At 68.8% G+C, this 55,542-nt stretch carries 49 protein-coding genes and 1 tRNA gene; 12 read left to right on the plus strand and 38 right to left on the minus strand.

Going from position 1 to position 55,542, the window contains the following annotated elements; all coding sequences use genetic code 11:
* Positions 1-62: 62 nt before the first annotated feature.
* The 6 genes from rpsJ to EXE42_RS10800 all read right to left on the minus strand — a co-directional run bounded on the left by rpsJ (position 63) and on the right by EXE42_RS10800 (position 5,983).
* Positions 63-371, minus strand: coding sequence for a 30S ribosomal protein S10 (gene rpsJ / locus EXE42_RS10780; protein WP_004048854.1), 309 nt, complete (start codon positions 369-371; stop codon positions 63-65).
* 3 nt (positions 372-374) lie between these two features.
* Positions 375-1,640 (minus strand): translation elongation factor EF-1 subunit alpha, encoded by a 1,266-nt coding sequence (gene tuf, locus EXE42_RS10785; RefSeq protein ID WP_092920616.1) that lies wholly within the window; start codon positions 1,638-1,640, stop codon positions 375-377.
* 174 nt (positions 1,641-1,814) lie between these two features.
* Complete coding sequence (locus tag EXE42_RS10790) at positions 1,815-2,822, minus strand: homoserine dehydrogenase (protein WP_137706501.1); 1,008 nt, start codon at positions 2,820-2,822, stop codon at positions 1,815-1,817.
* The gene (locus tag EXE42_RS10795; RefSeq protein WP_092920614.1) at positions 2,819-3,448 is read right to left on the minus strand and encodes an amino acid-binding protein; all 630 of its coding nucleotides are present in this window, start codon (positions 3,446-3,448) and stop codon (positions 2,819-2,821) included. Before EXE42_RS10795 ends, EXE42_RS10790 begins: the two co-directional genes overlap by 4 nt.
* Positions 3,445-3,585, minus strand: coding sequence for a hypothetical protein (locus EXE42_RS18575; protein WP_158293704.1), 141 nt, complete (start codon positions 3,583-3,585; stop codon positions 3,445-3,447). Before EXE42_RS18575 ends, EXE42_RS10795 begins: the two co-directional genes overlap by 4 nt.
* Positions 3,586-3,793: 208 nt before the next feature.
* A complete protein-coding gene (locus EXE42_RS10800) occupies positions 3,794-5,983 on the minus strand; it encodes an elongation factor EF-2 (protein ID WP_092920613.1) in 2,190 nt (729 codons plus the stop codon).
* 262 nt (positions 5,984-6,245) lie between these two features.
* On the opposite strand from EXE42_RS10800, the gene EXE42_RS10805 reads away from it, so the two are divergent.
* On the plus strand, positions 6,246-6,890 hold the full coding sequence (locus EXE42_RS10805; protein ID WP_137694776.1) for a bifunctional 4-hydroxy-2-oxoglutarate aldolase/2-dehydro-3-deoxy-phosphogluconate aldolase: 645 nt from the start codon (positions 6,246-6,248) through the stop codon (positions 6,888-6,890).
* Positions 6,891-7,163: 273 nt separating this feature from the next.
* Here EXE42_RS10805 and polC read toward each other — a convergent pair whose 3' ends face one another.
* The 13 genes from polC to rnz form a co-directional block, all read right to left on the minus strand.
* On the minus strand, positions 7,164-12,260 hold the full coding sequence (gene polC, locus EXE42_RS10810; RefSeq protein ID WP_137706502.1) for a DNA polymerase II large subunit: 5,097 nt from the start codon (positions 12,258-12,260) through the stop codon (positions 7,164-7,166).
* Positions 12,261-12,297: 37 nt separating this feature from the next.
* On the minus strand, positions 12,298-12,717 hold the full coding sequence (locus EXE42_RS10815) for a PPC domain-containing DNA-binding protein (RefSeq protein WP_017341912.1): 420 nt from the start codon (positions 12,715-12,717) through the stop codon (positions 12,298-12,300).
* A 230-nt stretch (positions 12,718-12,947) separates the two neighbouring features.
* Positions 12,948-13,337 carry a NifU family protein gene (locus EXE42_RS10820; protein WP_007995326.1) on the minus strand — a complete coding sequence of 130 codons (390 nt, stop codon included), beginning with the start codon at positions 13,335-13,337 and terminating at the stop codon, positions 12,948-12,950.
* Between the two features lie 69 nt (positions 13,338-13,406).
* The gene (locus EXE42_RS10825) at positions 13,407-13,736 is read right to left on the minus strand and encodes a DUF5783 family protein (protein ID WP_092920609.1); all 330 of its coding nucleotides are present in this window, start codon (positions 13,734-13,736) and stop codon (positions 13,407-13,409) included.
* Between the two features lie 314 nt (positions 13,737-14,050).
* Positions 14,051-16,180 (minus strand): catalase/peroxidase HPI, encoded by a 2,130-nt coding sequence (gene katG, locus EXE42_RS10830; RefSeq protein WP_137706503.1) that lies wholly within the window; start codon positions 16,178-16,180, stop codon positions 14,051-14,053.
* Between the two features lie 355 nt (positions 16,181-16,535).
* Positions 16,536-17,963 carry a dihydrolipoyl dehydrogenase gene (lpdA, locus tag EXE42_RS10835; RefSeq protein ID WP_137706504.1) on the minus strand — a complete coding sequence of 476 codons (1,428 nt, stop codon included), beginning with the start codon at positions 17,961-17,963 and terminating at the stop codon, positions 16,536-16,538.
* Positions 17,963-19,633, minus strand: a complete 1,671-nt coding sequence (locus EXE42_RS10840) for a dihydrolipoamide acetyltransferase family protein (protein WP_137706505.1) — start codon at positions 19,631-19,633, stop codon at positions 17,963-17,965. The genes lpdA and EXE42_RS10840 overlap by 1 nt, the downstream gene beginning before the upstream one ends.
* 87 nt (positions 19,634-19,720) lie before the next feature.
* Positions 19,721-20,707, minus strand: a complete 987-nt coding sequence (locus EXE42_RS10845; protein WP_092920605.1) for an alpha-ketoacid dehydrogenase subunit beta — start codon at positions 20,705-20,707, stop codon at positions 19,721-19,723.
* Entirely contained in the window at positions 20,708-21,811 is a 1,104-nt protein-coding gene (gene pdhA, locus EXE42_RS10850; protein WP_092921307.1) for a pyruvate dehydrogenase (acetyl-transferring) E1 component subunit alpha, read from the minus strand. It lies immediately after the preceding gene.
* 322 nt (positions 21,812-22,133) lie between these two features.
* The gene (locus EXE42_RS10855; protein WP_137706506.1) at positions 22,134-22,532 is read right to left on the minus strand and encodes a CopG family transcriptional regulator; all 399 of its coding nucleotides are present in this window, start codon (positions 22,530-22,532) and stop codon (positions 22,134-22,136) included.
* A gap of 120 nt (positions 22,533-22,652) precedes the next feature.
* The gene (locus tag EXE42_RS10860; protein WP_092920603.1) at positions 22,653-23,321 is read right to left on the minus strand and encodes an RPA family protein; all 669 of its coding nucleotides are present in this window, start codon (positions 23,319-23,321) and stop codon (positions 22,653-22,655) included.
* 1 nt (position 23,322) lies between these two features.
* On the minus strand, positions 23,323-24,249 hold the full coding sequence (locus EXE42_RS10865) for a replication factor A (protein WP_137706507.1): 927 nt from the start codon (positions 24,247-24,249) through the stop codon (positions 23,323-23,325).
* Positions 24,250-24,982: 733 nt separating this feature from the next.
* Entirely contained in the window at positions 24,983-25,912 is a 930-nt protein-coding gene (gene rnz, locus EXE42_RS10870; protein ID WP_092920601.1) for a ribonuclease Z, read from the minus strand.
* Positions 25,913-26,030: 118 nt separating this feature from the next.
* On the opposite strand from rnz, the gene EXE42_RS10875 reads away from it, so the two are divergent.
* Positions 26,031-26,309 carry a hypothetical protein gene (locus EXE42_RS10875; RefSeq protein WP_092920600.1) on the plus strand — a complete coding sequence of 93 codons (279 nt, stop codon included), beginning with the start codon at positions 26,031-26,033 and terminating at the stop codon, positions 26,307-26,309.
* A 264-nt stretch (positions 26,310-26,573) separates the two neighbouring features.
* Positions 26,574-28,520, plus strand: a complete 1,947-nt coding sequence (locus EXE42_RS10880; protein ID WP_137706508.1) for an ABC transporter ATP-binding protein — start codon at positions 26,574-26,576, stop codon at positions 28,518-28,520.
* A 48-nt stretch (positions 28,521-28,568) separates the two neighbouring features.
* Here the strand turns inward: EXE42_RS10880 and EXE42_RS10885 are convergent, their stop codons facing one another.
* Positions 28,569-28,880, minus strand: coding sequence for a hypothetical protein (locus tag EXE42_RS10885; protein WP_137706509.1), 312 nt, complete (start codon positions 28,878-28,880; stop codon positions 28,569-28,571).
* Positions 28,881-29,015: 135 nt separating this feature from the next.
* Here EXE42_RS10885 and EXE42_RS10890 point away from each other — a divergent pair, with 135 nt between their 5' ends.
* On the plus strand, positions 29,016-29,813 hold the full coding sequence (locus EXE42_RS10890) for a creatininase family protein (protein ID WP_137706510.1): 798 nt from the start codon (positions 29,016-29,018) through the stop codon (positions 29,811-29,813).
* A gap of 17 nt (positions 29,814-29,830) precedes the next feature.
* On the opposite strand, the gene EXE42_RS10895 is transcribed toward EXE42_RS10890, so the two are convergent.
* The 5 genes from EXE42_RS10895 to EXE42_RS19335 all read right to left on the minus strand — a co-directional run bounded on the left by EXE42_RS10895 (position 29,831) and on the right by EXE42_RS19335 (position 32,899).
* Entirely contained in the window at positions 29,831-30,238 is a 408-nt protein-coding gene (locus EXE42_RS10895; RefSeq protein WP_092920596.1) for a DUF5790 family protein, read from the minus strand.
* A gap of 153 nt (positions 30,239-30,391) precedes the next feature.
* A complete protein-coding gene (locus EXE42_RS10900; RefSeq protein WP_137706511.1) occupies positions 30,392-30,622 on the minus strand; it encodes a hypothetical protein in 231 nt (76 codons plus the stop codon).
* Positions 30,623-30,695: 73 nt separating this feature from the next.
* Positions 30,696-31,502, minus strand: coding sequence for an aldo/keto reductase (locus EXE42_RS10905; protein ID WP_092920594.1), 807 nt, complete (start codon positions 31,500-31,502; stop codon positions 30,696-30,698).
* 70 nt (positions 31,503-31,572) lie between these two features.
* Complete coding sequence (locus EXE42_RS10910; protein WP_137706512.1) at positions 31,573-32,655, minus strand: Lrp/AsnC family transcriptional regulator; 1,083 nt, start codon at positions 32,653-32,655, stop codon at positions 31,573-31,575.
* Between the two features lie 85 nt (positions 32,656-32,740).
* Positions 32,741-32,899 (minus strand): hypothetical protein, encoded by a 159-nt coding sequence (locus EXE42_RS19335; RefSeq protein WP_167603328.1) that lies wholly within the window; start codon positions 32,897-32,899, stop codon positions 32,741-32,743.
* A 319-nt stretch (positions 32,900-33,218) separates the two neighbouring features.
* Here EXE42_RS19335 and EXE42_RS10915 point away from each other — a divergent pair, with 319 nt between their 5' ends.
* Both EXE42_RS10915 and EXE42_RS19340 read left to right on the plus strand, forming a co-directional pair.
* Positions 33,219-34,331: an anthranilate phosphoribosyltransferase gene (locus EXE42_RS10915; protein WP_137706513.1), complete on the plus strand. Its 1,113-nt coding sequence runs from the start codon at positions 33,219-33,221 to the stop codon at positions 34,329-34,331.
* Between the two features lie 218 nt (positions 34,332-34,549).
* Complete coding sequence (locus tag EXE42_RS19340; protein ID WP_167603326.1) at positions 34,550-34,699, plus strand: hypothetical protein; 150 nt, start codon at positions 34,550-34,552, stop codon at positions 34,697-34,699.
* Between the two features lie 53 nt (positions 34,700-34,752).
* On the opposite strand, the gene EXE42_RS10920 is transcribed toward EXE42_RS19340, so the two are convergent.
* From EXE42_RS10920 to EXE42_RS10930, 3 genes are all read right to left on the minus strand, one after another.
* A complete protein-coding gene (locus EXE42_RS10920) occupies positions 34,753-35,586 on the minus strand; it encodes an NAD+ synthase (RefSeq protein WP_137693698.1) in 834 nt (277 codons plus the stop codon).
* Positions 35,587-35,655: 69 nt separating this feature from the next.
* Positions 35,656-36,303, minus strand: coding sequence for an NUDIX hydrolase (locus tag EXE42_RS10925; RefSeq protein WP_137706514.1), 648 nt, complete (start codon positions 36,301-36,303; stop codon positions 35,656-35,658).
* Positions 36,300-36,683, minus strand: a complete 384-nt coding sequence (locus EXE42_RS10930; protein ID WP_092920589.1) for a hypothetical protein — start codon at positions 36,681-36,683, stop codon at positions 36,300-36,302. Before EXE42_RS10930 ends, EXE42_RS10925 begins: the two co-directional genes overlap by 4 nt.
* Positions 36,684-36,804: 121 nt before the next feature.
* Between EXE42_RS10930 and EXE42_RS10935 the strand changes: the two genes are divergently transcribed.
* The 4 genes from EXE42_RS10935 (at position 36,805) to EXE42_RS10950 (ending at position 40,399) form a co-directional block, all read left to right on the plus strand.
* Complete coding sequence (locus EXE42_RS10935; protein ID WP_092920588.1) at positions 36,805-37,761, plus strand: DUF5787 family protein; 957 nt, start codon at positions 36,805-36,807, stop codon at positions 37,759-37,761.
* Positions 37,762-37,795: 34 nt separating this feature from the next.
* Positions 37,796-38,203: a cyclic nucleotide-binding/CBS domain-containing protein gene (locus tag EXE42_RS10940; protein WP_092920587.1), complete on the plus strand. Its 408-nt coding sequence runs from the start codon at positions 37,796-37,798 to the stop codon at positions 38,201-38,203.
* 127 nt (positions 38,204-38,330) lie between these two features.
* Positions 38,331-39,695 (plus strand): LLM class flavin-dependent oxidoreductase, encoded by a 1,365-nt coding sequence (locus EXE42_RS10945; protein WP_092920586.1) that lies wholly within the window; start codon positions 38,331-38,333, stop codon positions 39,693-39,695.
* 341 nt (positions 39,696-40,036) lie between these two features.
* A complete protein-coding gene (locus tag EXE42_RS10950) occupies positions 40,037-40,399 on the plus strand; it encodes a tautomerase family protein (protein WP_137706515.1) in 363 nt (120 codons plus the stop codon).
* Positions 40,400-40,453: 54 nt separating this feature from the next.
* Here the strand turns inward: EXE42_RS10950 and EXE42_RS10955 are convergent, their stop codons facing one another.
* The gene (locus EXE42_RS10955; protein ID WP_137706516.1) at positions 40,454-40,927 is read right to left on the minus strand and encodes a deoxyuridine 5'-triphosphate nucleotidohydrolase; all 474 of its coding nucleotides are present in this window, start codon (positions 40,925-40,927) and stop codon (positions 40,454-40,456) included.
* Between the two features lie 275 nt (positions 40,928-41,202).
* Between EXE42_RS10955 and EXE42_RS10960 the strand changes: the two genes are divergently transcribed.
* Positions 41,203-43,188: an aconitate hydratase gene (locus EXE42_RS10960; protein ID WP_137706517.1), complete on the plus strand. Its 1,986-nt coding sequence runs from the start codon at positions 41,203-41,205 to the stop codon at positions 43,186-43,188.
* A 190-nt stretch (positions 43,189-43,378) separates the two neighbouring features.
* Here the strand turns inward: EXE42_RS10960 and EXE42_RS10965 are convergent, their stop codons facing one another.
* From EXE42_RS10965 to EXE42_RS11005, 9 genes are all read right to left on the minus strand, one after another.
* The gene (locus EXE42_RS10965) at positions 43,379-44,032 is read right to left on the minus strand and encodes a 30S ribosomal protein S7 (protein ID WP_137706518.1); all 654 of its coding nucleotides are present in this window, start codon (positions 44,030-44,032) and stop codon (positions 43,379-43,381) included.
* On the minus strand, positions 44,029-44,457 hold the full coding sequence (locus EXE42_RS10970; protein ID WP_004599087.1) for a 30S ribosomal protein S12: 429 nt from the start codon (positions 44,455-44,457) through the stop codon (positions 44,029-44,031). Before EXE42_RS10970 ends, EXE42_RS10965 begins: the two co-directional genes overlap by 4 nt.
* Positions 44,458-44,661: 204 nt before the next feature.
* A complete protein-coding gene (locus tag EXE42_RS10975; RefSeq protein ID WP_137706519.1) occupies positions 44,662-45,474 on the minus strand; it encodes a hypothetical protein in 813 nt (270 codons plus the stop codon).
* Positions 45,475-45,519: 45 nt separating this feature from the next.
* Positions 45,520-45,939: a NusA-like transcription termination signal-binding factor gene (locus EXE42_RS10980; RefSeq protein ID WP_092920580.1), complete on the minus strand. Its 420-nt coding sequence runs from the start codon at positions 45,937-45,939 to the stop codon at positions 45,520-45,522.
* Complete coding sequence (locus EXE42_RS10985; protein WP_137706520.1) at positions 45,939-48,623, minus strand: DNA-directed RNA polymerase subunit A''; 2,685 nt, start codon at positions 48,621-48,623, stop codon at positions 45,939-45,941. Before EXE42_RS10985 ends, EXE42_RS10980 begins: the two co-directional genes overlap by 1 nt.
* Positions 48,616-51,543 carry a DNA-directed RNA polymerase subunit A' gene (locus EXE42_RS10990; protein WP_092920578.1) on the minus strand — a complete coding sequence of 976 codons (2,928 nt, stop codon included), beginning with the start codon at positions 51,541-51,543 and terminating at the stop codon, positions 48,616-48,618. Before EXE42_RS10990 ends, EXE42_RS10985 begins: the two co-directional genes overlap by 8 nt.
* A 6-nt stretch (positions 51,544-51,549) precedes the next feature.
* Positions 51,550-53,379: a DNA-directed RNA polymerase subunit B gene (gene rpoB / locus EXE42_RS10995; protein ID WP_092920577.1), complete on the minus strand. Its 1,830-nt coding sequence runs from the start codon at positions 53,377-53,379 to the stop codon at positions 51,550-51,552.
* A gap of 2 nt (positions 53,380-53,381) precedes the next feature.
* Complete coding sequence (locus EXE42_RS11000; protein ID WP_004599096.1) at positions 53,382-54,947, minus strand: DNA-directed RNA polymerase subunit B''; 1,566 nt, start codon at positions 54,945-54,947, stop codon at positions 53,382-53,384.
* Positions 54,944-55,171 (minus strand): DNA-directed RNA polymerase subunit H, encoded by a 228-nt coding sequence (locus tag EXE42_RS11005; RefSeq protein ID WP_092920576.1) that lies wholly within the window; start codon positions 55,169-55,171, stop codon positions 54,944-54,946. The genes EXE42_RS11000 and EXE42_RS11005 overlap by 4 nt, the downstream gene beginning before the upstream one ends.
* Before the next feature lie 297 nt (positions 55,172-55,468).
* Between EXE42_RS11005 and EXE42_RS11010 the strand changes: the two genes are divergently transcribed.
* Positions 55,469-55,541, plus strand: a tRNA-Asp gene (locus tag EXE42_RS11010).
* Position 55,542: the final 1 nt, after the last annotated feature.

A 55,542-nucleotide genomic window follows, 5' to 3' on the forward strand; every position in this document is an offset into this window, starting at 1 on the left:
TCGGCGGCGCCGCCGCTGGACGGGACGAAAAAACGAGAGGGGAAAGAGAAACGCCCTAGCGCTCAGTCTTCGAGAACGATCTCGATGCTGACGTCGTTCGGCACTTGGACGCGCATGAGCTGGCGGAGCGCGCGCTCGTCGGCGTCAATGTCGATCAGCCGCTTGTGGACGCGCATCTCCCAGTGCTCCCACGTCGCCGTCCCCTCACCGTCCGGGGACTTGCGCGACGGGATCTCGAGCGTCTTCGTCGGCAGCGGGATCGGGCCCGACAGGGCGACTCCCGTCGAGTCCGCGATCTCGCGGACGTCGTCGCAGATGTCGTCGAGGTCCTCGGGGCTCGTGCCGGCGAGGCGGACGCGTGCCTGCTGCATCGATTATCGCTCGTTGACTTCGAGCACCTTGCCGGCCGCGATGGTCTGACCCATGTCGCGGATGGCGAAGCTGCCGAGTTCCGGAATCTCGCCGGACGGCTCGATGCTGAGCGGTTTCTGGGGACGCACGGTGACGACCGCGGCGTCGCCGGACTTGATGAAGTCCGGGTTCTCCTCGGCGACCTCGCCCGACGAGGGGTCGATCTTCTGGTCGATCGACTCGATCGTACAGGCGACCTGCGCCGTGTGGGCGTGGAAGACCGGCGTGTAGCCGGCCGTGATGACCGACGGGTGCTGCATGACGACGACCTGCGCCTTGAACGTCTCGGCGACGCTCGGCGGGTCGTCGGCGGGGCCGACGACGTCGCCGCGGCGGATGTCGTCTTTCCCGATACCGCGGACGTTGAACCCGACGTTGTCGCCGGGGCCGGCCTCGGGCACCTCCTCGTGGTGCATCTCGATCGTCTTCACCTCGCCGCCCACGTCGGACGGCTGGAAGGAAACGTTGTCGCCGGTGTTTAAGATTCCGGTCTCGACGCGTCCCACGGGGACGGTCCCGATGCCGGAGATGGTGTAGACGTCCTGAATGGGGAGACGCAGCGGCGCGTCCGTCGGCGGCTCGGTCTCCGGGAGGTCGTTGAGCGACTCCAGCAGGGTCGGGCCGTCGTACCACGGCGTGTTCTCGGACGCCTCGGCGACGTTGTCGCCCTCGAACGCCGAGATCGGCACGAACGTGGTGTCGTCGGTCGCGAAGCGGACCTGGTTGAGCAGGTCCTCGACCTCGCCGATGACCTCCTTGTAGGAGGACTCCTGGTAGTCGACCAGATCCATCTTGTTGACGCCGATGATGAGCTCGTTGATCCCGAGCGTGCGGGCCAGGAACACGTGCTCGCGGGTCTGGGGCGCGACGCCGTCGTCGGCCGCGACCACCAGCACCGCGTTGTCGGCCTGCGAGGCGCCCGTGATCATGTTCTTCACGAAGTCACGGTGGCCCGGGCAGTCGACGATGGTGAAGTAGTAGGTGTCCGTGTCGAACTCCTGGTGGGCGATGTCGATCGTGACGCCGCGCTCGCGCTCCTCGGCGAGGTTGTCCATCACGTAGGCGAACTCGAAGCCGCCCTTGCCCTTCTCTTCGGCTTCCTCGCGGTGCTGCTCGATTACGTGCTCGGGGACGCTCCCCGTCTCGAAGAGGAGGCGACCCACGAGCGTGCTCTTGCCGTGGTCGACGTGGCCGATAATGGCCAGGTTCTGGTGCGGTTTGTCACTCATGGGGTAATCACGCGCTAAGGCGCTCTGTGAGTAAGTTTCGGTAGATTCCACTAAAACGGTTTCGATACGGGCCACAGAGTATCGCGCCGCGGTCCGGCGATTCTCGACAACGCGGGGCACGACAGAACGACGCACGCCCCGGCTCGCGGTGGCGGAATCGGTACCCGGAGGGACCTACTCCAGTCGCCCCACGTCGCCGAGGACCGCGCTCGCGGTCTCCGGGCCGCCCGCGCCGCGGCCGGAGATGTTGAGCCGGCCGGCGTGGGAGGTCTCGATCTGGACGATGTTCTGCGTGCCGGAGACCGCGAGCGTCCCGTTCTCGGGGACGAGCCGCGGCGCGACCCGGACCGCCTCCCCGGTCGCCTCGCCGATCAGCCGCACCGTCCGGCCGTCCTCGGCGGCGAGCCGGAGCGCGGAGCCGGGCACGTCGCGGATCCCGGAGACGTCGGCGTCCTCGAGCGTGAACTCCCGGGCGTCGGTCGGGTCGTCGACCGCGCCGAAGGAGAGCACGTTCGCGAGGATGACGCACTTCAGCGCCGCGTCGGTGCCGTCCACGTCGAAGGAGGGGTCGGCCTCCGCGACGCCGAGGTCCTGTGCCTCCGCGAGCACGTGATCGTAATCGAGTCCCTCCGCCGCCATCCGCGTGAGGATGAAGTTCGCCGTCCCGTTGAGCACGCCCCGGACCGCGGTGACGTGGCCCGGCTCGATGTCCTCGACGGTCGACACCGCGGGGATCGCGCCGCCCACCGTCGCCTCGAAGCGGATCTCGCCGTCGCTGTCGTCGACGGCCCCCCGGAGGTCCCCGAACCGCTCCGCGACCGGTCCCTTGTTCGCGAGGACGGCGTGGCGGTCGCGCTCCAGGGCGGTCGTCACGTGCGAGAAGCCCGGCTCGGCGTCGCCGAGCGTCGTCGGCGTCGCCTCCACGAGGACATCGTAGTCGGCCGCGAGCGCGTCCGCGGGGTCGTCGTCCCCGACGATTCCCCGTTCCGCCTTCCGGGCCGCGACCGCGTCGGGGTCGACGCCGGCGCGTCCGTCCGAGCCCGGGCCGCCCGTGCCGCCCGTCCCGTCCGCGACGACCGCGCTCGACGAGTCCGCGACCGCGACGACCTCGTGGCCGTACTCGTCGGCCAGTTCGACGACGGAGCGCCCGACCGCCCCCGCACCGATAACCGCGAGTCTCACGCGTCCACCCCCGTGAGCGGCTCGACGACCCGAAGCTCTTTCTCGGTCGCCAGCTCGCGGACCGCCGAGAGCGCCGCCTCCGTCTCGCCCGCGCGAGCCTCGAGCCGGAGCCGCGCGCTCGACGCCTCCTCGGTGCCCTGCGGGGCCGCGAGCGACACGTCGGCGACCGACGCCGACTCGCAGGCCTCGATCCGCGAGAGCGTGTCGGAGAGGTCGGTGTCGATGAGGTGGCCGAACAGGAGCAGCGTCACCTCCTCCGCGTACCGCTCGGTGCCCGCCTGCATCACGTTCACGCCCTCGCTGCGGAGCGCGTCGACGATCTCCTCGAACCGCTCGGGGGTCGCCTCGAAGTCGACCTCGACCGGGATCCGCCCGCGGGGCGTCTTGTTCCCGCGCTCGTGGTAGATCGACAGGAGGTTCCCGCCGTTGTCCGCGATCGGGTGGAGCGCGGCGAGCAGCTGTCCGGGTTCGTCGACGAGCTCCAGCCGGACCGTGTGCGTCGAGGGCGTCGCCGCCGCGTGGCCGCCGTCCGGAGAGGGCGCGTCGCCGCCCTCGCCGTCGACTGGAGCGGCCGCGTCCTCCGCGTCGAGCGCGGCCTCCGGCGCCCCGTCGCGGCGGTCGCTCACGCCGTCACCTCCGGCGCGTCGCCGCGGTCGGCCCGGTCCGGGACGCGCGTTCGCGGACACGTTCCTGTCCCCGGCGTGGAGCGGTCGCTCGGTGGCTCCGTCGCGGTGCGCCGGGGTGGAGTCGTGCCCGTCTGCATACCCGAACGGAGTCGGACGATCGGGTATAAGCCTTCGGCGGGGGCAGGCGTTGCCTCTCTCTCGTCTGCCAACGCGGCGCACGGATTCGAGTGGGTAGGCGGTCGGTTCGGTCGATCCGCCGCTGTGGGAAGTCAGAGCCGAAGAAGGCGAGAGAATAACGGGAAAAGAGCGAGAGAAACGGCCGAAACCGCGGACCGCGCCGTCGACTTAGAAGTAGTCGATCGACTGCGGCAGTTCCAGCTTCATCCCCTTGCGCTCGCGGATCTCCATGATCTTCTCGCGCTGGAGGTTGTCGACGAGGACGCGGAAGCCCGCGTTCTCGGTGTTCCACGAGGCCCGACCCTCGGTGGCCGAACGGATGTCGGAGGAGAAGCCGATCATCTCCTCGACGGGCGCGATGCCCTCGACGACCATCAGGTCGCCCTCCTGGTACATGTCGTCGACGCGACCGCGGCGGCCCTGGATCTCGCCGGACGCGGCGCCCATGTGCTCCGAGGGGACGTCGATGCGGACGTCCTGGATCGGCTCCAGCAGGCGGACCTCGCCGTCGATCAACGCGCGGTGGACCGCGTCGCGGACCGCCGGGATGACCTGCGCGGGCCCGCGGTGGATGGTGTCCTCGTGGAGCTTCGCGTCGTGGAGGCGGAACAGCGACCCCTGGACCGGCTCGGCGGCCAGCGGACCGTCGTCGAGCGCTTCCTGAAGCCCCTCCAAGACGAGCTCCATCGTCTCGTTGAGGTGCTGGATCCCCTTCGTGTCGTCGATGAGGATGTTGGTCCGGTGAATGTCCTCGACGTTCTGCGAGGTGTCCTTGTCCATGCCGGCCTCCTGCAGCGCCTCGCGGCGCTCCAGTTCGGGCATGTCCATCGAGACCTCGCCGAGCTGGATGGCGTCGACGATGTCCTGGTCCATCGGCTCGACGGTGAGGTAGAACTTGTTGTGGCGGTTCGGGGACTGCCCCTCGACCTCGCGGGAGGCCTCCTGGGGCTGTTCGCGGAACACGACGATCGGTTCGCCGGTGATGACCGGGATGCCCTGATTGTCGCGGATCCGCTGGGTGATCACTTCGAGGTGGAGCTCGCCCTGGCCGCTGATGAGGTGCTCGCCGGTGTCCTCGTTGATCTCGATCTGGATCGTCGGGTCCTCCTTGGCGACCTGTTGGAGCGTCTCGATGAGCTTCGGCAGGTCGTCCATGTTCTGGGCCTCGACGGACTTCGTGATGACCGGCTCGGAGATGTGCTCGATCGACTCGAACGGCGTCATCTCCACGGAGGAGACGGTGGAGCCGGCGATGGCGTCGCGGAGGCCGGTGACCGACGCGATGTTCCCCGCCGGGACGCGGTCCACCTCCTCGCGTTCCGATCCCATGAAGAGCCCGACGCTCTGGATGCGGTTCTTGCCGGCGGTCCCGGAGACGTACAGCTCCTGGCCCTTCTCTAAGGTCCCGGAGAAGACGCGGCCCGTCGCGATCTCGCCCGCGTGCGGGTCCATGGAGATGTCGGTGACCATGAAGACGACCTCGCCGTCCTCGTTGACCATCCGCATCGTGTCGGCCAGCTCGCTCTCCGGGTCACCGCGCCAGATGCGCGGGACACGACGAGGCTGCGCGTCGACCGGGTTCGGGAAGTGCTCGCAGACCATGTCGAGCACGACGTCCGACAGCGGCGTGCGCTCGTGGAGCTCCTGCCGCTCGTCGTTCTGCTCGAGCTCCATGATGTCCGCGAAGTCCATGCCGGTCCGCTGCATCGAGGGCATCGAGACGCCCCACTTGTACAGCGCGGAGCCGAACCCGACCGTCCCGTCCTCGACGGAGACGGTCCAGTCCTCGGGGATGTCGTCCATGTTCTCGGCCATCCCGCGGATGAGCTCGTTGACGTCGGCGATGACGGAGAGGAGCCGCTCTTGCATCTCCTGTGGCCCCTCCTGAAGCTCCGAGATGAGGCGGTCGACCTTGTTGATGAACAGCGTCGGCTTCACGCCCTCGCGGAGCGCCTGCCGGAGCACCGTCTCCGTCTGGGGCATCGCGCCCTCGACGGCGTCGACGACCACCAGCGCGCCGTCGACCGCGCGCATCGCACGGGTGACGTCGCCCCCGAAGTCCACGTGGCCCGGGGTGTCGATGAGGTTGATGAGGTGGTTGGTGTCCTCGTACTCGTGGGTCATCGAGACGTTCGCCGCGTCGATGGTAATCCCCCGCTCCTGCTCGTCCTCCTTCGTGTCCATCGCGAGCTGCTCGCCCGCGGTGTCCTGGGAGATCATGCCGGCGCCGGCCAGCAGGTTGTCGGAGAGCGTCGTCTTCCCGTGGTCGACGTGGGCGGCGATGGCGATGTTCCGGATGTTCTCCGGGGAGTCCATCAGCCGCTCACATTCCTGAACGATCTTCTTGCGTCGGCCCATTATACCGTGTGTTACCGAAAGGAGGGTCAAAAGGGTAGTGTTTCGTCGCAGCCGTTTCGCCGGGGATCACCCCCCGATCCCCGCCGATTTCGTGTCGACGGGTGTCACGGGATCGTATTGACGGGTGTCACGGAATCGTGTCGACGGGTGTCACGGGACGACCGGTCGAACGGTCGGTCCCGCGGTCGACGCCGCCCGCGCTCACCGGGAGCGTTCGCGAGCATCGGCGCGGTTTTAAGTACCGACTCGGGAAACGGGGGGTATGAACGAGACGCTCTCACGGCTCGTCGACAGCGGGGTCGTCGCGGTGCTGCGCGGGGTCGAGGCCGACCAGCTCATCGGGATCACGGAGGCGCTGTACGAGGGCGGGGTCACCGCCGTCGAGATCACCGCCGACACGCCGGACGTCGCGGAGAAGCTCGGCGCGGTCGCGGGCTCCTTCGACGACGAGGTCGTCGTCGGCACGGGGACGGTCCTCGACAGCGAGACGGCGAGGACGACCCTGATGGCGGGCGCGGAGTTCGTCGTCTCCCCGAGCCTCCACGAGGACGTGATCGAGACGTGTAACCGCTACGGCGCCGTCAGCGCGCCCGGCGTGATGACGCCGACCGAGGCGATCCGCGGCTACGAGGCCGGCGCCGACTTCGTGAAGGTGTTCCCCGCGAAGACCGTCGGTCCGGACCACCTCGGCGCGATGAAGGGCCCGCTCGGGCAGATCCCGATGATGCCGACCGGCGGCGTGAGCCCCGACAACGCGGCCGACTACGTTGAGGCGGGCGCGTTCGCGGTCGGCGCGGGCGGCGCGCTCGTCGACTACGACGCCGCCGAACGCGGCGACTACGAGGCCATCACCGAGACCGCCCGCGAGTTCACGCGCGTGGTCGAGGACGCACGCGACGACGACTGAGGGGGCGAGCGCCGCCGCGACGGGTCTCGAACTTTAACGGTCTGACAGACCATGCCGAACGGATAACCGTGCGAGAGCGTAACAACCGACCGGCTTCCAGCCCGCCGACGAGAGGCACACCCGTCTGGAAGTCACCCTGAGAACGTTGTCGGAACCCAACCACCGGCCACTCCCCGTGACCTCCCGTGACAAGGAGACCCACCCCGTCGCCGCGGTCTCCCTGCCGTAGCCCCCTGCCGCGGCGACACGGGGACCGGCCCGCGGCCGCGGTCGTCACATGAAGTCGGCGATGCCGGACTGCTTGTTCGTGTCGTCTTCGAATATCGACTCCAGCGACCCTTCTAACACCTTCAGCCGCTGTTTCGTGTAGGGCCGGCAGTCGAACCGCTCCGCCACCTCGATGGCGGTGTCGACGTACTTGCTCACCGACCCCTCGTGGACCGTGAGGTTGACCCGGCCGCCGCACTCGCGGCACTCGCCCGTCAGCGGCATCCGGCGGTACTTCTCACCGCAGTCGAGACAGCGCGTCTCCTGGCGCGAGAACGCCCGGAGGTTGCCGATGATGTCCGGCAGGAAGTGGTACTCGATCACGCGCTCGGCCACGTCCGTCTCGTCGACCGCGCGCAGCTTCCGCGCCAGCTCCAGCTGCGCGTCCATCTTCTCCATCATGTCGCCGAGCGTCTTGTACGCCGACAGGTCCGGCCCCATCGCGATGTCCGTCGTGTCGTGGGTGTGGTCGAACCCGTGGTACTCGTCGTCGGTGCCGAGCGTGTCCTCCCCGATCTGGATCAGCTCCTCGACTTCCTCCGGGTCGGCCAGCTCCCGCGACGCCTCGTACAGCTCCAGCGGGTACTCCCGCACGATGTCAACGTTGTGCGCCTCGTCGTCGATCTCCGAGGGGTCGATCCGAGAGGACATCACTAAGGGTGCATCCATGCGCCCGCCGCGCTGGTCCGGCAGAAATTCTTTCGAGAAGTTGAGAAGTCCGTCCATGAGAAGCATCACACAGTCCTCGTCGCCGTCACACTGATCGACCGACAGATCGTTCGCGACGAGAGAGTGCGTGTCCTCGACGGTGAGGCAGTAGACGTGCTCAACGTCGCTCTCGACGACCTCCACTTCGTCGACGTTCTCGACAAGGTATTCTCCGGATCCGCCGTCCGACACCTTCGGTGCGTACGGCTCGACGGACGAGACGTTCCCCATCAGCCGATCGCGCTTCCGAGAGAGGTGGAAGCCGGCAATTTCAGAGAACCGAACGGCATCGTGTGACGAGACACTAAGGACGTACGTCTGCGCGGTCATCCGCGGATCGCTCTCGTCGTAGAACTCGGGAAACTTATCATGGAGTTGGACCCTCTTCGGTCGGTCGACAGTCGCGTGAATGTCGAGCCGCCGCAGGAGACCGATCAAGTCCTCTCGAAGCTCCTCGCTCACCGTCGTCGCGGTGATTCGGAGCGATCCGTCATCCACGCTGCCGTCGCCGCTGAAGTAGCCACTCAGATACGCTCCGACGATCTCATCGGGTGCACCGAAGATCCGATCAGGGACTCGCTTCGTGTGTGCGTACACACCGGAGTCGAGCACCGAGTCGAAGAACGCACGCAACAGGCGACCGGAGACGGTCACTTTGGCGTGATTCTCTTCGTACGGGTCGACCCCGAACTCCTCTCGCAAAACGTTGAGGAAGAACTCCCTCGCCTCCGTTTCCGTCCCGCAGATCGTCGTCTGGTGGATCGTCCCCTTCGGCGTCTCCTGTTCGCGGGCGAACCCTTCCGCCGCGTAGTAGCCGAGTAGCGTCGCGACGCGCTCGTTGAGATCGACGAACCGATCGATCTCCGTGCGATCGCGTTTCATTCCGAGGGTGACATCGTCCGGAACGAACGCGAGCATCTCGTCGAGCGAGGAGAAACACTGCTGAAGATACGAGACAGGGAAGCTCTCCCGGTATAGGTAGTTACTCAGCGTCTTTTTGTTCGTCTCGAACACTTCGGTCATGCTCTGGAGGGGATAGAACCGCCCGTCCCAGTCATCCGCGAAAGCGTCCTCGAAGAGATCGTACAGCCGGTCTTTGTCCAGCCCCTTGATCATGAGGCGGTCGGTCGGAACCGCGTCAGACCGGACAAACTCGGCGAGGAGGTCGAACCGCTGCGGGTCCCGACTGATGTCGTCGGACCCGATCGAGTCGGGGATCACCAGCCTGTCGTTCGCGTCGAGTTCTCGCGCCTCTCTGCTGGCGACCTCGTCCCGTTCGTCGTCGTACACGTGAACCCCGTGGTCTGGAGTGACGGTTATCGATCGACCTGACTCGGTACGAACCCGCACGAGGTGGTTCGGTGCGTCGTGCTTGCTGACTGCCTCTACCGAACGAGAGACGCGATCGCCATCCGCGGTCAACGACGGAACGCGCAGGTCACCGTCGACGTCTTCTAATTTGCCGACAGCCGTTCCGAAGTCGTCGAACTCGACGTCGGACCGATCGAGGTACGTCTCGACGAACGCCTCGATTTCGTCGTATCGTAGCTGACCGGTCTCGTCCTCGTACCAGATCTTCGTCTCCGGATGGAAGCAGTTCCGACGTTTCGCGGCGTGAAAGTACGGATGCGCGTATCCGACCGCGGCCGAGGTGAAACCTACCACTCTCCCGACAGTCGCCGCGCTCGTGTGGGGCGCCATCCCGAAGACGAGCTCGCCGACGAGGTCGTCGCGCTCGTTCACCTCGTAGAAGCGGTCGAGCCCGTAGAACTGTTCGAGCAGGTCGTCGACGAAGTCGGCGGTCTTCAGCATGTGCTCGGCCGCGCCGTCCGAGAGGACGATGTCCTGGACCCGGAGCTCGACCACCTGGTCGTCGTGGCGCAGCGGCTCGCCGTCGATATCGGTCTCGTACCCCAGCTCGCGGAAGTGGTCCGCGGTGACGTCGAGCTCCGCGGGCTTGACCGCGGTGACCGGGAGGTCGGTCATGTCGTACCGGACCGTGCCGTCCTTGAACGAGGTGACGCCGTTCTTCGCGCGGAGGACGCCCTTCTCGATCGGCTCGGGCGTCTTGTTCCGCGAGGTGAGCCCCTGGACCCCCTTGAGGATCTCGAAGGCGGACTCGCGCTCGCCGACGTTCTCGAGGGCGGAGCGGTACGCGTCGTTGACGTCGACCTCCCGGCGGGTCGCCGCCGTCACCTCCCACTCGCAGCGCGGGCACTCGACGCGGCCGGCCTCGTCGGGCTCGCAGACGGTGCCGCAGTCGCCGCACTCGTAGTACGGCTCGGTGTGCGTTTCGCAGTCGGGACAGAGGGCGGCGTAGGTGTGCTCGCCGCAGTCGGGGCAGACGCGGTCGGACACCTCGAGCTCGTGTCGCCCCCGGTGGCCGGTGTCGTCCATGACGTTCGCGGCCTCGGCGACGTCGCGCTGGGGACCGCCCGCCTCGTTGATCGGGAACAGAGTGTGAACCGCGGGAGACAGATCGCGGCTCTCCGACTTCTCCGGCCGACCCATCCGGTTGCCGACTCTGGTGGGGGCGCGCTCGCGGACCTCGAAGGGGGCGACCTCGTTGACCGCGCGGATCGCGTTCTCGCCGTCGGCGTAGCCGCGGGCCGCCGCCGAGAGGTCCCCCTCGTCCCACTCTTTCCGGAGCCCGTCGTCGACCCCGAGCGACCGCGCGAGCGGCCGCCACGTCGGGATCCGGAGCGCGTCCGGCGTCGCCGCGTGTTCGACCAGCAGCGACTCCAGCGCGTCCTGAACCGGGTCGGTGCGCTCGACCGCGAGGACGCCCTCGACCACGTCGCCCGCGGCGACCGCGTCCGCGAGCGTCGCGAACGCCGCGACCGAGACGTCGTGCCAGAGGTACGTGTACTCGGGGTGGAGGGGACAGTCGTACTCGCGCGCCCACGAGAGCGCCTCCTCGACGGCGGGGCGTTCGAGGTCGACGTGGGGGTCGTCCCCCATGGCCTGTACGTCCGCGCCGGCCGCCTCGAACTCCTGAACCCACCACTCGGGGGCGTACGACGCGGGCGCGAGCGGGTGGTTGTTCTCGACGAACTCCCCGTAGTTGACGAGGTACTCACCCAGGTCGAGCACCTCCTCGATCCCGTTGCGGACCGCCTTCGCCTCTTCGGGGTCGTCGATCCGGCGGACCTCACCGTTCGCGAGGCGGACCGTCGGTCCCTCGATGGAATCGACGGGGACGACGCCGTGGGCCTTGCCCGGCCGCTCCGTCTTGATCTGCGTGCCGGCCGCGAGGAAGTCGTCGACGATGTGCATCGTCGCGGGGTGGACGCCGCCGGTCGCGAACCCGTGGTTTCGCGCGCGACCGTACCGGAGCCGGAACCCGCCCGCCTCGCTCGGGTGCGTGAACACGGGCCGACCCGCGATAAGGTCTCGGAGGAACTTCTGGGAGGGCTCTGCCCGGAGCGGTCCCTCGGGCTCGGCGTCGGTCCCGGACTCGCCCTCCACTCCGTCCGATTCGCCGTCGCCTCCTTCGGCGTCGTCTCCGTCAGCCGCTTCGGCCTCCGCGGCGTCCCCGTCGCCCGCGCCGTCCGTCCCGATCGTCCCGTCGATCAGGTCCTGGAGCCACGGCCAGTCGACCTCCTCGAGGTCGCGGGTGTACCGCTGGATCTTCGGGGCCTTCAGCGCGATCCCCTCGGCGGCGACGAGGCACATTCCGCCGCGGGCAGAGTTGGTGTCGACGCGTTCGAGGTCGCGGAACCCCGAGACCTCCTCGTCGCTCGTCGCCTCCCCGTCGAGCATGACCGGGATGTGCTCCGCGATGAACTTCGACTCCTTGTCCTTCGGCGTGTACTGGAGCCCGGTGTCCTTGTCGTAGAGGGCGATCTCCTCGGCGTAGCGCTCGACCTCGACATCGCGGGGCTTGTACTCGTCGACGTCGAGCAGGGACCGGGCGTAGTCGGCAACGAGCACGGACAGCGCCTGGGCGGTCCCGCCCGCCGAGCGGATCGGGCCGGCGTAGTAGACGTTGACGAACTCGGTTCCGTCGTCGTTCTCCAGCAGTTCGACGCGGTCGATCCCCTCGATCGGCGCGGCGACGACGCCCTCGGTGAGCAGCGCGACGGCGGTCCGGACCGCCCCCTCGATCTTCCCCTCCCGGGAGTCGTAGTCGCCCACGTTGCCGTCGACGAAGTCGGTGACGAGTTCCAGCGCCGCCTCCTCGCGGGACATCTCCCCCTCCAGGTCGCGGACGCGTTCCGCGACGCCGTCGATGCCGAGGATGTTCTCGACGCGGTCGGCCATGTCGCGGGCGACCGGGATCTCGATCTCGGGCTCCGGGTCCCGGCCCTGCTCTTTGGCCGCCTCCGCGACGTCCCACGCCTCGTCGAGGCGCTCTTCGATCCGCGCGAAGTAGCGCTCGTCGTCCGGTCTCATCGGGCCTCGGTGGGGGCCGCGCGACGCGGTCGGCGGGTCACAGCCACAGGTCCAGGTCCGTGGCCTCGTCGTGGGAGCGCTCCAGCGGCTCGGCGAACGCGCGCAGGTGACACTCGCCGGCCCAGACGGTCGCCGAGTCGAGGTGGCCCGCGAGCGCCTGCCCGCTCGGCCGCGAGAGCACGACGTGGGTGTGCGCGAACACGTCGCCCTCCAAAAGCGAGACGTTGCCCACGCAGGCGGCCACCTCCAGCGGCTCGTCGAACGTCACCGAGCGGTACTCGGTCTCCTCCTGGTCGTAGAACCAGACGTCCGCGTCCTGGACCGCGCCGAGCGCCGTGAACCAGCCGGCCTCGACGTCCTCCTCGCGGGCGAGGCTCTCGATCTCCTCGCGCCAGTCGGCGCCCGTCTCGAACCGCGCGACGTACTCCGCCGTGGGTTCGACCTCGCGATGGTACATAGCAACTCCCCACGGCTGCCGGGGAGAAAAAGGCTTCAGTCGCCTCGACCGAGCCCGGCGATCCGAATTCGGTATAGCGATATACAGTTCAATCAGCGCTAGCGGGGAGTCACAAGAGGAACCACGAAAGAGTCGTTACGACGCGGGTGACCCGCGAACACGGTCGCCTATCGACGAACGGCGATGCGACTCGCGGAACGAGAGAGGAGAAGGTCGCGGTTCGAACCGACTTAGAACGGAGCCTGGGGGCCTTCGTCGTCGCCGCCGTCGTCGTCGGTCGTCTCGCCGGGGAAGGAGGGGGACATCCCGCCGCCGCTGCTGGTGCCGCCGAGGTCCCCGTCGGCGCCGGCGGCCGCGCCGGTGTCGGCGTGGACCGTCTCGATCTCGGGGATCTCCTTGACCATCCGGGACTTGATCGCCTGGATCGTCATCGGGGAGATACCGCAGCCGGAACAGGCGCCGCCGAGCTGGACCGTCACCTCGCCCTTCTCGCGGTCGAGGTGGGCGATGGCGGCGCTCCCGCCGTGCATCTGGATCTGCGGGAAGTTGCGCCGCAGGAAGTTCGTGATCCGCTCGCGGAGTTCGTTTTCCGCGTCAGCCGCGTCGGTGTCCGTGCTCATGCCCGCGAGTTGGCGGGCGGCGGGCTTATGCCTTTGGTTCGGGCGGATACGGGCCGCGACGTCGCCCCGTCACTCCGGGCGATCGACACCGAGGGTGCGGTACAGCTCGGACTCGATCCGCTCGACGTACTCGTCGAGCGTCTCCTCGAACGTCTCGTCGTCGACCGCGACGGCGCCGCGGATGCGCTCGCGGGGGTTCTCCGGAAGTTCGACGCGGAACTCGCCGTCCTCGTAGAACGGTTCCGACTCGTTGAGCACGGTCTGATCGATGCCGTGGATCAGCTCCGAGTCGTACCGGTCGTTCATCTGCTCGAAGGCGTTCTTGTACGCCCGCTGGAGCTCGTTGAAGTAGTGCGCGTACTTGTCCTCGAACTTCTCCGGGTCGAACTCGTCGGCCATGTCGCGAGCGAGGGTCCGGCGGGAAAAAAGCCGGTCGATCGCCGCCGAGACCGCGGATCGGACGGGAAAGACGAACGTTCGGTCAGCCGGGGAGTCCGAGCTGAACTGGCGTGGTAAATCTCATGTTGCGATATAGAATCTGTCGCTCGCGGCGATAGCCGGTACTCCGGCGTCGCGCTACAGGCCGGACGCTAGGCAGCGCTGACGGACCGGGAGACGTCCCTGAGCGACCAGCGACAGACGGGTGACGAACGGACGGCCACGGGAATCGGTCCCGAGCGACACAAAAAGAAAACCGACCGCGGCGACGACCGTCAGTCGAGGTCGAAGCGGTCGAGCGTCATGACCTCGCTCCAGACCGCAGCGAAGTCCTCGACGAACTTCTCCTCGTCGCTGGCGTACACGTCCGCGATGGTGCGGAGCCGCGCGTTCGACCCGAAGACGAGGTCGGCGCGCGTCGCCTCCCACGCGACCTCGCCGGTGTCGCGGTCGCGGACCTCGTAGAGGTCCTCGGCGTCGGTGACCTCGTCCCACTCGTACTCCATGTCGAGCAGGTTGGCGAAGAAGTCGTTCGTCAGCGTCCCGGGCTCGTCCGTGAACGCCGTGCGGTCGCCGTAGGTCGCGCCGAGCGCGCGCAGGCCGCCCGCCAGCACGGTCATCTCGCTGGCGGTCAGGTTCAGCAGGTCCGCCTTGTCGACCATCAGGTCCTCGACGTCCTCGTCGGTGTCACCGAGGTAGTTGCGGAACCCGTCGGCCTTCGGTTTGAGCGCCTCGAAGGAGTCGACGTCCGTCTGCTCGGCGGTCGCGTCGACGCGGCCGGGCGCGAACGGCACTTCGACGTCGTGGCCCGCGTCGGCCGCGGCCTGCTCGACGGCCGCGGTCCCGCCCAGCACGATGAGGTCGGCGAGCGAGACGCGGACGTCGTCGGCGCGCGACTCGTTGAACTCGGACTGGATCGCTTCGAGCGTCGAGAGGACGTCGGCGAGCTGCTCGGGCTCGTTGGCCTCCCAGCTCCGCTGGGGTTCGAGGCGGATCCGGGCGCCGTTGGCGCCGCCGCGCTTGTCGCTGTCGCGGTAGGTGGACGCCGCCGCCCACGCGGTCTCGACGAGCTCGCCGGTCGACAGCTCGGAGTCGAGGAGCGCCCCTTTGAGATCGGCGGCTTCCGCGTCGCCGATCGTCTCGTAGTCGGCCTCCGGCAGGGGATCCTGCCAGATCATCGTCTCCTCCGGGACCTCGGGGCCGAGGAAGCGCTCCGGCGGGCCCATGTCGCGGTGGATGAGCTTGTACCACGCCTTCGCGAACGTCTGCTGGAACTCGTCGGGATCGTCGCGGAACTCCTCTAAGACGGCCCGGAAGTCGTCATCGTGCTTCAGGGCGATGTCCGTCGTGAGCATCATGACGTCCTCCTTGTCGGAGGGGTCCGCGACGCCGGGCGCGGCGTCGTCGAGCTCGTCGTTCTTCGTGGTCCACTGCCACGCGCCGCCGGGGCCCTTCTCCGGCTCCCAGTCGTAGGTGAGCAGGTTGTTGACGTAGCTTATGTCCCAGACGGTCGGGGTGGCGTTCCACGGCCCCTCGATACCGCTGGTGATCGCGTCGGGGCCTTTCCCCTCGCCGAACTCGTTGTCCCAGCCGAGGCCCTGGAGGTCGATAGGGGCGTCCTCGGGTTCGGGACCGAGGTTGTCGCCGTCGTCGGCGCCGTGGACCTTCCCGAACGTGTGGCCGCCGGCGATGAGCGCGACGGTCTCCTTGTCGTTCATCGCCATGCGGCTGAACGACTGGCGGATGTTCTTCGCGGAGCCCTCGAGGTCCGGCTCGCCGTTCGGCCCCTCGGGGTTGACGTAGATGAGGCCCATCACGGTGTTGCCGAGCGGCGCCTTGAGGTCGCCGTTCTCGTCGAAGCGGTCGGGGGAGGTCGTCTCGAACTCGCTTTCGGGCCCCCAGTCGACCGAGTCGTCGCCCCGGAAGTCGTCCTCGCGGCCGCCCGCGAAGCCGAACGTCTCGAAGCCCATCGACTCGAGGGCGACGTTGCCGGCGAGCACGATGAGGTCCGCCCACGAGAGCTTGCTCCCGTACTTCGTCTTGACCGGCTCCAGCAGCCGCCGGGCCTTGTCGAGGTTCACGTTGTCCGGCCAGCTGCTGATCGGGGGAAGTCGCTGGTGTCCGCCGGCCGCACCGCCGCGCCCGTCGAGCGAGCGGTACGTGCCGGCGCTGTGCCACGCCATCCGGATGAACAGCGGACCGTAGTGCCCGTAGTCGGCGGGCCACCACTCCTTCGAGTCGGTCATCACGTCCTCGAGGTCGGACTTGACCGCCTCGAGGTCGAGCTCCTCGAACGCCGCCGCGTAGTCGAACTCCTCGTCGTACGGACCGATGTCGGCGGAGTTCTGGTCGAGCAGCTCCAGATCCAACTGATCCGGCCACCACTCTTGGGTGTTACTAGCCATCAAGAAATGGTCGCCCCTCGTCGCAGATAATATTGTCTACTTCGAGAAGAGAATCATCGTTATAACAGAGAGTTTCTATCGAAATAATGAAGTTCTATTTGTGGATCCGCGAAGTCGACAACAGGGACCGCAGCGGCGCTCCGAGAGGTTTACCGCACGGTAAGTGTCCCCTGCCGGCGGCGACGAGTCGTCTTTTCGACAGTTCGACCGTCGTGAGTGAGAGTCACATTCAGGGACTCGGCGGCGCATCGCTTCGCTTCGTCGCGGGACCTCGGCAGGAGGAAGATCGCGGCCGCACGGAACACGGAGGGGTCGAGCGCGCTAAGCGGTTCAGCCACGGAAGGGTCGAGCGCGGTCAGCGGTTCAGCGTGTGTATGGCCTGTCCGCGCGCGTTCTCGGCGGCCTCCATCACGGCCTCCGCGAGCGTCGGGTGGGTGTGGACGGTGGCGGCCACGTCCTCGAGCGTCGCGCCCATCTCGATCGCGAGCGCGACCTCGGCGATCAGCTCCGACGCCTCGGGGCCGACGATCTGCGCGCCGAGCACGAATCCGGCCTCCTCGTCGGCGACGATCCGGACGAACCCCTCGGTGTGGCCGGTCGTCATCGCCCGCCCGGAGGCGTTGAACGGCATCTGCCCGACGACGGGGTCGAATCCGGCGTCCTCGGCGTCGGCCTCGGTCATCCCGACCGTGCCGATCTCGGGGTCCGTGAACACCGCGGCCGGAACGGCCTGCCGGTCGAGTGCGGCCGGTTCGCCCGCGATCACCTCGGCGGCGACGATCCCCTCGTTCGAGGCCGCGTGCGCGAGCATCGGATCGCCCGCGACGTCACCGACGGCATGAATGTGTTCGACCGCCGTGCGGGTGCGGTCGTCCGTCTCGACGAAGCCGCGGTCGTCCGTCTCGATCCCGGCCACACCCGGGTCGAGCCCGTCGGTAACGGGCTGGCGGCCGACCGCGACGAGGATCCTGTCGACGCCGTACGTCGACTCATCTCCCGCCTCCGTCTCCGTGTGGAGCAGGTAGCCGCCGTCCGGCGCCTCCGACCACTCGCTCGCGCCCTCGCCGAAGTGGAACTCGACGCCCAGCTCCTCGGCGCGCTTGCGGACGATCCGCTTCACGTCGTCCTCGTAGGGGTCGAGGATGTCGTCGAGCATCTCGACGACCGTCACGTCGGCGCCGAGCTTCGCGTAGGTGGTCGCCAGCTCCATCCCGATGTAGCCGCCGCCGACGACCCCGAGCCGGTCCGGAACGGTCTCGGCGTCGAGCGCCTCGGCGGAGCTCCAGACGTGGTCCTCGGCGAAGTCGAAGCCGGGGATCTGGACCGGCCGCGAGCCGGTCGCGACGACCGCGTGTTCGAACGAGAGCGTCTCGGAGCCCTGCCCCTCGCCGCCGTGTGCGACGCGGACGGTGTTCTCGCCGGTGAACGAGGCGGTCCCGGCGACCAGGTTCACGCCGTTCGCCTTACAGAGCTTCTCGACGCCGCTCGTCAGCCCGTCGACGACGCCGTCTTTCCACTCGACCATCTTTCCCATGTCGACGGCGGGGTCCGCGTGGACGCCCATGAACTCCGCGTTGCCCGCCTCGTGGGCGAGCCCGCTGCCGGTGATCAGCGCCTTCGAGGGGATACAGCCGCGGTTGAGACAGGCGCCCCCGTAGGCGTCCTTCTCGACCAGCGTCGTGTCGAGCCCCTTCTGTGCGGCGCGGATGGCGGCGACGTAGCCGCCCGGCCCCGCGCCGATGACCAGTACCTCCGTTCCCGTGGTGACGTCTCCGACGACCATTATTCGGTGAGTAGCAACAGCGGGTGTTCAAGCTGTTCCATGACGGTGTTCGCGAACTCGGCCGCGATCGCGCCGTCGACGACCCGGTGGTCGATCGACAGCGAGAGCGGCAGCGTCGGCGCGGGGACGACCTCACTGTCCCCGTCGGCCCCCTCGCGCACGACGGGGCGCTCCTCGATGGCGCCGAGCCCCAAGATCGCGGTCTCGGGGTAGTTGATGATCGGCGTGGCGTACTCGCCGCCGATGGCGCCGAAGTTGGTGATGGTGAACGTGCCGTCCTTCATTTCGTCGGGCTTCAGCTTCCGCTCGCGGGCGCGGGCGGCGAGGTCGTTCACCTCGTCGGCCAGCTCGAAGAGCCCCTTCTCGTCGACGTCGTCGACGACGGGGACCATCAGGCCGGCGTCGGTCGCGACCGCGATCCCGAGGTTGTACTCGCGCTTCAACACGATCTCCTCCTCGTCCTCGCGGAGCTCGCTGTTGAGGTACGGATGCGCCTTCAGCCCGGCGACGATGGCCTTCATCACGAACGGCATGTAGGTGAGCTTCACGCCCCTCGCCTCGGCCTTCGGCTTCAGCTCCTCGCGGGCCTCCACGAGCGCGTCGACCTCGGCGGTGTCGTGGTGGGTGACGTGCGGCGCCGTGAACTTCGACCGTTCCATCTGCTTCCCGATAGTGCGCCTGACGCCGCGGTAAGGGACCGTCTCGTCGCCGTCGCGCTCGGTCGACGCGGTCCCCGAGGCGGCGGCCGCATCCGTCGCGGCGGGCTCCGGGGTCGCCTCCGCGTCGGCCGGCTCCGCGTCGACCGGTTCCGGCTCCGCCGTCGGCTCTGCCGGCGACTCCAGCGCGTCCGCGTAGGCGTTCACGGCCTCGGCCGTGACGAACGCCTCGCCGTCGCGGGTCTCGTCGGTCGGCACGTCGTCGAGGTCCACGTCGCGCTCGCGCGCGACCTTCCGCGTCGCGGGCGTCGCGAGCGTCGTCTCACGGCCCGCCGGCTCGGGGGCATCGCCGCCAGCGCCGGCCGCGGAGTCGGCGGAGCCCCGCTTGCTGACCGCGGACTTCCGCTCGCCCGATCCGGTGTCGGTCGGCGCGGGCCGCGGCGTCGGCGCGTCGCCGTCGGAGCCCCCGCCGCTCGCGGCGGCCCCGCCCTCGGCGTGCGCCCGCACGTCGGCCTCGGTCACGCGACCGCCGGGACCGCTCCCGTCGACCGCGGCGACGTCGACGCCCAGCTCGCGGGCGAGCCGGCGGGCCGACGGCGGCGCGAAGGTTCGTCCGGAGGGCGTGTCAGGTTCGGACTCTGCGGCGGGTTCCGCGTCCGGGGCGGTGTCGCCCGCGCTCGCGTCCGCCTCGTCTGCGGTCGCGTCCGGCTCGGAATCGGACGCTGCGGCCGAGTCGGCGTCGTCGCTGGCGCCCGCCTCGGCATCGCCCTCCTCGTCCACGCGGAACGAGATGATCACGTCGCCGACGGGGACCATCTCCCCCTCCTCGACGAACAGCTCCTCGACGGTCCCGTCGTAGCTCGACGGCACCTCGACGAGCGCCTTGTCGGTCTCGACCTCGGCGACGGGCTGGTCCTCCTCGACGCGGTCGCCGGGCGCGACCAGCCACGAGACCAGTTCGCCCTCCGCGACGCCCTCGCCGACGTCGGGGAGCTTGAACTCCTTGATCGTCATCGATCGCCCTCCCCGACGGTCACGCGTCGACGCTCGGCGGTCACGTTTCGGCTCGCATCGGTCATAGGTGTATCTCCGGCGGTCATCTTAAAACTCGACCGCCTCCAGAATTCCGTCCTCGATGCGCGCCGCCGACGGGAGGTAGTAGTCCTCCAGCGCGTACAGCGGGTACGGCACGTCGAACCCGGTGACGCGGCCGATCGGCGCCTCCTGGTACAGCAGCGCCTCCTCCTGGAGGATCGCCGTGATCTCGCCCGCGAGCCCACCGGTCTTCGGCGCCTCGTGGACGACGACCCCGCGGCCCGTCTTCTCGAACGCCTCGACTATCGCCTCGCGGTCGAGCGGCGATATCGTCCGGAGGTCGACGACCTCGCACTCGATCCCCTCCTCGCCGAGCGTCTCGGCGGCCTCCAGCGTGGGGCGGGTCATCGCGCCGTAGGTGAACACGGCGACGTCGTCCCCCTCGCGGCGCGTGGCCGCCTCCCCGATGGGAACCGTGTACGGCTCCTCGGGGACCTCCTCGCGGAACGCCCGGTAGATCAGCTTCGGCTCGAGGAAGATCACCGGGTCGGGGTCGCGGATCGACGCCGCGAGTAATCCTTTCGCCTCGTACGGCGTCGAGGGGATCACCACCTTCAGCCCCGCCTCGTGGGCGTAGAACGCCTCCTTCGACTCGGAGTGGTGCTCCGGCGCGCGGATGCCGCCGCCGTAGGGGGCCCGCAGCGTCATCGGGAGCGTGAACCGCCCGCGGCTGCGGGTTCGGAACCGCGCCATGTGCGAGACGATCTGGTCGAAGCCGGGATACATGAACCCGGAGAACTGGATCTCCGGGACCGGTCGCATCCCCATCGCGGCCATCCCGACCGCGGTGCCGACGATCCCGGACTCGGCGAGCGGCGTGTCGATCACTCGGTCGCCGCCGAACTCGTCGAACAGCCCCTCGGTCGCGCGGAAGACGCCGCCGTTCTTGCCGACATCTTGGCCCATCACGACCACGTCGTCGTCCTCGCGCAGTTCGGCGTGCAATCCGTCTCGGACGGCCTGTACCAGCGTGAGGTTCTGTGTGTCGGTCATTCAGTCCTCCAGAAACGCGGCGTCGCCGCGTTCGTCTCGCAGCGCGGCGAACTCCTCGTACTGTCGTTCCAGTTCGGGCGGAAGCTCCGCGTAGACGTGTTCGAACAGCTCCCGCGGGTCGGGACGCGCCATCGACTCCGCGGCGTCTATCGCGTCCGCGACCTGCGCCTCGACCGACGACTCGATCTCGGCGACGCGCTCCTCGTCGAGGACCCCCTCGTCGCGGAGGTACGACTCCAGCCGGTCGATCGGGTCCTTCCGCTTCCAGCGCTCGACCTCCTCGTCGTCGCGGTAGACGGTCGGGTCGTCGGCGGTCGTGTGCGCGCCGAACCGGTACTGGACCGCCTCGATGAGCGTCGGCCGCGGCCGGTCGGCGTCGGGGTCGCGCGCCTTCTCTACCGCGGCCGTCGTGACGCTGTACACCGCCAGCGGGTCCATCCCGTCGACCTGAACGCCGTCGATACCGTACGCCTCCGCCTTCTGCGCCAGCGTCGCGCTCCGCGTCTGCCGCTCGCGGGGGACGGAGATGGCCCACTGGTTGTTGTTACAGAAGAAGACGGTCGGCGTGTCGAACACGCCGGCGAAGTTGACTCCCTCGTGGAAGTCCCCCTCGCTCGTCGCGCCGTCCCCGAAGTAACAGATGAACGCGTCGTCCTCGCCGCGGAGCTTCGAGGCCCACGCGGCGCCCGTCGCGTGGGGCACCTGCGACGCGATGGGGACGGCGACGGGGAACACGTTGACGTCGGGCGGCGCGTTGTTGCCGTCCTCGTGGCCCATCCAGTAGAGCAGCGTCTGTTTCAGCGGGAGCCCGTGTACTAAGGCGGCGCCGTGCTCGCGGTACGACGGAACCATCCAATCGTCCGCGTCGAGCGCGTACGCCGACCCGATCTGGGCGCCCTCCTGCCCGGAGAGCGGGGGGTACGTCCCCATCCGTCCCTGCCGTTGGAGGCTCACCGCGCGGCCGTCAAAGTGACGCGCCAGCCGCATGTGCCTGTACATCTCGACGAGCGACTCGTCGTCGAGGTCGGGAACGTCGCCGACGACGTCCCCGTCCTCGTCGAGGACGCGAACCGTATCGTCGTACGCCCTGTCGAATACGCTCACGGTCGGACCCACCTTCGCATGTGCGATCCGTCCACCGCCCGGGTAATATCGTTTTCGTAAATAATTTAGTATGCGCAGAAATAGCGGCTCCGCGCTGAGAAACCGTCCATCAGACGGGGAGAGAATCGAACGTTTCTGAACAATCTCCGAGCAGTTCGGCAATATTTTCGTCAGGATGGGCGTTTCGAGGGTCAGTAACGAACGAACAGGAAGGTTTTCGCGCGACGGTTCGTCTCCGGGAAGCGGGGAGCATGAACCGCGATCCGCGGCACCGCGGCTCGGCGGGCGGGCGTAGAACGACGAAATCGGGGCGTTCGAGGCGCTATCCGAGTCGGAAGGAGGGCTCGTCCGGCTCGCCGTCGAGGTCCTCGAGCTGGATCACCTCGTCGTCGCCGTCCTCCAGCTGTTCGCGGAGGTAGTTGACGTACCGCTTGTGCTCTTCGAGCTGCTCGCGGAGGTGTTCGGCCTCGAGTTCCAGCCGCTCGTGCTCGCGGACGAAGCTCTTCGGGACCTCGATCTTCGGGGGGAACGACTCGTCGCCGGCGCCGCCCGGTCCGCTCTCCGGAACGACTCGGACCTGACCGTCGTGGGCAACGAGCATATCCACGTAGTCGCGGAACACCGCCGACAGCGAGATGTCCCGCTCCTCGGCGATGTCGCGGAGCGTCTCGAACGCGTCCTCGTTGACGCGGAACGAGATCGTCTTGTTCTTATTGCCCATCACCGGACCGTTCGTTCCGCGGATTACTTAAGTGTTTGTCAGACGGTCGCAAGGCCGAACGCCCCGTTCGACGGGTCGGAGCGTCCCGACCGCGTCAGGGCTCCGGCGCTCCCGACCGCGTCAGGGCTCCGGCGCTCCCGCCGGATCCGTCTCGTCGGAGGTGGCGTCGTCGGACGGGGGGTCGCCGTCCGCCGACCCGTCGCCCGCGAGCTCGTCGTCGCTCTCGTCGAGGTCCTCCAACGCCGACAGCGCGGCGGCCTTGTACGTCTGGGGGTCCAGGTCGTACTCCTCGCGGGCCATGCGCGCGTACTCGTTGCCCTCGTCGTCGAACGCGGCGACGCGCTCGACGGTGCGGCGGGCGGTCTCCGCGACCCAGCGGTCGCGGGTGGCGGCGTCGACCTCGGTGATCGACTCGGGGCGGACGGAGACCCGGACCGTGCCGTCGTCGGTCTCGTAGGTCCGGGGTTTCCCCACGACTGCGACGTACGCCGGGGGCTCCAGGTCCCGGAGCTTGGAAGCGGCTTCCGGCTGGTACTGGCCGGCGTACACGAAGAACGTGCCCGTCGGGTCGACGATGCGGCCGCGCCAGTACTCGCTGTCGTCGCCGACGTCCTCCTTCTCCGTGAGCGTGCCCACGAAGAACACGCGGTTCGAGGACTCGCCCGTCGGCAGCAGCGCGTAGACGGGAGCGCGCTCGTCGTCGGACTCGGTGAACGTGTAGCCGGCGTCGTTGAACTCGGTGGCGAACACGCGCCGGGCGACCTCTCGGGTGGGGGCTGACCCGCTCATATCAGATCGACCTCGCTTCGATCAGCGCGCTTTCAACGTCGACCGTCCCGGGGTCCTCCATCTCGTCGACCAGGACGTACCGGCCGAAGGTGGGGCCGGTGACGCGGTAGTAGCGCCCGAGCACGTCCTCGCCCATCTCCTCGGCGACGACGGTGGTGTCGAGCGCGTCCATCGCCATGTCCTTGGCCTCCTCGAGGGTCATCCCGGTGAGGTCCTCGGTGGCCTCGCAGTCGAAGATGACCTCGGTGACGGTCTCGCCGTCGTCGAGGACGCCCTTGATCCGGAGGTCGAACTCGCCCTCGACCTGGCCGTGTTCCGAGCAGCGCCCGTTCTGGAGGACGCGCGTACAGTCGTCCTCGGGGCAGCGCTTGATCAGCCCGGACCCGGACTGGATGTCCACGAGGGCGCCCTCGACCGTGTCGGCGTTGTCGCCGACCTCGATCGCCTCGTCGATCTCGGTGATACCGGTCGTCCGGTTGAGCTTCACCGAGTAGCTCCCCTCGTACTCGTCGGTGACGACGTTCGAGAGCTCGTACGCCTGCCCCTCCGTCAGCTCGGGGAGGTCTGAGGTCTCGAAGGCGACGAACTTGATCGTGCCCGACTCGTCCCCGAGCAGGCCGACCTGCGAGATCGAGTCGCTGCGCGGCTCCCAGAGGTCGACCAGCTTCACGCGCAGGTCGACCCACTGTTCGTCCTCGTCGATGTCGTTGACGAGGACCTCCTCGCTGCCGCCGCGGCCGAGCTCGTCGCGCTCCATGCCGGCGTCTTCGAGGTAGCTGTTGGTGACGCTCCGGCTCGCCTCGTCGAGCGGCACGCGGTACTCGTCGACGAGCGTCGCAAGCCGCTCCTCGACGTCGTCGGGGTCGACGTCGGTGTGGTCCGAGAACTGTTCCGCTATCGCTTCCGCTTCCTGTCGCAGTTCGCTCATGGGGTGTCTCCGCCTCCGGTCTTGTTTCGGTGGGAGGCGTACGACGGTTGGTTCCTCACCGTATTAAAACGCTCGTGACCGCGGTGAAAGTGGAACGAAACGCCCGCTCGAGGTGCTCTACGTGGTGTTCTTTCGATTCGCGGAGATCGGTCGACGAAACGACTTCGCTCGCGTCAGACGCTCGTCAGCCACACGCGGGCTTCGTTTCGAGTGGAACGATCACACGGATCGCGGCCCCACGAGACAGGGATCCGGCAAGCGTGACGAGAACGATAGCGGTGGCGCGCGCCTCCGAGCGCCTTTTAAAGGCGCGAGGAGCGCGTGCGAGGGAGTCGCGAGCGAACGGCGACCGAAGGGAGCCCGAGCGAGCGACGAGGCTGGGGAGGCGTGAGGTGCGGTCCCGCGAGCGACCGGAGGGAGCGAGCGGGAGTACGGAAGTCGCAGCCCGCGCAGCGAACGCAGTGAGCGAGCAGGACCGTCTTCCGGTGGTGCGGTCGCCGTCGGGCGGGACTCGAAGGGGCAGTCGCGAGGGCGAAGCACGGCGAAACAAGGACCGCAGGAGCGAGCGAAGCGAGCGACGAGGACTGAAGCGAGCCGCGCGAGCCGTCGCGACTGGGGCTTCGGCAGTGTTCGTGTCGAGTGGGTGTTTATAAGCAGAAACGGTATCGTACAGCCGAGCGACTGGGGCTTCGGCGGACGCAACTGTGGAATCGATGCCCGAGCCGCGACCGTCTCAGTCCGCGTCGGGGAACGGCACCTCGATCAGGTCGCCGTCGTCGGGCAGGAGACACTCGCCGTCGAACGCCTCGCGGGCGTCGCGGCGGATCGGCCGCGCGTCGGCCGCGTAGCGCGAGGAGATGTGGACCAAGGCGAGCCGCTTCGCGTTCGCACGGGCCGCTATCGACCCCGCCTCGCGGCCGGTCGAGTGGGCCGTGTCGCGGGCGCGGTCGGCCATGTCGTCGGCGAAGGTGGCGTCGTGGATGAGCAGGTCGGCGTCCTCCGCGGCCTCGACGGTGGTCTCTCGCGGCCGCGTGTCCGCGGTATACACCAGCTTGCGGCCCGGACGCGGCGGGCCGACGACCTGCTCCGGCTCGACGATCGTCCCGTCCTCGGCCTCGACCGGCTCGCCCTCGTGGAGCCGGCCGAACTTCGGACCGACGGGGACGCCGAGCTCCTCCGCCTTCGGGCGGTCGAACCGTCCGGGTCGGTCGTCCTCCTCCAGGACGTACCCCTGCGATACCGTTCGGTGTTCGGTCTCGAAGGCGCGCACCGCGTACTCGTCGGCGTCGTACGCGACCTCGCCGGGAGAGACCGGTTCGATCCGGACCGGGAACGCCGGGTCGTGCCCGGCCGCGTGGACCAGGTCGCGGAGGTGGTCGCCGGTTCCCGGCGGGCAGTGGACCGTCAGCGGGTCGGTACGGTCGTTGAATCCGAGCGTCTGGACGAGGCCGGGGATCCCGAGGACGTGGTCGCCGTGGAGGTGCGAGACGAACACGCGGTCGACGGCGAACCCCGTGCCGCTGCGCATCATCTCGCGCTGGGTGCCCTCGCCGCAGTCGAAGAGGAAGCGGTCGCCCTCGCGGTTGACGAAGACGGCGCTCGCCGCGCGCTCGACGGTCGGGACGGCGCCGCCCGTCCCGAGGAACGTGACGCGAAGAGACATGGCGAGTCGTCGGGGCGGCGGTTGTAAACCGGTGTCGATGCGAGGGACGGACGGAAGACGCCGTCCGGGACCGGCCCGCGGCCGACACCCACATGTGTCCGCGCCCCCGAGCGCGGCCATGCGAGATCCGATCGCCGCCTTGGTCAGACAGGAGGGGTGGCGCGCGGAGGGCGCGGCCGCCCGCGTCCACTACGAGGGCGGCCGCGACCGGTTCGCGGTGGAGTTCTACGCCGAGACGCCCCGCGTCCTCTACTGGTCCGTCCCGACCGACGACGACGAGGGCGGAACGGCGGTCCCGGTGCCACGCGACGACGTGCCGGATCCGCTCCGCCGACGCATCCGGGAGGACCTCGACGAGGCCGGAATCGACTCCGAGGTCGAGCGACGCGAACTCTGAGTTCGTCGAGCGGTCGCGGGTTCGAGGCCGTCGAGCGGTCGCGTGTTCGAGGCCGTCGAGCGGTCGCGTGTTCGAGGCCGCCGCCGACCGCGTCCAAAAGCGTCGCGCGCCGGGCGGAGACCGGAGGGACCGGGGTGCCCGCGCCGTCGGTCGGGGGCATCGAGGACGAAACCACCCGAACGCCGGGTCGTTACCGGCGTTTTCTGCCGATGTATTTCGGTTCGAAGGAAACCTATTTGCCGCCCTGCCCGATACGAACGTGTGATGAGTGGCGTCGAATGGGAGGAAGACGATCCGTTCGAGGAGCAGCGGGACAAGATCGAGAATCCGATGAAGCGGCTGTTCGTCGAATACGGCCGCGACTACGTCCCGCAGGTGACGGTGGGAGTGTTCGCGAGCATCTTCGCGCGGCTGCTCGACCTCCTGCCGCCGCTCATGCTCGGGATCGCCATCGACGCCGTGTTCTACGAGGACGCCCTGTTCAGCGAGCAGATCCCGCTCGTACTGCTGCCGGACGCGTGGCTCCCGACGGAGCAGGCGGCGCAGTTCTGGTTCACCATCGCCGTCATCGGAACGGCGTTCGGTCTCGGGGCGGGGTTCCACTGGATCCGCAACTGGGGGTTCAACGCCTTCGCGCAGAACATCCAGCACGACGTGCGGACGGACACCTACGACAAGATGCAGCGGCTCAACATGGAGTTCTTCTCGGACAAGCAGACCGGGGAGATGATGTCCATCCTCTCGAACGACGTGAACCGGCTCGAACGGTTCCTGAACGACGGGATGAACTCCCTGTTCCGCCTGTCGGTGATGGTGCTCGGCATCGGCGTCCTGCTGTTCTGGATCAACTGGCAGCTCGCCTTAGTCGCGCTGCTGCCGGTCCCGATCATCGGCGGATTCACCTTCCTGTTCATCAGGATCATCCAGCCGAAGTACGCCGAGGTGCGCTCGTCGGTCGGGAAGATGAACTCCCGGCTGGAGAACAACCTCGGCGGCATTCAGGTGATCAAGTCGTCGAACACGGAGCGGTACGAGTCCGACCGCGTCGACGACGTCTCGATGGACTACTTCGACGCCAACTGGGACGCGATCACCACCCGGATCAAGTTCTTCCCGGCGCTCCGCGTGCTCGCCGGCATCGGCTTCGTGCTCACGTTCATCGTCGGCGGCCTCTGGGTGTTCCAGGAGACGCCGCCGGGACCGTTCACGGGCGAGCTCTCGGTCGGGATGTTCGTCGTCTTCATCCTCTACACCCAGCGGTTCATCTGGCCGATGGCGCAGTTCGGGCAGATCATCAACATGTACCAGCGCGCCCGCGCCTCCTCCGCGCGGATCTTCGGACTGATGGACGAGCCCTCGCGGCTCGCCGAGGACCCGGGCGCCGAGGACCTCACGGTCGGCGACGGCGACGTGGTGTACGACGACGTCTCCTTCGGCTACGACGAGGAGACGATCATCGAGAACGTCGACTTCTCGGTCGAGGGCGGAGAGACGCTCGCCCTCGTGGGGCCGACCGGCGCCGGGAAGTCCACGGTACTCAAGCTGCTGCTCCGGATGTACGACGTGGACGAGGGCGCGATCGAGATCGACGGACAGAACGTCAGCGACGTGACGCTCAGATCGCTCCGCCGGTCGATCGGCTACGTCGGGCAGTCGTCGTACCTGTTCTACGGCACCGTCCGCGAGAACATCACGTACGGCACCTTCGACGCGACCGACGAGGAGGTCCGCGAGGCCGCCGAGGCCGCGGAGGCCCACGACTTCATCGAGAACCTCCCGGACGGCTACGACACGATGGTGGGCGAGCGCGGCGTGAAGCTCTCCGGCGGCCAGCGCCAGCGCGTCACCATCGCGCGGGCCGTGCTGAAGGACCCGGACATCCTCATCCTCGACGAGGCGACCTCCGACGTCGACACGGAGACGGAGATGCTGATCCAGCGCTCGCTCGACCGGCTCACCGCGGACCGGACGACGTTCGCGATCGCCCACCGGCTCTCGACTATCAAGGACGCGGACACGATCCTCGTGTTGGAGGGCGGGAGGATCGCCGAGCGCGGTACGCACGACGAGCTGCTCGAGAACGACGGGCTGTACGCGCACCTCTGGGGCGTTCAGGCCGGCGAGATAGACGAGCTCCCGCAGGAGTTCATCGACCGCGCGCAGGAGCGCACCGCTCGGATCGTCGAGGAAGCCGAGAGCGACGACGACTGATCGGGACCGCGCTGCCGAGCGGGACGGCGCCGGGACCCCGCCGCGGCGTCACCGCGGGAGTCGGGTCCACTCCTCTCCGGCCGCCTCCGGGGACGCGTCGTCGTAGCCGAGCGCGTCGAGGATCGCTCCGCGGACTTCCGACGGCTTCCGGAACTGCGTCCGCTCGTACCCTTCGAGGACGTCGTCGAGCCGCTCGGTCGCCGTCGGCGTCTCGAGTTCCGCGGCGCCGTACTGCTCTATCAGTTCCGCCGTCGTCACCGGGTACCGGTGTTCGCGGAGCGCCCGCTTCAGCGGACCGAACGTCACGGGGGGAGCCGGATCGTGCGCCTCCGTCTCGCGGTCCGTGTTGTCGCTGCTCATACGGCCGCGATCCACGGGGACCGTGATAATACCCCGGGCGCGTCCGGGCGACGAACCCCGTCCGCGAGCGGACGACCGGTCGCGGGAGGCGGCGACGACCGCCGCCTATACGACGCCGCGCGCCGAGGTGCGAGTATGCGCCTCAGCGAGGTCACCTGGACCGACGTGCGCGACGCCGACGTCGACATCGCGTTCCTCCCGGTGGGCAGCACGGAACAGCACGGGCCGCACGCGCCGCTCGGGACCGACACGCTGAACGCCGTCGCGGTCGCCGAGGCCGGTGCCGACGCGTACGAGAACGGGGATGCGAGTTCCGCGAGCGACACGGCCGACGCGAGCGGCGACGGCGGCGGCGACGCGTCGCCGGGCGAAGTCGCGGTCGCCCCGCCGATACCCGTCGGTGTCGCCGAGGAGCACCGCGCGTTCGACGGGACGATGTGGGTCTCTCCGGAGACGTTCCGCGCGTACGTCCGGGAGTCCGCCGAGTCGCTGGTCGCCCACGGGATCGACCGCGTCGTGTTCGTCAACGGACACGGCGGGAACGTCGAGGCGCTCGCGGAGGTCGCCCGCCGGTTCTCCCGCGACGACGCACACGAGGGGTACGGCGTCGGGTTCACGTGGTTCGACGCCACGGGCGACCACGCGAGCGACATGGGGCACGCCGGGCCGCTGGAGACGGCGCTGTTGCGCGCGACGAACCCGGACCTGGTCCGCGAGGAGCGGATCGACGAGGCGAGCGCGGGCGCCGCAGACCGGTGGGGCGAGTGGATCTCCGGCGTGAACCTCGCCCACGACTCCGACGAGTTCACCGACAACGGCGTCGTCGGGGACCCGCGGGCGGGCGACGCGGGGCGGGGCGAGGTCCTGCTCGACCGCGCGAGCGACGCGCTGGCGGAACTGACGGCGGCGGTCGTCGACCGGGACGCCGGGTGAGAGGGCGCGGCGGGGGACTACTCGTCCCCGTCGTCGCTCGCCGCGTCCTGGAGCGCGCCGCGGATCGCGGGGACGGTACCGGTGAGCGAGGCCACCTCCTCGGCGGCGCTCTCGATGTCGGCGACGAGCGATTCCAGCTCCTCGATCTCGGTCTTCAGGTCCTCGGCGTCCTCGAAGGCGTCCGCGCGCTCGCCGAGGACGTACGCCTTCTTGGCCGAGCGCACGCTGTCGGTCGCGTCGCCGGCGTCGAGGGCGGACTTCAGCCCGTTGAGCGCGCCGAGGACGTTGTCCGCGTCCGTCTCCCACACCGCGTCCGGGTCGGGGAGCTGCTCGCGCGCCGCCGCGAGGTGTTCTTCGACCTCCGCGCGGGTCTCCTCGGCCGCCTCGCCGAACAGGTCGTCGTCGTCGAACGTGGACTGGGCCATACCGGAACCGTCGTGCCCGCACCGTTTAAAAACCCGCCCGAAAGCGGAAGTGAAACCCGCGGGGAGGACGGATCCGACGACGGATCGGGGGGATCTCGCGTTCAGTTTCGGTCCGGCGGTGGGGGCGACTCAGCTTCGGACAGCGGGTCCGGCTCAGATCCGGACGAGCAGCTCCACCGCGATCAGCGTCACGAGGAGGCCGAGGAAGCCGGCGAGGACGGCGAGCGTCCGGATCTTGTCGTACACCGCGTCAGCGTCGGGCGTGGCCGTGAGGAGGGCCGGGCGGTCGCGGGGGCCGGACTCGCCCTCCGGGTCGAGGTCCGGGTCGGCGGGACCGGCCTTGCCAGCGGGACGAGCGTCGGTCTGGGGGTTCGGTTCCGACACGGTCGATCACTCGCGCCGGAGCCCCGTTAAACCGACTATGAGGGGACAATACCGGTATTGAGCCCTCCGGATATCAGGCCCGGTTCCACGGCGCCTCCTCGAAGTCGACGATCCGCTCGCCGCGGTCGAGCGCGTCGATCCGGGCGATCTGGTCGTCGGTCAGGTCGATCTCGCGGGCGGCCCAGTTGTCCTGAACGTGCCCGAAGTCGGCCGCCTTCGGGATCGGCGCGACGCGCTCCTTCGAGAGCAGCCACGCGAGGCTCACCTGCGCCGGGGTCACGTCGTGGCTCGCGGCGATCTCTCTGAGGGCGTCGACCTCGGCGACGCGGTTGCGCGCGATCGGCGAGTAGGCGACGAGCCAGTGGTCGTGCTCGACCGCGCGCTCGCGGAGCGTCTCCTGTTGGAGCAGGGGGTGACACTCGACCTGGTGGGCGAACACGTCGTGGTCGAGGCGGTCGATCGCCTCGTCGAGCTGGTCGGGCCGGAAGTTCGAGAGCCCGATCCGGTCTATCACGCCGTCGTCGACGAGGTCGTCGAGCGCGGACAGCGTCCCTTCGGGGTCGTAGCTGTTGATCGGCCAGTGGACGTACAGCAGGTCGATCGAGTCGACGCCGAGCCGGTCGCGGCTCACCCGCGCGGTCGCGGTCGCGTCGGCGTACGAGAGGTTGTCCGTCGAGAGCTTCGTCGCGACGAACAGGTCCTCGCGGTCGACGTCGGTGCGGTCGATCCCCGCCGACACGGACGCCTCGTTGTCGTACCCCTGCGCGGTGTCGACGTGGCGGTACCCCGTCTCGATCGCGTGTGCGACCCCCGAGACGCACTCCTCGCCGTCGGCCAGCTTGTACGTCCCGTACCCGAGTCGATCGAAGGCGTCTGCCATGCGAGAGGGTTCCGACGGGCGGGGCAAAAACCCGCCCGTTCGCGCGGGCGAGTCGGGTCGCTCCCGGCGGTCACTCGGCCTCGTCCGCGACCAGGTCCTCGTAGCGCGCGCCGGTCTGTTTCAGCGTCGCCGTCGAGTGGAGCCGCTCGTGGTCGAACGGGAGGTGGTCGGCCGCCAGCTCGTCGATCTTCGCGTCGACCGCCTCGGCCTCGCGGCCGTGGATCATCGTGAACAGGTTGTACTCCCAGTCCTGATCGGGCCGACGCGGCCGGTGGTAACAGAGGGTGACGTACGGGAGGCTCCCGACCGCCTCGCCGCGCTCGTCCAGCTCGTCGTCGGGCACGTCCCAGACCACCATACAGTTGTTCGTGAACCCGGTGACGACGTGGTTGACGATACAGCCGATCCGCTTGATACAGCCGTCCGCGAGCAGGCGCTCGACCGCCGCGAGGACCTCGTCGACGGTCGGGTCGACGCCGGACCCGTTCGCGGTGACCTCGCTCGCCACGTCGGCGTAGGGTGTCGCGGACAGCGGGAAGCCGTCCTGGATCGCGAGGAGGAGGTCGGCTTCGAGGGGCGAGAGGTCGCCGCGCGCGCTCTCGGAGATTCGGGTGGCGGAGACGTCCGTCTCTTCGAGCGACTCCCGCGCGAATCGATCCGCGTTGACCACGGGGAACTCGAGGTCGATGTAGTAGTCCGTGAGCATCGGGAGCGCCAGCACCTCGCAGCCGGTTCGCTCCTCGATCTCCGCGAGGATCGCGTCGCGCGTCTCCCGGGAGCCGGCGGTGACGACGAACCACTGGTTCCACTCGTGGTCGCGGCGGTAGTTGTGGTTCACCTGCCGGTAGCCGTTGATGACCTCCGCGACCTCGTCGAACCGGTCCTCGGGCGCGCGCACCGCCGCCAGCGTCGAGGAACCGATGACCGGCGGGTTGAGCACCGCACCGAACCGTCGGAACACCCCGCGCTCGCGGAGGTCGCGGACGCGGTCGAGGACCTCGTCGGCGTCGACGTCGGTTCCAGTTTCGGCCGCGACGTCGCGGGCGACCCGCTCGAACGGGCGCTCCTCGACGGGGAAGCCGCTCTGGTACTCGTCGATGAGGGCGGCGTCGACCGCGTCGACGTCGGCCCGCCAGTCGGCGTCCGGACTCATTACGCCGGTTAGGGGGCGGGCGTACGTACGGGTTTCGGAGGCTGCCGAGCGTCAGCGGGACTAGTCGTCGACGGGGCCGCGCGCGTCAGTCGTCGGCGGGGGCCTCGCCCGGCGCCGGGGCGAACGCCTGGGCGCTCTCTTCCAGCTGCGTCGTCGAGCAGCCGCCGACGGTCGCGGCCTGTTCGAGCGTCAGGGTGCGGGAACGATACAGCGTGAGCGCGGTGGCGACGGATTTGGACGTCATCGGGTACAATGAGCCAGTAGATGGACATACATATAACTCTAACGCTGTTTAGAGCCTAATACAGGATCAAAAGAGGATAGAACAGGTGGAACATATTTTCTTTTGTCTGAGAAACGAACGATCGTGGAGTTATTGATTGTGAACAAGTGCCACGGATCCGGCGAGATTGACGCTACAACCCGGCCTCGCCGCTCGCGCGCGTCGCCTCGGTCGCGCGTCGCCTCGGTCGCGCGTAGAGCGACCGGCCATCGGCTCGATTCGTTCCCGGCGGGCGGGAGACGAACGGGGGACTTTTCGTCCGAGGACCCGAAGAGAGGGTATGGCTCAGGCGACCCAGGAGTTCGGCGAGTGGCCCCTCAAGCGGCTGATGACCGAGGTCTGCGGCTCCGGCCACAAGTCGGCCGACGACCTGACGCGCGCGCAGGCGACCGAGGCGTTCGAGCGGGTTCTCGCGGACGAGCCGGACCCGACGACGCTCGGGGCGTTCTGGCTCGCGAACCGCTGGAAGCGGAACACGCCGGAGGAGCTCGGAGCGTACGTCGACGTCATGTGCGAGCGCGTCGAGTACGCGGAGCCCGACGCCGACCCCGTCGACTGCGGCGCCAACTACGACGGGAAGGGGCGGACCGCGATCTTGGGTGTCGCGGCGGGCGCCGTCGCGGCCGCCGCGGGCACGCCGATCGTCGTCCACTCCGGCGACCGCGTGCCGACCCAGAAGCAGGACGCGTACAAGCACGTCTTAGACGAGCTCGGCGTCCACACCGAGCTGACGCCCGCGGACTCCGCCGACATGGTCGACGAGACCGGCTTCGGCTTCTACTACCAGCCCGCCTTCAACCCCGCCGTCGACGACCTCTTCGACCGCCGCGACATGATGGGCGTTCGGACGTTCGTCAACACCGTCGAGACGCTGGCGAACCCCGCCGGCGCCTCCGTCCACCTCGGCTCCTTCTACCACCTCGCGTTCGCGAAGAAGGTGGTCGACACGTTCGTCGAGAGCGAGTTCCACGACCTCGACCGCGTCCTGATGTTCCAGGGCATGGAGGGGTACGACGACGTGCGCCCCGGCTACACGAAGGTCGCCGAGTGGGACGCCGCGGACGGGAGCGACGTCGAGGGCGACGCCGGGGACGTCGGCAGCGAGGGCGCCTCCTTCGACGACTTCGAGATCGAGACGGCGGAGTACGGGATGGACCTCGAGGAGGACGACCTCGCGGTCGACGACGTCGCGGCCGACTCCGCGGAGATAACGGAGGCGGTGCTGGCCGGCGAGCGCGACGGCGCCTTCGCGGACGCGGTCGCGGTCAACGCCGCGCTCCGGATCTACGCCGGCGGCGACGCGGACTCCATCGAGGCCGGCCTCGACGCCGCCCGCGAGGTCATCGACGACGGAACCGCACACGGCGTGCTCGAAGCCATGCGGGAGTTCTGACCGCCGGGCCTCGGCGGCGTTTCGAGCCGGGCCGTCGGTCCGGCGCGCTCGGTTCTCGGTCGCTCACGGACCCCTTTTTTCGGTCCCGTGGTGTCGTCAGTTTCCGACTCCCGTCCCCCAATTTGGGTCCGATTTGGAACGGAGTTTGAAAAGCGCTCTTGAGGGCGGAGCACCGAGTGAACGTGTGTCGAAGATGACCCACGATACCGTACGCCACTATGTCGACGTGTGAACACTGCGAGGCGCACGTCTCCGAGCGGTTCGTCCAGGTGTTCGGGGACGACCGGGGGCGGGTACACGCGTGTCCGAACTGCTCGGCGAACGCCGGGATCGCGGAGGTCGCGAAGGAACGGGCGCAGGACGCCTGATCCCCCGCTGACCGCTCGGTTCCGCCCTCCCCCTCGCTCGGTTCCCCCTTTCCCTACCGCTCCGGCGCCGGCGGCATCGCCCGCTTGTGGGCGCTGCGCTCGTTGAGGTCGACGACGCGGTCGACGGCCGCCTCGGGCACGTCGAGTTCCCGGACCGTCGCCGTCCGCGAGAGCCCGCCGTCGACGTGGACCGCTAAGATCGCGTCGACGGTGTCGTAGTCGAGGCCCATCTCCTCGGCGTCGGTCTGTCCCTCCCACATGCCCGCGGTCGGCTCCTGCATCACGAGGTCGCGGGGAACGCCGACGTGCGCGGCCAGCTGGCGCACCTGCTGTTTGTAGAGGTTGCCGATCGGGTTGCAGTCCACCGCCTGGTCGCCGTACTTCGTGTAGTAGCCCGTCATCGCCTCCGCGCGGTTGCCGGTGCCGAGGACGACGCGGTCCTCGGCGTTGGCGACGAAGTAGTTCAGCACGGCGCGGGTGCGGACGTAGACGTTGCCCGCGGCGGTGCGGTCGTCCGCCGCCTCCGGGACGGCGTCGAAGAACGCCTCCGCGATCGGCTGGATCTCGACCACGTCGTACTCGATGCCGAGGTCCTCGGCGACGCGCTCGGCGTCGCTCATCACGTCCGCGTCGTTCACCGCCGAGGGCATCGTGAGCCCGTGGAGGCCCTCCTCGCCGAGCGCCTCGACCGCGAGGTGCGCGGTGAGCGTCGAGTCGATGCCGCCCGAGAGGCCGAGGACCGCGCCCTCGGCGCCCGCGTCGTCGACGACGTCGCGGATGAACGAGACGATGCGCTCGCGGGTCGCCTCCAGCTCCTCGTCCGAGAGGCGGAGGTCGAGCGGGGGGTCGTCCGACAGCAACACCGACTGCTCCGAGGTCCGGCTCATGGACGGGTTCAGGGACCGAGAGGACAAATATCTCCCCGTCGGTTCCGGGAACTGGACGCGCGTCGGGTTCTACAGCAGCCCGTCCTCTCTGGCCAACAGCAACCCCTCCAGCGTGGCGTCGTTCGTCGGGGGTTCCCGCGCGACCGCCAGCGCCTCGTCGACCGGGACCGCCCGGGGAGCGAGGAACTCGTTGCTGTCGTGGTCGACGTCGACCGGCTCCAACCCCTCGGCGAACACGTAGCCGCGCTCGTGGCGTAACACGCCGGTCGAACACCACACCTCCTGCAGCAGCGAGGTCGACGACGGCGCGAAGCCGGTCTCCTCGGCGAGTTCGCGCGCGCCCGCTTCCGTGTATGACTCGCCGGACTCGACGATCCCCGCGGGGAGCTCCAGCTGGGTGTTCCGGACGGTGGGGCGGTACTGCTCGACGAACAGGACTCGGTCGTCCGCGACCGCGACGATCACCGTCGCCGGCGACAGCTCCGCCCAGTAGTACCGCTTCTCCGTCCCGTCGGGCTGCTCGACGCGGTCGTAGCCGCCGACGAACCACCCCTCGTCGTACTCGACGACGACCTCGCGGACCGGCCACTCGGGCTCGCCCGGCAGTGAGTGGTTGCGGCCGTCCGAGAACGCCGGGAGATCGCGGAGGTCGGTGGCCGGCGCGTCGGGGTCACCGGGGCCGTCGCCCGCGTCGTCGCCGCCGGCTTCGCCCGTCACGGACGGACGACCTCCGCGTGGTACGTCTGGCCGTCGCGGCGCACCCGCACGCCGGTCTCCGTCGCGGCCTCGGGCACCTGTCGGGTGAGCGCGTCGACCTCGTCGAACGGCGTGTGCGTGAACGACTCCTTCAGCCCGTACGGGCCCGTCTGGTACCCCTCAGAGCGCCCGTCCGCGCTCTCTATCGCGCCGATCAGGTACGGGTACCGCCGGTCGGAGACGTTGTTCACGTCGGCGGCGGTACCGTTCGTCTCGATCGGCTCGACGGTGAGGTAGTAGGGGTCGCCGCTCCCGAGGTAGCTCGGGAGCGCCCCGAGCGCGAGCAGCGCGACGACGACCAGGGCGATGGCGACGAGGAGGTTCCGGGTGACCCGGCGCATGGTCGCCGTAGGGGCCGGCGGGGAATACCGGTTTCGACCGGGGGAAGGCGCATCGGTATCGGCGGACGGTCGGGAGGGCGACCGCCGACGCGCTTTAGCCCGCGGCGCCCCTGCCGCACACATGGAGTACCGGTTCGAGCTGGCGCTTTGCGCCGCGCTCGAATCCCCCGACCGCGTCGTCGCCCGCCAGCTCGGCGCGGGCGTCGAGACGCCGGGGGCGCGCATCGTCGACGTCTGTCTGCTGTCTCCCGGCCCTGACTTCGACGACCGCGCCGCGATCAGCGCCGAGCGCATCCCCGACCCGGCCATCGAGGCCCCCGTCGGGCCCGGCGAGGCCGTCCCCGTCGCCGACGCGTTCGACCTCCCCGCAGACCGGGCCGCCGCCGTCGTCGACCGCGCGGCCGAGGTCGGCTACCTCGAACGCGAGCGGCGGAACGGGCGGGAGGTCGTGCGCGCGACCGCGCGCTACCCGGACGACTGGGTCGGCGAGGTCACCGCGATCGAGAACAAGCCCGACCTCGGGACGCCGGGCGACCTGGAGGCGCAGCTACGGTACGACGTCGCGCTCGGCCTCTTCGACCGCGTCGTCCTCGCGACCGCCTCCTACGTCACCCGCGCGCACCTCAATCGGATCCCCGACGCGGTCGGAGTCTGGCGGTTCGATCCGGAGACGAGCGAGCGCGAGGTGGTCCGCGAGCCGACGCCGCTCGACCCGGACGCGCCCGGCGTCGAGATACGCGCGGAGCGCCCCTCCCGCACGGACGTCGCGCTCGTCGACCCGGCGGCGAAGGCGCGTAAGCGGCGCCGGATCGCGGAGCGCGCGTACGGGAAGGGGTGGCGCCCCGAGCCGCCGGCGTGCGCGCACGGCGAGGCGACCGCAGACGGGCGTCCGCGATGCGCGCAGTTCGACCGCGTGGTCGACCCCGGCCGAGAGTGCGGGAGCGGCTGTCCCGCCTTCGAGCCCGCCGACCCGCCGGACGCGGACAGGGGGGGCCTCCGAGACGAGCGGACCGCGTGGGTCGCCGCGCCCGACGGGGACGGCCCGCGCCGGCAGTCCGGGCTCTCGCGATACCTGTGAGAACGCTTATACGGCGAGAGCGGGTCTTTCCGGTATGGACGAGATCGAAGACGTCTTCGTGGCGCGGCTGATGTCGACGGACCTCCACACGGTGACGCCGGACACGCTGGTCGAGGACGCGGCCGCCGTGCTGCTGGAGAACGACATCAGCTCGGTGCTGGTCGTCGACGGCGACGGCGACCTCGTCGGAATCTTAACCTCGACGGACTTCGTCGACATCGTCGCGAAGAGCCAGCCGAAGGCGGAGACGACCGTCGAGCGGTACATGACCGCCGACCCGATCACGGCGGGCGCGCAGGACGACGTGTCGGCGGTCGCCGCGACGATGCTCGAACACGGCTTCCACCACGTGCCGGTCGTCGACGGCGACGCGCCGATCGGTATCATCACCACCTCCGACTTCGCCGCGTACGTCTCCTCGCCGGAGTCGGTCTCGGCGTAGGGCGACCCCCGCCGAGCCGAGTGCGGCGGCGGCCGCAGTCCCCATCGAGCGGGCCGCCCCGTCCGCGACCGCGACAAGTGCCGCCACTTCCTGTGCCCGTATTACCCCGGAGCGCGTACGCGGGACCGTGTCCGATCACCTACACCTCAACCTCTTCACCATGGCCTCGGTCGAGCACGTCTCGCCCGGGTCGTGGCGGTTCCCCGGCGACCGGTCGGCGGACTACGCCGACCGCGGGTACTGGACGGAGGTCGCGCGGACCGCCGAGCGCGGCGGCTTCGACGCCGTGTTCTTCGCGGACGTGCGCGGGGTCTACGACGTGTACGGCGACGACCGGGAGGTCGCCGTCGAGCGGGCGGTCCAGACGCCCGCGAACGATCCGCAGCTCGTCGTGCCCGCGATGGCCGAGGTCACCGACGACCTCGGGTTCGCGGTGACGCGCTCGACGACGTACAACCACCCCTACCAGCTCGCGCGGGAGTTCTCGACGCTCGATCACCTCACCGACGGCCGGATCGCGATCAACGTCGTCACCTCCTACCTGGAGTCGGCCGCGGCGAACCTCGGCCTCGACGAGCGGATGGACAAGGAGACCCGGTACGACCGCGCCGACGAGTTCCTCGACGTCTGTTACGCGCTGTGGGAGGACTCCTGGGAGGACGGCGCGGTCGAGGTCGACCGCGAGGCCGGCCGGTACAGCGATCCGGAGAAGGTACACGCGATCGACCACGAGGGCGACCACTTCTCGGTGCCGGGGCCGCACGGCTGCGAGCCGTCGCCCCAGCGCACGCCCGTCGTTTACCAGGCGGGCTCCTCCGACTACGGGCGGTCGTTCGCCGCGCGCAACGCCGAGGCGGTCTTCGCCAGCCAGCCGACCGAGGAGGGCGTCGTCGAGTACATGGACGACGTGAAGTCCCGCGCGGCCGACGCCGGCCGCGACCCGGAGAGCCTCCGATTCTTCATCGGCGTGGTCCCGGTCGTCGGGGAGACGCAGGCGCTCGCGGAGGCGAAGTACGAGGAGTACAAGCGGCACGTGGACGTCGAGGCGACGCTCGCGCTGCTGTCCGGATTCCTCGACATGGACCTGTCCGAACTCGACCCCGACCGGAAGGTCGAACACATCGAGACGGACGCGATCCAGGGAACGATGAACGCGTTCACGAAGGCCCAGCCCGACCGCGAGTGGACGGTCCGCGAGGTCGCGGAGTTCTGCGGGCTCGGCACCACCTCGCCGAAGATCGTCGGGACTCCCGAACACGTGGCCGACGAACTCCGGCGCTGGCACGAGGAGGTCGGCGTCCACGGCTTCAACGTCAAGGAGGTCGTCCGCCCCGACTCGCTCGTCGACTTCGTCGATCTCGTCGTGCCGGAACTGCGCGAGCGCGGCCTCGTCCCGGAGGCGGACGCCGAACCCCCGGGCGAGACCCTCCGGGAGCGGCTCCTCGGCGAGGGACAGACGGGACTCCGGGCGGACCACCCCGCCCGGCAGTAGCGCGGACGAACCCCTCTGACCGTCCGGAGTAGACGCTGTCGTGCGGTTTCGGTGTTCTAATTAGCGAGCTGTTGTGAACGGATTGCCGGAAACTAATACCACAGATCTGCCGCCCCCGGCACCCTTAAGTGGTTACCACCGCTTGTTTCAGGTGACGCTTCGCTTGGAGGGCCGAAGCGTCAGCGGGGACCTACAGAACGACGCGCTCGTGCCACCTTTTCCCGGCACGGGCGCGCCGTTCGTTCCTTTACTCGCCGAGCGACTCGCTCGCGTCGCCGCGGTTCGACGCGTCACGCCCGCGCGGCCGACAGTGCGAAGTCCTTTCGGACCGAGTCGCGGGTATGCCGCTGTTACAGTTCGCGACGACGCTGTCGCTGTCGCCGGCGGAACGGGAGTCGTTCGTCGCGTTCGTCACCGAGGAGATGGAGACGACGGCCGGCCACGTCGCGGTGACGATCGCCGAACACGACCCCTCGGCGATGGCGATCGGCCGGGCGGTCGAGGGGCCGCTCCTGTTCCTCGACGCCGAGATCCGCGGGGGACGCCCGTTCGAGTACAAGCGCGCGTTCGCGCTGGCGGTGATGGAGCGGGCCGTCGAGGCGCTCGGCGTCCCCGAGCCGAACTGTAAGGTCGTCTTCACCGAACACGCCGGCGAGGACATGATGGGGATCGACCGCGTCGGCGGCGACTGGGACGGGGCGTAGGCGACCCGCCGCCCCTCGATCGCTCTCCCGAGCGCGGCCGGCCCGCACCGCCGCTCAGAGATTCTCTTCTTGGTACGCGCCGTCGTACGTCCCCTCGTGGTCGGCCTCGGCGAGGACGAGCTGCGCGATCCGCGCGCCCGGTTCGATCTCGATCGGGTGCCCCACGTCGAGCCGTCCCTCCCCGACGCCCTCGTAGCCCGCGTCCCACACCGCGGTGTCGAGGGTACAGGCGTTCCGCAGCAGCGTCGAGCGCGGGAGGACGAACCCGATCCGGCCCGTCGGGATCCGAACCGGTTCGCCGTACCGCACGACGTAGCTCCCGCGTTCGAGCCGGTAGCAGTCGCCTCTGGGCTCCAGCTCCCGGCGCTCGCCCACGCGCTTCCCGTCGCGCCCGAGCCGGCCCGGTTCGGTCTGTGCGAACACCGCGTCGACGGTGAGGTCGACGCCGTTCGGCTGTCGCTGCGCGTCGTCGAGGTCGGCGCCGGCCGCCTCCAGCGCCGCCGCGACCGCGGCTCCCGAGTCGAACATGGGCGTCCGGAACCGCGGGCGACGCTAAACGGTGTCGGACGCGCGCCGCGCCGATCGGACCGGAAGCGGCCGGTCTCGCCGGGACCGTTGAAACGGTCGATTTACGCCGTTTCAGACGTTTAATGACCTAAAATACTCGGAACGGCTACGCATTTCACGGTGCGTGGTGTCACGTCGAGATCGCAGCGAATGTTGCTGGATCACGGGATCTAACACGGTCGATCTTCGTGAAACTCGCGGGTTTTATATTCACGGGAGAGCCATCTCCGCGTGATATGGGACAAACGATTACGGAGAAGATCCTCGATGACCATCTCGTCGAGGGCGAGCTGACGCCCGGCGAGGAGATCGGCATCAATATCGACCAGGTGCTGACGCAGGACACCACGGGGACGATGGTGTGGCTCCAGTTCGAGGCGCTCGATCTGGACGAGGTCCAGACGGAGCTGGCCGCGCAGTACTGCGACCACCAGACGTACCAGTTCGACTTCAAGAACACCGACGACCACCGCTTCCTCCGCTCTGCGGCCGGCACGTACGGCGCCTACTTCTCTCGGCCCGGCAACGGCATCTGCCACCAGGTCCACAAGGAGAACTTCGCGGCACCCGGCAAGACGCTGCTCGGCTCCGACTCGCACACGCCGACCCCCGGCGGTCTCGGCGAGCTCGCGATCGGCGCCGGCGGCCTCGACATCGCCGTCGCCATGGGCGGCGGCCCCTACTACGTCGAGATGCCGGAAGTCGTCAACGTCCACCTCGAGGGCGAGCTCCCCGAGTGGGCGACCGCCAAGGACGTGGCGCTCCACCTGCTCGGCGAGCTGACCGTCAAGGGCGGCGTCGGCAAGATCTTCGAGTACACCGGCCCCGGCGCCGAGAAGCTCTCGATCCCGGAGCGGACCACGATCACGAACCTCGGCACCGAGCTCGGCGCCACCTCCTCGATCTTCGCGACCGACGAGAAAACGAGAGACTGGCTCGCGCGCCAGGACCGCGAGGAGGAGTACGTCGACCTCCAGCCCGACGACGACGCGGAGTACGCGGAGACGATCGAGGTCGACCTCGGCGAGCTCGAACCGCTCGTGGCCGCGCCGTCGATGCCCGACAACGTCGCCCCCGTCAGCGAGTACGAGGGCACCGACGTCGAGCAGGTCATCGTCGGCTCCTGTACCAACGGCGCCTACGAGGACATCCTCCCCAGCGCGAAGATGCTGGAGGGCCGCGAGGTCTCCAAGGGGACCGAGATGATCGTCGCGCCCGGGTCCAAGCAGGCGTCCGAGATGCTGGCCCGAGAGGGCTGGACCGCGGAGATGATGGCGGCCGGCGTCAACTTCTCCGAGGCGACCTGCGGCGCGTGCATCGGCATCGGCCACGTGCCCGCGTCCGACTCCGTCTCGCTGCGCACCTTCAACCGCAACTTCGAGGGTCGCTCCGGCATCGAGGACGACTCCGTCTTCCTCTGCTCGCCCGAGGTCGCCACCGCGGCGGCCATCACCGGCGAGATCGTCGACCCGCGCGACCTCGCGGACGAACTCGGCGACCTCGAGGCGCCCGGCCTCGAGATGGGGACGAAGTACGGTCCCGGCATGGGCCGGTCCGACTCCGACATCATCTCGCCCGACGAGGCGATCGACGACGGCCTCGTCAAGGGCCCGAACATCGGCGACGTGCCGCTCAAAGACGACATCGACGTGGACGGCGGTGAGGCCCTTCTCAAGATGAAGGACAACATCACCACCGACCACATCATCCCGGCGACGGCGGACATCCTGAAGTTCCGCTCGAACATCGAGAAGCTCTCCGAGTTCACGCTCTCGCGCGTCGACGACACGTTCGCCGAGCGCGCGCTCGCTGCCGACGGCGGCGTCCTCGTGGCCGGCGAGAACTACGGCCAGGGCTCCTCGCGCGAACACGCCGCGCTCTGTCCGATGTACCTCGGCATCGAGGCGGTCTTCGCGCAGAGCTTCGCCCGCATCCACAAGGCGAACCTCTTCAACTTCGGGATCGTCCCGCTGGCGATCGACGAGGAGACGTACGAGCGGATCGACCAGGGCGACGACCTCGAGATCCTGGACGACGTGCCCGCGGGCGTCTCCTCCGGCCAGGAGGAGTTCACCGTGAGCGTCAACGGCGAGTGGGAGTTCACCGCCGACCTGGACGCCTCCGAGCGCGAGCGCGACATCCTCTCGGCGGGCGGCAAGCTCTCGTGGGTCAAACAGCAGCACGTCGACGACGGCTCCGGCGCGGCGCCGGCCGACGACTGAACCCGCGGTCGACGCGACCGATCGACCCCGATTTTTCGTTTTTTCCCGCCGCGAGCGACCCGTATCGACGGGACTGGGGTCACCGCTCGCGGTGAGACCCGCGACGGCGACCCGATCGGGACGGACCGGTCGGTGAGGGTCGCGAAAAAGCTCTCGGGGAGAGAGAAAACGACCGTCGGTCGGGACGGGGTTAGCGGGCCGCGGCGGCGACGCGTTCGCGCTCCTCCTTCTGCGAGATGGAGTAGGAGCCCTCGGCGTCGTAGTCGGCCGCGGCGACGAGCTCGTTCGCGAGCGCCTCGGCGGCCGAGGTTGTCGACTTGTACGTCGCGCTGGCGACGGCGTCCGAGATGAAGAGCAGCGCCTGGTCGACGCGGCGCTGCGGGGCGACGTCGACCGCCTTCGGGACGGAGATGCCGCCGTACTTCAGGCGGACGGTCTCCTCGCGGGGCGCGGCGTTCTCGACGGCCGTCACGAGGATCTGCGCCGGGTTCTCCTCGGTCCGCTCGTGGACGATGTCGAACGCGTCGCGGACGATCCGGGTCGCCTGCTGTTTCTTCCCCGTGTTCTCGTCCGTCTGCATCAGACGGTTGATGAGGCGTTCGACCAGCGAGATCTCCGACTTCTTGAACTGCTTGGACGCGTGGCGGCCCATCGTGTGCGCGATGGGCGTCACGGTCATGTAGCGCTTCGTCGACGGGTCCTCGTAGGCGATCTCGGTGACGTCCCAGACGCCGAACAGCTTGGCGTTCTCGTTGGCTGCCTCGCTGGAGGCGGGCGCCTCCGGGTCCGGCTCGTCGGCGGCGACGTCCTCCTCGGACGGCGCCTCGGTCTCTTCGCCGCTCATCTGACCGGCTTCTCCGCGTTGCCGCGAACCAGTTCGATCATCGACACGCCGTTGACCTTCTCGACCTTGTAGTTGACGCCGGAGAGGTCGCCCATCGCGCGACCCTTCGCGCCGCCGATCCCGGCGATCGTGACCTCGTCGTGCTCGTCGATGAAGGAGATCGCGCCGTCACCGGGACAGAACGCGGTGACCTGTTTCCCGTTTTTGATGAGCTGAACCCGGACGCACTTTCGGATCGCCGAGTTCGGCTGCTTTGCCTCGATGCCGACCTTCTCGAGGACGATGCCGCGCGCCTGCGGGGCACCCTCCAGGGGGTCGGACTTCTTTTTGAGCCCGCGCTCGCGCCGAGCGTACTCGGAGTCGGACCAGCGGCGCTTCTGCCGGTCCTTTTTGAGCTTACGGGCCGCGTACTTGCCGTTCGCCATCGTACGCCTACTTCCGAACGGAGCTACTTAAGCGTCGTCTTTCTCCGTCGCGAAACGGCCTCAGATCCCCCGAGCGGCACCTCTCGACGGATCTGAGAGTGTTTCAGGCGGAGGCGCGATCGAAAACGACGGACGCTCGCTCCCGCTGAGCCGGTAAGCCGACGAGAGCGCCGGTCGTTCGATCCCCGTCGGACGCCTCGAGCGTCAGCCGCTCGTCTCCTCGGGCGCCGTCTCGACCCACGCCGGCTCCGACACCGTCGCGCCGAGGTCCAGATAGTCGATGTCGACGTCGACGGTGGCCGACTGCCCGTCGTGGTCGCCCGCCCACGACTGGACGAGCCGCGGCACGACGCCGGACTCGTACACGTGAACGGTCGCCGACGCCGTCTCGACGGTCTCGGGGATGTTCCGGTCCCCCTCGAAGGCGTCGGCGGTGAACCGGGCGGTCGGCTCGCCGCGCACCTCGCCCTCGCCGTCGCTCGCCGGGTTCCACAGGTTCAGCCCCTCGTACTCCGTCTTGCCGCCCTCGGTCTCCTCCTCGACGCGGATCCCGGTCGCCACCTCCGAGCGCATCGCCGACTCGAGCGCCGCCGCCGACCGGTCCGTCGACCGGCGGGCGTACCGCGTCCCGTCGGCGGTGCGCCGGCGGATGAACGCCGTCCCGTCGGCGACGTACAGCTCCGAGACGTCCGGCTCGTCGGTCTCGGTCACCTCCTGTCGCACGTACTGGCGCCCGTTTTCGAGGTCGTAGGCGGCCTCGTACTCCTGTGAGGGGAGCCACGGGCTCGGCTCCGCGTCGCCGTCGTGGCTCGTCGCCGCCGTCGAGGAGAGCGTGGCGCCCCCGGCGTCGACGAGCGCGTCGGCGTGTCGCTCCGCGAGCGTCGCCGCGTCGAGGCCGTCCGCCGCCCGCCAGTCGGCGTCGGGGAACGGTCGGTCCGACCCGTCGCCGCCGAGGCAGCCTGCGGCGCCGACCGCGGCTCCGACTCCCACTCCGGCGAGGAAGCGTCTTCGGTCCATGCGAGAGCGAGCTGGCGCGTCGGGAAAAGGGCGCGGGTTCCCGGCTCAGGTTAGCTGGACGTCGTCGACGTCGTAGTGCCGCTCCGCGAGTCGGCGGGCGGTCTCGATGTTGTCGCCGTCCGCGCCGATGGCGACGCCGCGGTCCGCCTCCGGGACCTCGACGTACGCGACGCGGTCGTTCTGCTCCGAGATGGTGACGGCGTTGACCGCCGCCGGCGCGAGCGCGCTCGCGACGAACGCCTCCGCGGTGTCGGCGTCCTCGACCAGTTCGATCGACTTGTCGAGCTTGCGCTCGGCCTCCGCGACGGTCTCGCCGGCCTGCCCGATCGCGGCGGCCATCTCGCCGGCGGGCACCACGAACACGAGCCGGTCGCCCTCCACGAGGCAGTCGGTCGGCGCGACGCCGGTCAGCTCGTCGAACCGACCGATGTATCGCCGCGCCTCGTCGGAGAGCTCGACGTACATCAGTCGTCGCTCACGACGCGCGACCCCATCCGGAGGTCGACGTCGCCGGTCCCCATCGAGATGGGCTTGCCGGCGATGACGTTCTCGATGACGCCGTCGAGCTCGTCGTACTCGCCGTGGATCGCGGCGTCGAGCAGGTGGTTGACCGTCACCTCGAACGCCGCGCGAGCGAGCACCGAGTCCTTGTTGCCGGAGATTCCGTGCCGGCCGATCGACTCGATCTCGCCGTTGTTCGTCATGATGTCGGCCACGAGCATGAGGTGACGGACGTTCACGTCGTCGAGCCCCTGCTCTTCGAGCGTGTTCTTCGTCTCGTCGATGATCGTCTCGCGGGCCGCCTCGACGCCGAGGTTGCGGTAGATCTCGTGGATGTTGTTACACGTCGTCCGCGAGGCGTCGACCCCCTCGATGTCGAGGGTGTCGCCGAACGCCGACCCCTCGGTGTAGAGGACGAACTCCTCGTCGCCGTCGATCTCCTCTTTACGGATGACGACGCGCTCGATCTCTTCGATCCCCTTGAACACGATCTCCCGGAGCCGCTCGACGAGCTGGAGCAGCTCGCGGTAGCTCGGCTCGTTGGGGCCGAACTCGATCACGGTGCCGGCCTGCCGGACGTCGACGCCCAACGCGTCCTCGATCGTCTCGGCGATGATCCCGGCGATCTCCGTCGGGTCGGAGTGGGTTGGCCACCGCTCCAAGAGGGTGTCGTCGTTCAGGTCGATCCGGACCAGCATGTCCGCGACGTTCGTCGACACGTCACCGAGCGCGAGGATGCGCGTGGCCTCGATCGACCAGACGACCTCGTGGGCCTTCTCGCGGTCGGTGGCGTACTCGCCGTCGAGGTGGACCGTCATCATCGGCGTGTCCGGCGTCTTCCGAGCGTCCACCAGCTCGATGAGCCGGGGGAGCCCCTGCGTGACGTCGATCTCTGCGACGCCAGCGTAGTGGAACGTGTTCATCGTGTTGTGTGTCACGACGCCCTCCGCCGTGGTGAACGTCTCCAGTCCCTCGACCGAGAAGTCGTACACGTGGTCGTGTTCGGTCGATACGCCTTCGATCGACTCGATGCGGTCCCACACCACGTCGCCGGCGACCGCCTGGCGGAGTTCGTCGAACGCCTCCGAGTCGACGCCGGCCTCCTCCGCCTCGTCAACGAGCCGTCGGAGCCGAGAGCGGCCGATCCGCTGGCGGTTCGACGCCGCGTTCACCTGTCGGCTCGGAATGCCGGCGTCGGACGCGACCTCGCGGAGCGCGTCGCCGAAGTTCGGAACCTGATCGGTGGCGTCCGGTCCCGTCTCGTCGAGCTCGGCGGCCGCAGCGTCGAGTTCGTCTCCCCGCTCGCCGACCATTCCGATCCGGTCGGCGAAGCGCTGGACGTGTTTCTTCGGCACGCGGAGCGTCCGCGACGCGTCCTGTTCGCCGAGCGTCGCGTACACGTCGAACCGAGCGAGCAGCAGCGCGATTCCCGCGGTGAGCCGGTCGCTCGTCGAACTGGAACGGACCGCGCTTTCCGCGACGTTGCCGTCGCCGCTGAAGTACCCACTAAGCAGCCCCCGGGCGAACTCGTCGTCCGCGCCGTACGCGAATCCGGGAACGATCTTCTGCTCGTCTTCCGTACACGCGGCGCGCAGGAAGTCGGCGAGGATCGTCCCGTTCACGCGAACGTCGTAGCCGCGAGCGAACCCGCTGTCGTTCTCGTACTCGTTCACCGAGAGGTCGAACCGATCGGCGAACGCTCGGACGCGGTCCTGGAACGTCTCGTCGACGTTCGAGACGGACACGTAGTGGTCCGTCAGCGACCCCTCCGCGAGCCACGCGCCGACGAAGAACCCCGTCTCCGCGTCGAGCGGGAATCGTTCCGGGAGACCGACCGTCCCGCCGGTCGGATAGACGGTCTCCCCGTCGAGGTCTCCGGCGTCGAGCGCGTCGCGCTTGTTGCGGAGCTGATCCGCCCCGACCGGAGCGGTGTCGACGCCGCCGTCGGCGAGCGTCGACGTGTACCAGTAGTCGGTCGCCGGGAGGAACTCCCGGAGGTCGACCTCGTCGTCGCCGTCGCTCTCGTACGAGCCGACGACCGGGAGCCAGTCACCCGCTTCGAGGTCGTCGCCGGCGACCGGGACGACCTCGTTGTCGCGCCGGGTGACGAACGAGTGGGCCTTCGTCGCCCGGATCGTCCGACCGGACTCGAGTTCGAACCGAAGCAGCTCGTCCGGCGCGTCGTGGCGACTGACCTCTTCGACGGGCTTCCAGCGTACGCCCTCGTCGCCGTCGAGGCTGAGCGTCTCCAGCCCGTCGGGCGCGAGCCCGACCTCGTGGTCGTCCACCGACCGGGACTCGCGGGACGTCAGTACCTCGTCGACGAGCGGGCCGATCTCGACGACGTCGGTCGTACCGCTCCGCCGAACCACGACGCGCTCGTCGGACGGGACGCTCATCTGCGTCCCGGGCTCGCCGATCGATTGGGCAGAAACAGTGCCCACAGGGTCCAAGGGATCAACCCGCGTCTGCTCGTAGCGGTTCTCGACGCCCTCGACGATGTCGGTCGCCTGTTCGATGGTGACCTCGCCGGCCTCCTCGGCCTTCCGGTCTATCGCCTCGTACACCTTCGTCTTGAGTCGGCGCGGAAGCTCGGTCGCCTCCACGACCGCCTCCATGTCGTCGGTGACGCCGTCGAACTCAGTCATCGGACTCCACCCCCGGCCCGCCGGCCTTGTTAAGTCCCGGCCCGGCGTGCTCGGAGAGGTTCGTCGGCGGCTCGCGCTCGCCGAGGAACCGCTCCTTCTCCTCGTCGGAGGCGAACTCGGCGTCGACGACGCGGTCGACGATGCCGTCGACGTCGATCCCGTCCTGCTCGCCGGACGATACTTTCACGGGCGAGGTGCCGTCTTCGCCGAACTCGAACTGGACGATGCGGCCCGAGGTGTCCCGGACCGTCCCGTCGTACTGCGCCTCCAGCTCGGAGAGCGCGTTGATGAGCCGCCGCTGGAGGTAGCCGGATTTGGAGGTCCGGACCGCCGTGTCGACGAGCCCCTCGCGGCCGCCCATCGCGTGGAAGAAGAACTCCTGGGGCGTGAGCCCGCCGCGGTAGGAGTTCTCCACGAAGCCGTGCGCCTCCGAGGAGAGGTCGTTCGGCCGGTAGTGGGAGAGCGTCCGGTCCTCGTAGCCGCGGTTGATCCGCTCGCCGCGGACCGCCTGCTGGCCGACGGAGCCGGCCATCTGCGTGAGGTTCAGCATCGACCCGCGTGCGCCGGAGCGGGCCATGACGACGGCCGGGTTGTCGTCGCCGAAGTGCTGGTCGGCGATCTCCCCGGCCGAGTCGCGGGCCTTCCCGAGCGTCTGCATGATCTTCATCTCGAGCGTCTCGTCGACGCCGCGGCCCGGCAGCGACTCGAGCTCGCCGGCCTCGTACGTCTCGATGAGCTCCTGGACGCGGTCGTAGGCGCTCTCGATCGCCTCGTCGACCTGCTCTTCGGCCTCCGGCGGGATCGACTCGTCGTCGATCCCGATCGAGAACCCGAAGTTCATGATCGCGCGCATCGCCAGCGACGCGATCTCGTTGATGAACACGCGGGCGCGGGTCTCGCCGTACTCCTTGGTGAGGGTGTCGACCACCTCGCCGCCGAACGCGCCGACCGCGTCCTCGTCGATGGTCCCCTCTATCAGCTGGCCGTCCTCGATGACGACGCTGTCGCCGGCCGAGGAGGTAAACGAGAGGTCGAGGTCGTCGGGGAGCAGCTCCGAGAACAGCGTCCGGCCGGTCCAGAACTCGCGGCCGTCGTCGTCGACGCCGTCGGCCTCGGGCAGCTCGTCCACGCGCGTGGCGCGGAGCAGGTCCAGCGCCTGCGTCTCCGAGAACTCGGGATTCGAGTGGGTGAGCAGGTACGTCCCGGAGATGTGGTCCTGAATCGCACCGATGATGTTCCCGCCGAAGCGGGGCGAGAGGATCTGCTCTTGGACGCGCATGAGGACGCGCGCCTCGGCGCGGGCCTCCTCGTTTTGTAGCGCGTGCATGTTCATCTCGTCACCGTCGAAGTCGGCGTTGTACGGCGGACAGACGACGGTGTTGAGCCGGAACGTCTTGTACGGCATCACCACGACCTCGTGGGCCATGATGGACATCCGGTGGAGCGAGGGCTGGCGGTTGAAGATCACGATGTCGCCGTCCACGAGGTGGCGGTTCACCTCCCAGTCGGGTTCGACCTTCTCGGCGAGCTCCTCGCAGTTCTTCTCGGTCACCTTCAGCCGGCGCCCGTCGGGGCGACGCACGTAGTTCGCGCCGGGGTGGGCCTCGGGGCCGTTCCGGACGTACTGACGCGCCTCGTCGACGTTGCGCTCGGTGACGTTGAGCGTCTGCGTCATCTCCATGGCGACCCGGTCCGGGACGCCGACCTCGTTCAGCGACAGGGTCGGGTCCGGCGAGATAACGGTCCGGGCGGAGAAGTTGACGCGCTTCCCCGAAAGCGAGCCGCGGAAGCGCCCCTCCTTCCCCTTCAGCCGCTGGCTGAGGGTCTTGAGGGGGCGACCGGAGCGGTGGCGCGCCGGGGGCGTCCCGCTGATTTCGTTGTCCACGAACGTGGTGACGTGGTACTGGAGGAGCTCCCAGAGGTCCTCGATGATCAGCTGCGGGGCGCCCGCCTCGCGGTTCTCCATGAACCGCTGGTTGATCCGGATGATGTCGACCAGCTTGTGCGTGAGGTCGTCCTCGGAGCGCTGGCCGTTATCGAGCGTGATGGAGGGACGCGTGGTGACCGGCGGGACGGGGAGCACGGTCATGATCATCCACTCCGGGCGGGAGTGCTCGGAGTCGATGCCGAGGACCTCGAGGTCCTCGTCCGGGATGTCCTCGAACCAGTCGCGGATGTCCGAGGGCATCAGCTTGTTCATGTCCTCTTCGGTGAGGTCGACGTCTAACGCCTTCTCGATGGCGCGGCGGTCCTCCTTGCGCGGGCGGAACTCGCCGGCCATTATCTCGTTGATCCGGTCTAAGGCGATGTCGGTCTCCTCGGCGAGCTCCTGTGGCGACGTGCCCGGGTCGTCCGCCTCCTCGTCGGGCTGCATCGCGGCCGCGATTCGCTCGGAGTAGTCGCCCGAGAGCACGTCCTGGACCTCGTAGTAGGTGGTCGGCTTCTCGTGTTTGATGTCCGCCTGCGGCTCGCCGCAGAACGGGCAGGTCGACGCCTTCCGGGCCTGCCGGACGGCGGCCTTCAGCACGTCGTGCTCGTCGTCGCCGAGCTCCTTCGCGCGCTCGTAGCGGTCGCGAAACTCGTCGCGCTGCGCCTCGTCCAAGGCGAGCCGGCCGCACTCGCGGCACGTCGAACGGAGCAGCCGCCGGATGAGCTTCGTGAAGCCCACGTGGATGACGGGCGCGGCCAGTTCGATGTGGCCGAAGTGGCCGTTACAGGAGCCGGAGTGGGAGCCGCAGGTCCGACACTCCAGACCGGGGTCGATGACGCCCAGTCGCGGGTCCATCAGCCCCATGTCGATCGGGTAGCCGTCGTCGTCGTACGTGTCGGCCGTGATCACCTTCGTCGCGGACATGTCCCGGTACGTCTCCGGGTCCATGAGGCCGAAGTCGATCCCGCCCAGCACTTTCGGTGTTTGCATTGACATCTAAATCGCGTCCTCCAGTTCGAGTTTCGGTCGGATGCCGAGGGCGATCATCTCGTCGAGCAGCAGCTTGAACGCGTAGCTGACCTCCAGCTCGTGGATGTCGTCCTCGTCGCCCGTGACCGGGTCGTACACGCGGCGCTGCTCGCGGTCCTCGACGGCGACGAGCCCGGTCTCCGCGGAGACGTGAACCGTCTCGGCGTCGGACGACTCGAGCAGCCGCTCGTTGAGCACCATCGACGCGCCGTGGCCGATGATCGTGTCGCGCTCCATCTCCCCGACGCGCAGCCCGCCCTCGCGGGCCCGCCCCTCGGTCGGCTGGCGCGTGAGCACCTGGACCGGCCCGCGCGAGCGGGCGTGGAGCTTGTTCGACACCATGTGGTACAGCTTGTGGTAGAAGATCGTCCCGACGAAGATCTCGGCGTCGATCTTCTCGCCGGTGACGCCGGAGTACATGACCTCCTTGCCGGAGGACTTGAAGCCGTGGTCCTCCAGTCCGTCGCGGAGCTCCTCCTCGTCTTCGCCCTGGAACGGCGTGCCGTCGACCCGGGAGCCGCGGAGCGAGCCGACCTTGCCCCCGAGCATCTCCAGCACGTGACCGACCGTCATCCGCGACGGCAGCGCGTGCGGGTTCATCACGAGGTCGGGGACGACGCCCTCCTCGGTGAAGGGCATGTCCTCCTGGGGCGCGAGGTGGCCCACGACGCCCTTCTGTCCGTGTCGGGACGCGAACTTGTCGCCCAGCTCGGGGACGCGCTGGTCGCGCACCTTCACCTTCGAGAGCTTGGAGCCGTCCTCGCCCTCCATCAGCGTCACCGTGTCGACGACGCCCGACTCGCCCGAGCGCATCGTCACCGAGGTCTCACGGCGCTTCTGCGGGGAGAGCCCGCCCATGTCGTCGGGCTCCTCGAGGAAGCGCGGCGGGCTCGTCTTTCCTAAAAGCACCGAGGACTCGTCCACCTTCGTCTCGGGGTTGACGAGGCCGTCCTCGTCGAGATGGGTGTACGCGTCCTCGCCGCGGGCGCCGCGCACGTCCTGTTCCGGAATCTCGAAGCGGTCCTCCTGACCGCCGGGGTACCGGCGCTCCTCGCCCTCGTAGGTCCGGAAGAAGTGCGAGCGGGTGAGCGCGCGGTCGACGGAGCCCTGGTTCATGACCAAGGCGTCCTCGATGTTGAACCCCTCGTAGGACATCACGGCGACGACGAAGTTCTGCGCCGCCGGCCGCTTGTCGAAGCTGATCTGGTCGGACGTCTGCGTCTTCACCATCGCCAGCTGCGGGTAGTGTAGCAGGTGCTGACGCGTGTCGGGCCGGATCCGGTAGTTCGCCGAGGGGAGCCCGAGCGACTGCTTCATCATCCCCGCGCCCATCGTGATCCGGGGGCTCGCGTTGTGCTCGGGGTACGGGATCATCCCCGCGCCGATACCGAAGACGAGCTGCGGGTCGATCTCGAGGTGCGTGTGGTCCTCGGTCACGTCCTCCTCGTCGACGGCGACGAGGATGTCCTCCTCCTCCTCGGCGTCGATGAACTCGACGTAGCCGCGCTCGACGAGGTCCTCGAACTCGACCTCGCCGCGCTCGACGGCCGCTATCTCCTCGTCGCCCAGCAGCGGCTCGCCGTTCTCGACGACGATGAGCGGGCGCCGCGCCCGCCCCGCGTCCGCGTTGACGATGACCTCTCGGGTCCGGTCTTTCACCGAGACGTTCACCATTTCCGAGACGTCGCCGCGGCGGCGCGCCTCGCGGATCTGTTCGGCGAGCTCGTCGGGGTTCTCGTGGGTGCCCACGAGGCTCCCGTTGACGTACACCTTCGCTTCGCGTTCTGCTTGTGCCATGATCAGTCGTCCGCCGTCTGTCGTTCGACGCCCTCGATGCCGGGGATACCCTCGACACCCATCGACGCCAGTTCTCGTTTCAGCCCCTGTTCGTCCTCGACGGTCTGTGAGAGCTCCATCGCCTGCGCGAAGTTCTTCACGAGCCCGCAGTTCGGCCCCTCCGGCGTCTCGGATGGACAGATGCGACCCCACTGGGTCGCGTGGAGGTCCCGCGCCTCGAAGTGCGGCTGCGACCGCGACAGCGGCGAGCGCAGGCGCCGGAGGTGCGAGAGCACGCCCATGTAGTCCGTCCGGTCGACGAGCTGGGAGACGCCCGAGCGCCCGCCCACCCAGTTCCCCGTCGCGATCGGGTGTTCGAGCCGCTCGGTCAACACGTCGGAGCGGACGACCGTGTTGACGGTGAGCTGCCGGTTCCGCATGTTCGCGCGCTCGAGCTGGTACTTCACGTCGCGCGCCAGCTTGTTCAGCGCGGTGCGGAACAGGTCGCGCATCAGGTCGCCGGAGACCTTCAGGCGCTTGTTCGCGTAGTGGTCCTTGTCGTCGGCCTCCCGGCGGTCCAAGGCGAGCTCGAAGCACGCCTCGGCCATCCGGCAGAGGTAGTACGCCTTGTTGATGCGGACGTCCTCCTCGTCGACGCCCTCCTCGTGGAGGTGCGGGAGGAGGTAGCGGTCGATGACGTAGTTCGCCCGCTTGAGCTGGTAGTTCTTCCCCTGGCCGGAGGCGACGCGCTCGCCGAGGGTCTCGATGGCCTCCTCGGTCGTCTGGACGTCGGCCTCCTCCAGATTCTCCAGCATGAACTTCACGATCTCGGGGTCGTCCGAGACGCGGTGGACGATCTCCTCGTCGGATTCGAGTCCGAGCGCCCGGACGAGCGTCACGAAGTCGATGGAGCCGGAGACGGAGGGGAACGACACTTCGAGCAGCCCCTCGCGGTTGCGCTCGCACAGCACCAGCGCGCGGTACCCGCGGCGCTGGGAGAACGTCTTGGCGACCTGGATCTCGTCGCCGTACTTCGAGTCGTACTCCGCGAGGATCTTGTTCGGCGCCAGGTCCTCCGAGGTCATCAGCACGCGCTCGGAGCCGTTGACGATGAAGTAGCCGCCGGGGTCGACTGGGTCCTCGCCGATGTCGATGAGCTCCTCGTCGGAGAAGCCCGCCATGTTACACTTGTTCGAGCCGACCATGATCGGCATCCGGCCGACCTTCGTCTCGGTCGTGTCGACGACCTGTTCCGGCTCGTCCTCGCCGCCGCGCACGATGGACATCTCCATGAACACGGGCGCCGAGTAGGTGATGTTGCGGAGCCGCGCCTCCTGGGGGTAGAGCAGCTCCTCGGAGCCGTCGGCCTCGCGGACGCGCGGGGTGACCATCCGCACGTCCCCGAGCTCGACGTAGACGGGCTCCTGACCCTCCTTGTCGCCGATGTCCGTCTCGATCGTCTCCTTCTCGTCGACGACCTCCTGCATACCGCGGTCCAGGAAGTTGTTGAACGAGCGGAAGTGGTGTTCGGCGAGCCGTTCGTCCGAGAAGTACTCGCGTGAGACAACGCGTCGGTCTTGCCTGTTCATGAGACGACCAGTCGATAGACGACCGCCTCGTCGGTCGTGCGGGAGTTTCGAACGATTTTCACCACGTCACCGACCTCGGCCTCGTCGGAGAGCGCGGGATCCGTGCGTTTGATCTTCGGTAAGTTCGTTTTCTTCACGTCGTACTCCGCCAGGACTTCCTCGATCTCGTCGGCGTCGAGGAGCACGTGGTCCGGGACGAGTTCGTGTTGGCTTACGTCTACCATGGGTGGTGGTTATTGAAAGAAGCTATCACGAGATACTACAGGAACATATATACGCCAGCGGGATAAGAGTTACCAAGTTTCGCCGCGCACGGCTCCCGACGGGGGCGTTCGACACTCACACGCACGCAGGGTCAACACAAAAGGATACCGGAGCGGACGAACGACGCGCTCGCGCGTCGACCCCGCCGGTCCCCGGGAGCCGGCATCCGAGAGCCGAAATCCCCTGTTACCGATCCTCACTCCGGACGGCGATGACAAGCCTTATTTGCCAGACAGGGGTACGAACTGGTGCGACAAGCCCGGATGGTGTAGTGGCCCATCATACGACCCTGTCACGGTCGTGACGCGGGTTCAAATCCCGCTCCGGGCGT

This window comes from Halorubrum sp. SP3, assembly GCF_005435195.1.
GTDB classification, from domain to species: domain Archaea; phylum Halobacteriota; class Halobacteria; order Halobacteriales; family Haloferacaceae; genus Halorubrum; species Halorubrum sodomense.

Excerpts from the sequence above, each read along its gene's own strand:
- rpsJ (WP_004048854.1), bottom strand. The coding sequence starts at position 371 with ATGCAGCAGGCACGCGTCCGCCTCGCCGGCACGAGCCCCGAGGACCTC.
- tuf (WP_092920616.1), bottom strand. The coding sequence starts at position 1,640 with ATGAGTGACAAACCGCACCAGAACCTGGCCATTATCGGCCACGTCGAC.
- EXE42_RS18575 (WP_158293704.1), bottom strand. The coding sequence starts at position 3,585 with ATGCAGACGGGCACGACTCCACCCCGGCGCACCGCGACGGAGCCACCG.
- EXE42_RS10800 (WP_092920613.1), bottom strand. The coding sequence starts at position 5,983 with ATGGGCCGACGCAAGAAGATCGTTCAGGAATGTGAGCGGCTGATGGAC.
- EXE42_RS10805 (WP_137694776.1), top strand. The coding sequence starts at position 6,246 with ATGAACGAGACGCTCTCACGGCTCGTCGACAGCGGGGTCGTCGCGGTG.
- polC (WP_137706502.1), bottom strand. The coding sequence starts at position 12,260 with ATGAGACCGGACGACGAGCGCTACTTCGCGCGGATCGAAGAGCGCCTC.
- EXE42_RS10815 (WP_017341912.1), bottom strand. The coding sequence starts at position 12,717 with ATGTACCATCGCGAGGTCGAACCCACGGCGGAGTACGTCGCGCGGTTC.
- EXE42_RS10820 (WP_007995326.1), bottom strand. The coding sequence starts at position 13,337 with ATGAGCACGGACACCGACGCGGCTGACGCGGAAAACGAACTCCGCGAG.
- EXE42_RS10825 (WP_092920609.1), bottom strand. The coding sequence starts at position 13,736 with ATGGCCGACGAGTTCGACCCGGAGAAGTTCGAGGACAAGTACGCGCAC.
- katG (WP_137706503.1), bottom strand. The coding sequence starts at position 16,180 with ATGGCTAGTAACACCCAAGAGTGGTGGCCGGATCAGTTGGATCTGGAG.
- lpdA (WP_137706504.1), bottom strand. The coding sequence starts at position 17,963 with ATGGTCGTCGGAGACGTCACCACGGGAACGGAGGTACTGGTCATCGGC.
- EXE42_RS10840 (WP_137706505.1), bottom strand. The coding sequence starts at position 19,633 with ATGACGATCAAGGAGTTCAAGCTCCCCGACGTCGGCGAGGGCGTCGCG.
- EXE42_RS10845 (WP_092920605.1), bottom strand. The coding sequence starts at position 20,707 with ATGACCGACACACAGAACCTCACGCTGGTACAGGCCGTCCGAGACGGA.
- EXE42_RS10855 (WP_137706506.1), bottom strand. The coding sequence starts at position 22,532 with ATGGGCAATAAGAACAAGACGATCTCGTTCCGCGTCAACGAGGACGCG.
- EXE42_RS10860 (WP_092920603.1), bottom strand. The coding sequence starts at position 23,321 with ATGAGCGGGTCAGCCCCCACCCGAGAGGTCGCCCGGCGCGTGTTCGCC.
- EXE42_RS10865 (WP_137706507.1), bottom strand. The coding sequence starts at position 24,249 with ATGAGCGAACTGCGACAGGAAGCGGAAGCGATAGCGGAACAGTTCTCG.
- rnz (WP_092920601.1), bottom strand. The coding sequence starts at position 25,912 with ATGTCTCTTCGCGTCACGTTCCTCGGGACGGGCGGCGCCGTCCCGACC.
- EXE42_RS10875 (WP_092920600.1), top strand. The coding sequence starts at position 26,031 with ATGCGAGATCCGATCGCCGCCTTGGTCAGACAGGAGGGGTGGCGCGCG.
- EXE42_RS10880 (WP_137706508.1), top strand. The coding sequence starts at position 26,574 with ATGAGTGGCGTCGAATGGGAGGAAGACGATCCGTTCGAGGAGCAGCGG.
- EXE42_RS10885 (WP_137706509.1), bottom strand. The coding sequence starts at position 28,880 with ATGAGCAGCGACAACACGGACCGCGAGACGGAGGCGCACGATCCGGCT.
- EXE42_RS10890 (WP_137706510.1), top strand. The coding sequence starts at position 29,016 with ATGCGCCTCAGCGAGGTCACCTGGACCGACGTGCGCGACGCCGACGTC.
- EXE42_RS10895 (WP_092920596.1), bottom strand. The coding sequence starts at position 30,238 with ATGGCCCAGTCCACGTTCGACGACGACGACCTGTTCGGCGAGGCGGCC.
- EXE42_RS10905 (WP_092920594.1), bottom strand. The coding sequence starts at position 31,502 with ATGGCAGACGCCTTCGATCGACTCGGGTACGGGACGTACAAGCTGGCC.
- EXE42_RS10910 (WP_137706512.1), bottom strand. The coding sequence starts at position 32,655 with ATGAGTCCGGACGCCGACTGGCGGGCCGACGTCGACGCGGTCGACGCC.
- EXE42_RS19335 (WP_167603328.1), bottom strand. The coding sequence starts at position 32,899 with ATGACGTCCAAATCCGTCGCCACCGCGCTCACGCTGTATCGTTCCCGC.
- EXE42_RS10915 (WP_137706513.1), top strand. The coding sequence starts at position 33,219 with ATGGCTCAGGCGACCCAGGAGTTCGGCGAGTGGCCCCTCAAGCGGCTG.
- EXE42_RS19340 (WP_167603326.1), top strand. The coding sequence starts at position 34,550 with ATGTCGACGTGTGAACACTGCGAGGCGCACGTCTCCGAGCGGTTCGTC.
- EXE42_RS10920 (WP_137693698.1), bottom strand. The coding sequence starts at position 35,586 with ATGAGCCGGACCTCGGAGCAGTCGGTGTTGCTGTCGGACGACCCCCCG.
- EXE42_RS10930 (WP_092920589.1), bottom strand. The coding sequence starts at position 36,683 with ATGCGCCGGGTCACCCGGAACCTCCTCGTCGCCATCGCCCTGGTCGTC.
- EXE42_RS10935 (WP_092920588.1), top strand. The coding sequence starts at position 36,805 with ATGGAGTACCGGTTCGAGCTGGCGCTTTGCGCCGCGCTCGAATCCCCC.
- EXE42_RS10940 (WP_092920587.1), top strand. The coding sequence starts at position 37,796 with ATGGACGAGATCGAAGACGTCTTCGTGGCGCGGCTGATGTCGACGGAC.
- EXE42_RS10950 (WP_137706515.1), top strand. The coding sequence starts at position 40,037 with ATGCCGCTGTTACAGTTCGCGACGACGCTGTCGCTGTCGCCGGCGGAA.
- EXE42_RS10955 (WP_137706516.1), bottom strand. The coding sequence starts at position 40,927 with ATGTTCGACTCGGGAGCCGCGGTCGCGGCGGCGCTGGAGGCGGCCGGC.
- EXE42_RS10960 (WP_137706517.1), top strand. The coding sequence starts at position 41,203 with ATGGGACAAACGATTACGGAGAAGATCCTCGATGACCATCTCGTCGAG.
- EXE42_RS10965 (WP_137706518.1), bottom strand. The coding sequence starts at position 44,032 with ATGAGCGGCGAAGAGACCGAGGCGCCGTCCGAGGAGGACGTCGCCGCC.
- EXE42_RS10970 (WP_004599087.1), bottom strand. The coding sequence starts at position 44,457 with ATGGCGAACGGCAAGTACGCGGCCCGTAAGCTCAAAAAGGACCGGCAG.
- EXE42_RS10975 (WP_137706519.1), bottom strand. The coding sequence starts at position 45,474 with ATGGACCGAAGACGCTTCCTCGCCGGAGTGGGAGTCGGAGCCGCGGTC.
- EXE42_RS10980 (WP_092920580.1), bottom strand. The coding sequence starts at position 45,939 with ATGTACGTCGAGCTCTCCGACGAGGCGCGGCGATACATCGGTCGGTTC.
- EXE42_RS10985 (WP_137706520.1), bottom strand. The coding sequence starts at position 48,623 with ATGACTGAGTTCGACGGCGTCACCGACGACATGGAGGCGGTCGTGGAG.
- EXE42_RS10990 (WP_092920578.1), bottom strand. The coding sequence starts at position 51,543 with ATGCAAACACCGAAAGTGCTGGGCGGGATCGACTTCGGCCTCATGGAC.
- rpoB (WP_092920577.1), bottom strand. The coding sequence starts at position 53,379 with ATGGCACAAGCAGAACGCGAAGCGAAGGTGTACGTCAACGGGAGCCTC.
- EXE42_RS11000 (WP_004599096.1), bottom strand. The coding sequence starts at position 54,947 with ATGAACAGGCAAGACCGACGCGTTGTCTCACGCGAGTACTTCTCGGAC.
- EXE42_RS11005 (WP_092920576.1), bottom strand. The coding sequence starts at position 55,171 with ATGGTAGACGTAAGCCAACACGAACTCGTCCCGGACCACGTGCTCCTC.